The organism is Streptomyces sp. NPDC046977, from assembly GCF_040644455.1.
In the GTDB taxonomy this organism is placed as follows: Bacteria; Actinomycetota; Actinomycetes; order Streptomycetales; family Streptomycetaceae; genus Actinacidiphila.
Map to the genome: position 1 here is coordinate 56,808 of NZ_JBEYWO010000009.1, position 56,135 is coordinate 112,942.

At 74.0% G+C, this 56,135-nt stretch carries 50 protein-coding genes (2 of these 50 cut by a window edge); 23 read left to right on the forward strand and 27 right to left on the reverse strand.

Translation table 11 applies throughout. The annotated features are described in order from the left end of the window. Positions 1–575, forward strand: partial view of a slipin family protein gene (locus tag ABZ883_RS15890; RefSeq protein WP_360906490.1) — the 3' portion only. Its footprint begins 331 nt before the window's first position; 575 of the gene's 906 nt are visible here — the last part of the coding sequence; the start codon falls outside the window, past its left edge; the stop codon is at positions 573–575. A gap of 10 nt (positions 576–585) precedes the next feature. Here the strand turns inward: ABZ883_RS15890 and ABZ883_RS15895 are convergent, their stop codons facing one another. Next, positions 586–1,422 (reverse strand): GNAT family N-acetyltransferase, encoded by an 837-nt coding sequence (locus ABZ883_RS15895; RefSeq protein WP_360906216.1) that lies wholly within the window; start codon positions 1,420–1,422, stop codon positions 586–588. A gap of 150 nt (positions 1,423–1,572) precedes the next feature. Here ABZ883_RS15895 and ABZ883_RS15900 point away from each other — a divergent pair, with 150 nt between their 5' ends. After that, complete coding sequence (locus ABZ883_RS15900; RefSeq protein ID WP_360906217.1) at positions 1,573–2,685, forward strand: S1 family peptidase; 1,113 nt, start codon at positions 1,573–1,575, stop codon at positions 2,683–2,685. 48 nt (positions 2,686–2,733) lie between these two features. On the opposite strand, the gene ABZ883_RS15905 is transcribed toward ABZ883_RS15900, so the two are convergent. Both ABZ883_RS15905 and ABZ883_RS15910 read right to left on the reverse strand, forming a co-directional pair. Beyond that, complete coding sequence (locus ABZ883_RS15905; protein WP_360906218.1) at positions 2,734–3,039, reverse strand: hypothetical protein; 306 nt, start codon at positions 3,037–3,039, stop codon at positions 2,734–2,736. Positions 3,040–3,213: 174 nt separating this feature from the next. Beyond that, on the reverse strand, positions 3,214–3,990 hold the full coding sequence (locus tag ABZ883_RS15910; RefSeq protein WP_360906219.1) for a TIGR04222 domain-containing membrane protein: 777 nt from the start codon (positions 3,988–3,990) through the stop codon (positions 3,214–3,216). Between the two features lie 93 nt (positions 3,991–4,083). Here ABZ883_RS15910 and ABZ883_RS15915 point away from each other — a divergent pair, with 93 nt between their 5' ends. Beyond that, complete coding sequence (locus tag ABZ883_RS15915; RefSeq protein ID WP_360906220.1) at positions 4,084–5,328, forward strand: amidase; 1,245 nt, start codon at positions 4,084–4,086, stop codon at positions 5,326–5,328. On the opposite strand, the gene ABZ883_RS15920 is transcribed toward ABZ883_RS15915, so the two are convergent. Next, positions 5,315–6,196, reverse strand: a complete 882-nt coding sequence (locus ABZ883_RS15920; RefSeq protein WP_360906221.1) for a nuclease — start codon at positions 6,194–6,196, stop codon at positions 5,315–5,317. The genes ABZ883_RS15915 and ABZ883_RS15920 overlap by 14 nt on opposite strands. Before the next feature lie 181 nt (positions 6,197–6,377). Here ABZ883_RS15920 and ABZ883_RS15925 point away from each other — a divergent pair, with 181 nt between their 5' ends. The 3 genes from ABZ883_RS15925 to ABZ883_RS15935 all read left to right on the forward strand — a co-directional run bounded on the left by ABZ883_RS15925 (position 6,378) and on the right by ABZ883_RS15935 (position 11,929). Beyond that, positions 6,378–9,857, forward strand: a complete 3,480-nt coding sequence (locus tag ABZ883_RS15925) for a DNA polymerase III subunit alpha (protein ID WP_360906222.1) — start codon at positions 6,378–6,380, stop codon at positions 9,855–9,857. Continuing rightward, the gene (locus tag ABZ883_RS15930; RefSeq protein ID WP_360906223.1) at positions 9,854–10,870 is read left to right on the forward strand and encodes a hypothetical protein; all 1,017 of its coding nucleotides are present in this window, start codon (positions 9,854–9,856) and stop codon (positions 10,868–10,870) included. Before ABZ883_RS15925 ends, ABZ883_RS15930 begins: the two co-directional genes overlap by 4 nt. 189 nt (positions 10,871–11,059) lie before the next feature. Next, on the forward strand, positions 11,060–11,929 hold the full coding sequence (locus ABZ883_RS15935) for an alpha/beta fold hydrolase (protein WP_360906224.1): 870 nt from the start codon (positions 11,060–11,062) through the stop codon (positions 11,927–11,929). A gap of 78 nt (positions 11,930–12,007) precedes the next feature. Here ABZ883_RS15935 and ABZ883_RS15940 read toward each other — a convergent pair whose 3' ends face one another. After that, a complete protein-coding gene (locus ABZ883_RS15940) occupies positions 12,008–12,748 on the reverse strand; it encodes a DUF2637 domain-containing protein (protein WP_360906225.1) in 741 nt (246 codons plus the stop codon). Between the two features lie 69 nt (positions 12,749–12,817). Further along, complete coding sequence (locus ABZ883_RS15945) at positions 12,818–13,138, reverse strand: hypothetical protein (RefSeq protein ID WP_360906226.1); 321 nt, start codon at positions 13,136–13,138, stop codon at positions 12,818–12,820. A gap of 151 nt (positions 13,139–13,289) precedes the next feature. Between ABZ883_RS15945 and ABZ883_RS15950 the strand changes: the two genes are divergently transcribed. The 4 genes from ABZ883_RS15950 (at position 13,290) to ABZ883_RS15965 (ending at position 17,504) form a co-directional block, all read left to right on the forward strand. Further along, positions 13,290–14,843: a carboxyl transferase domain-containing protein gene (locus ABZ883_RS15950; protein WP_360906227.1), complete on the forward strand. Its 1,554-nt coding sequence runs from the start codon at positions 13,290–13,292 to the stop codon at positions 14,841–14,843. Between the two features lie 268 nt (positions 14,844–15,111). Beyond that, positions 15,112–15,363, forward strand: coding sequence for a hypothetical protein (locus ABZ883_RS15955; RefSeq protein WP_360906228.1), 252 nt, complete (start codon positions 15,112–15,114; stop codon positions 15,361–15,363). A 607-nt stretch (positions 15,364–15,970) separates the two neighbouring features. Next, complete coding sequence (locus ABZ883_RS15960; protein ID WP_360906229.1) at positions 15,971–17,107, forward strand: methyltransferase domain-containing protein; 1,137 nt, start codon at positions 15,971–15,973, stop codon at positions 17,105–17,107. Positions 17,108–17,129: 22 nt separating this feature from the next. After that, the gene (locus tag ABZ883_RS15965; RefSeq protein WP_360906230.1) at positions 17,130–17,504 is read left to right on the forward strand and encodes a GntR family transcriptional regulator; all 375 of its coding nucleotides are present in this window, start codon (positions 17,130–17,132) and stop codon (positions 17,502–17,504) included. A 13-nt stretch (positions 17,505–17,517) separates the two neighbouring features. Here ABZ883_RS15965 and ABZ883_RS15970 read toward each other — a convergent pair whose 3' ends face one another. Next, positions 17,518–18,060 (reverse strand): TrmH family RNA methyltransferase, encoded by a 543-nt coding sequence (locus ABZ883_RS15970; RefSeq protein ID WP_360906231.1) that lies wholly within the window; start codon positions 18,058–18,060, stop codon positions 17,518–17,520. After that, positions 18,060–19,181 (reverse strand): DUF5925 domain-containing protein, encoded by a 1,122-nt coding sequence (locus tag ABZ883_RS15975; protein ID WP_360906232.1) that lies wholly within the window; start codon positions 19,179–19,181, stop codon positions 18,060–18,062. The genes ABZ883_RS15970 and ABZ883_RS15975 overlap by 1 nt, the downstream gene beginning before the upstream one ends. Positions 19,182–19,294: 113 nt before the next feature. Here ABZ883_RS15975 and ABZ883_RS15980 point away from each other — a divergent pair, with 113 nt between their 5' ends. After that, on the forward strand, positions 19,295–20,722 hold the full coding sequence (locus ABZ883_RS15980) for a xylan 1,4-beta-xylosidase (protein ID WP_360906233.1): 1,428 nt from the start codon (positions 19,295–19,297) through the stop codon (positions 20,720–20,722). Positions 20,723–20,737: 15 nt separating this feature from the next. Here ABZ883_RS15980 and ABZ883_RS15985 read toward each other — a convergent pair whose 3' ends face one another. The 7 genes from ABZ883_RS15985 to ABZ883_RS16015 all read right to left on the reverse strand — a co-directional run bounded on the left by ABZ883_RS15985 (position 20,738) and on the right by ABZ883_RS16015 (position 29,397). Then, a complete protein-coding gene (locus ABZ883_RS15985; protein WP_360906234.1) occupies positions 20,738–20,962 on the reverse strand; it encodes a hypothetical protein in 225 nt (74 codons plus the stop codon). A gap of 81 nt (positions 20,963–21,043) precedes the next feature. Then, entirely contained in the window at positions 21,044–24,607 is a 3,564-nt protein-coding gene (locus tag ABZ883_RS15990; RefSeq protein WP_360906492.1) for a lipopolysaccharide biosynthesis protein, read from the reverse strand. A gap of 151 nt (positions 24,608–24,758) precedes the next feature. Continuing rightward, complete coding sequence (locus ABZ883_RS15995) at positions 24,759–25,583, reverse strand: polysaccharide deacetylase family protein (RefSeq protein ID WP_360906235.1); 825 nt, start codon at positions 25,581–25,583, stop codon at positions 24,759–24,761. 52 nt (positions 25,584–25,635) lie between these two features. Continuing rightward, positions 25,636–26,589: a glycosyltransferase family 2 protein gene (locus ABZ883_RS16000; protein ID WP_360906236.1), complete on the reverse strand. Its 954-nt coding sequence runs from the start codon at positions 26,587–26,589 to the stop codon at positions 25,636–25,638. Continuing rightward, a complete protein-coding gene (locus ABZ883_RS16005; protein ID WP_360906237.1) occupies positions 26,586–27,383 on the reverse strand; it encodes a glycosyltransferase family 2 protein in 798 nt (265 codons plus the stop codon). Before ABZ883_RS16005 ends, ABZ883_RS16000 begins: the two co-directional genes overlap by 4 nt. A gap of 510 nt (positions 27,384–27,893) precedes the next feature. Continuing rightward, complete coding sequence (locus ABZ883_RS16010; protein ID WP_360906238.1) at positions 27,894–28,991, reverse strand: GNAT family N-acetyltransferase; 1,098 nt, start codon at positions 28,989–28,991, stop codon at positions 27,894–27,896. A gap of 1 nt (position 28,992) precedes the next feature. Further along, positions 28,993–29,397, reverse strand: a complete 405-nt coding sequence (locus ABZ883_RS16015) for a hypothetical protein (RefSeq protein WP_360906239.1) — start codon at positions 29,395–29,397, stop codon at positions 28,993–28,995. A gap of 299 nt (positions 29,398–29,696) precedes the next feature. Between ABZ883_RS16015 and ABZ883_RS16020 the strand changes: the two genes are divergently transcribed. Beyond that, positions 29,697–30,488 carry an SGNH/GDSL hydrolase family protein gene (locus tag ABZ883_RS16020; protein WP_360906240.1) on the forward strand — a complete coding sequence of 264 codons (792 nt, stop codon included), beginning with the start codon at positions 29,697–29,699 and terminating at the stop codon, positions 30,486–30,488. Between the two features lie 55 nt (positions 30,489–30,543). On the opposite strand, the gene ABZ883_RS16025 is transcribed toward ABZ883_RS16020, so the two are convergent. The 4 genes from ABZ883_RS16025 to ABZ883_RS16040 all read right to left on the reverse strand — a co-directional run bounded on the left by ABZ883_RS16025 (position 30,544) and on the right by ABZ883_RS16040 (position 36,940). Further along, positions 30,544–32,217, reverse strand: a complete 1,674-nt coding sequence (locus ABZ883_RS16025; RefSeq protein ID WP_360906241.1) for a serine/threonine-protein kinase — start codon at positions 32,215–32,217, stop codon at positions 30,544–30,546. Positions 32,218–32,308: 91 nt separating this feature from the next. Then, entirely contained in the window at positions 32,309–33,952 is a 1,644-nt protein-coding gene (locus ABZ883_RS16030; protein WP_360906242.1) for a nickel transporter, read from the reverse strand. Beyond that, entirely contained in the window at positions 33,949–35,316 is a 1,368-nt protein-coding gene (locus ABZ883_RS16035) for a tetratricopeptide repeat protein (RefSeq protein WP_360906243.1), read from the reverse strand. The genes ABZ883_RS16030 and ABZ883_RS16035 overlap by 4 nt, the downstream gene beginning before the upstream one ends. Positions 35,317–35,395: 79 nt before the next feature. Then, a complete protein-coding gene (locus tag ABZ883_RS16040) occupies positions 35,396–36,940 on the reverse strand; it encodes a DUF4331 domain-containing protein (RefSeq protein ID WP_360906494.1) in 1,545 nt (514 codons plus the stop codon). Positions 36,941–37,185: 245 nt separating this feature from the next. Here ABZ883_RS16040 and ABZ883_RS16045 point away from each other — a divergent pair, with 245 nt between their 5' ends. After that, positions 37,186–37,947 carry an anti-sigma factor gene (locus ABZ883_RS16045; RefSeq protein ID WP_360906244.1) on the forward strand — a complete coding sequence of 254 codons (762 nt, stop codon included), beginning with the start codon at positions 37,186–37,188 and terminating at the stop codon, positions 37,945–37,947. Positions 37,948–38,063: 116 nt separating this feature from the next. Then, positions 38,064–38,327, forward strand: coding sequence for a hypothetical protein (locus ABZ883_RS16050; RefSeq protein WP_360906245.1), 264 nt, complete (start codon positions 38,064–38,066; stop codon positions 38,325–38,327). Positions 38,328–38,497: 170 nt separating this feature from the next. Here ABZ883_RS16050 and ABZ883_RS16055 read toward each other — a convergent pair whose 3' ends face one another. Genes ABZ883_RS16055 through hmgA form a run of 3 tightly spaced genes read right to left on the reverse strand, consistent with a single transcriptional unit; the run spans position 38,498 to position 41,815 of the window. After that, complete coding sequence (locus tag ABZ883_RS16055) at positions 38,498–39,733, reverse strand: type ISP restriction/modification enzyme (RefSeq protein WP_360906246.1); 1,236 nt, start codon at positions 39,731–39,733, stop codon at positions 38,498–38,500. A 22-nt stretch (positions 39,734–39,755) separates the two neighbouring features. Continuing rightward, positions 39,756–40,514, reverse strand: coding sequence for a GntR family transcriptional regulator (locus ABZ883_RS16060; protein ID WP_360906247.1), 759 nt, complete (start codon positions 40,512–40,514; stop codon positions 39,756–39,758). Further along, positions 40,511–41,815 carry a homogentisate 1,2-dioxygenase gene (gene hmgA / locus ABZ883_RS16065; RefSeq protein ID WP_360906248.1) on the reverse strand — a complete coding sequence of 435 codons (1,305 nt, stop codon included), beginning with the start codon at positions 41,813–41,815 and terminating at the stop codon, positions 40,511–40,513. The genes ABZ883_RS16060 and hmgA overlap by 4 nt, the downstream gene beginning before the upstream one ends. Positions 41,816–41,893: 78 nt before the next feature. On the opposite strand from hmgA, the gene ABZ883_RS16070 reads away from it, so the two are divergent. From ABZ883_RS16070 to ABZ883_RS16080, 3 genes are all read left to right on the forward strand, one after another. After that, positions 41,894–42,565 (forward strand): TetR/AcrR family transcriptional regulator, encoded by a 672-nt coding sequence (locus tag ABZ883_RS16070; protein WP_360906496.1) that lies wholly within the window; start codon positions 41,894–41,896, stop codon positions 42,563–42,565. Between the two features lie 269 nt (positions 42,566–42,834). After that, positions 42,835–44,229, forward strand: a complete 1,395-nt coding sequence (locus ABZ883_RS16075; RefSeq protein WP_360906249.1) for an aldehyde dehydrogenase family protein — start codon at positions 42,835–42,837, stop codon at positions 44,227–44,229. A 52-nt stretch (positions 44,230–44,281) separates the two neighbouring features. Then, complete coding sequence (locus ABZ883_RS16080; RefSeq protein WP_360906250.1) at positions 44,282–45,364, forward strand: Zn-dependent alcohol dehydrogenase; 1,083 nt, start codon at positions 44,282–44,284, stop codon at positions 45,362–45,364. 7 nt (positions 45,365–45,371) lie between these two features. On the opposite strand, the gene ABZ883_RS16085 is transcribed toward ABZ883_RS16080, so the two are convergent. Both ABZ883_RS16085 and ABZ883_RS16090 read right to left on the reverse strand, forming a co-directional pair. Continuing rightward, positions 45,372–47,246, reverse strand: coding sequence for an SMI1/KNR4 family protein (locus ABZ883_RS16085; protein ID WP_360906251.1), 1,875 nt, complete (start codon positions 47,244–47,246; stop codon positions 45,372–45,374). A gap of 43 nt (positions 47,247–47,289) precedes the next feature. Then, positions 47,290–47,925, reverse strand: a complete 636-nt coding sequence (locus ABZ883_RS16090; protein WP_360906252.1) for a TetR/AcrR family transcriptional regulator — start codon at positions 47,923–47,925, stop codon at positions 47,290–47,292. Between the two features lie 75 nt (positions 47,926–48,000). Here ABZ883_RS16090 and ABZ883_RS16095 point away from each other — a divergent pair, with 75 nt between their 5' ends. Then, entirely contained in the window at positions 48,001–49,152 is a 1,152-nt protein-coding gene (locus ABZ883_RS16095) for an acyl-CoA dehydrogenase family protein (RefSeq protein ID WP_360906253.1), read from the forward strand. Positions 49,153–49,237: 85 nt separating this feature from the next. Beyond that, a complete protein-coding gene (locus ABZ883_RS16100; protein ID WP_360906254.1) occupies positions 49,238–49,879 on the forward strand; it encodes a TetR/AcrR family transcriptional regulator in 642 nt (213 codons plus the stop codon). Between the two features lie 16 nt (positions 49,880–49,895). On the opposite strand, the gene ABZ883_RS16105 is transcribed toward ABZ883_RS16100, so the two are convergent. Next, positions 49,896–50,357, reverse strand: a complete 462-nt coding sequence (locus tag ABZ883_RS16105) for a MaoC family dehydratase (protein WP_360906255.1) — start codon at positions 50,355–50,357, stop codon at positions 49,896–49,898. A gap of 146 nt (positions 50,358–50,503) precedes the next feature. Here ABZ883_RS16105 and ABZ883_RS16110 point away from each other — a divergent pair, with 146 nt between their 5' ends. Then, entirely contained in the window at positions 50,504–51,826 is a 1,323-nt protein-coding gene (locus ABZ883_RS16110) for a glycosyltransferase family 87 protein (protein ID WP_360906256.1), read from the forward strand. A gap of 9 nt (positions 51,827–51,835) precedes the next feature. After that, a complete protein-coding gene (gene soxR / locus ABZ883_RS16115; RefSeq protein ID WP_360906257.1) occupies positions 51,836–52,378 on the forward strand; it encodes a redox-sensitive transcriptional activator SoxR in 543 nt (180 codons plus the stop codon). On the opposite strand, the gene ABZ883_RS16120 is transcribed toward soxR, so the two are convergent. Next, positions 52,311–53,756 (reverse strand): amidase, encoded by a 1,446-nt coding sequence (locus tag ABZ883_RS16120; protein ID WP_360906258.1) that lies wholly within the window; start codon positions 53,754–53,756, stop codon positions 52,311–52,313. The two genes, soxR and ABZ883_RS16120, sit on opposite strands and share 68 nt — an antisense overlap. A gap of 372 nt (positions 53,757–54,128) precedes the next feature. On the opposite strand from ABZ883_RS16120, the gene ABZ883_RS16125 reads away from it, so the two are divergent. Beyond that, positions 54,129–54,650, forward strand: coding sequence for an SMI1/KNR4 family protein (locus ABZ883_RS16125; RefSeq protein WP_360906259.1), 522 nt, complete (start codon positions 54,129–54,131; stop codon positions 54,648–54,650). A 315-nt stretch (positions 54,651–54,965) separates the two neighbouring features. On the opposite strand, the gene ABZ883_RS16130 is transcribed toward ABZ883_RS16125, so the two are convergent. After that, positions 54,966–55,556, reverse strand: coding sequence for a hypothetical protein (locus ABZ883_RS16130; RefSeq protein WP_360906260.1), 591 nt, complete (start codon positions 55,554–55,556; stop codon positions 54,966–54,968). Positions 55,557–55,743: 187 nt separating this feature from the next. Between ABZ883_RS16130 and ABZ883_RS16135 the strand changes: the two genes are divergently transcribed. Then, positions 55,744–56,135, forward strand: the beginning of a protein-coding gene (locus ABZ883_RS16135; protein WP_360906261.1) for a penicillin acylase family protein. 2,362 nt of this gene lie beyond the right edge of the window; the window shows 392 of its 2,754 coding nt (coding positions 1–392); the start codon lies at positions 55,744–55,746; its stop codon lies off the right edge, out of view.

The following is a 56,135-nucleotide window of genomic DNA, read 5'->3' on the forward strand; positions in this document are numbered from 1 at the left end:
AGATGGCGCAAACCTCGCTGCGCTCGATCATCGGCAAGAGCGATCTGGACGACCTGCTGTCCAACCGGGAGAAGCTCAACCAGGGCCTGGAGCTGATGATCGACAGCCCCGCCATCGGCTGGGGTGTGCAGATCGACCGCGTCGAGATCAAGGACGTGTCGCTGCCGGAGACGATGAAGCGCTCGATGGCCCGCCAGGCGGAGTCCGAGCGGGAGCGCCGGGCCCGGATCATCAACGCGGACGCGGAGTTCCAGGCGTCCAAGAAGCTGGCGCAGGCCGCGCACGTGATGGGCGAGGAACCGGCCGCGCTGCAGTTGCGGCTGCTGCAGACGGTCGTCGCGGTGGCCGCCGAGAAGAACTCCACGCTCGTCCTGCCGTTCCCGGTGGAACTGCTGCGCTTCCTGGAACGCGCCCAGCCGGGCCCGGGCACTGCTGCCCCCGCCGGCCCGGCCGCGGCGCCGGAGGAATCCGTGGCGCCGCCCGCCGCCGAACCGGTCCGGGACGGTGCCCCCGGCGAGCTGCCGGAGCCGCTGCTGGACAGCATCCGGGCGCCGCGGCCCTCCGACACCGTCTGACGCCGGGGCCTCAGGCCGGGCCGTCCGCCGTTCCCGCGTCCGGTTGCCACAGGTACGGCACGGTCGTCGTGACCTCCACCAGCCCCAGCCGCCGCAGGACCGGAGCGCTGTCCGCCGAGGCGTCGACCTGCACGAAGCGGTGGCCCGCGGCGACCGCCAGCCGGGCCCGGTGCGCCACCGTCGCCCGGTAGACACCGCGCCCGCGCCACTGCGGCAGCGTCGAGCCGCCCCACAGCGACACGAAGTCCGTGCCCTGGTGGAAGCGGGCCCAGCCCGCGCAGACCACGGTGTCCCCGCTCTCGGCGACGACCACCACGCACGGGTCCCCCGGCCCGGCCACCTCGCTCTCCAGCATGTCCGGCAGCCAGTCGTGGCCGACGCCCCAGATCTCCTCCTCCATGGCGCGGATGCGTTCGAAGTCCGTGCGTGAGGTGACCTCGCGCAGCGTCACGCCCTCCGGCAGCCGCGGCTCGCCGGCCAGTGGCGCGGCCTCGCCCACCAGCACCGTTTCCGGCTCGTCGGGTACGAAGCCGGCCGCCGTCAGGCGCTCCGGCAGCCCCGGCGGCAGGTCGTGCGCGAAGTACTTCCACTCCACCGCCGTGCCGAGTCCGGCGAAGTGGTCCCGCTCCCCGGCGATCAGGGCGTCCAGCTCCGGCCCGTCCAGCCCGCCGAGGTCGCGGTAGTCGAGGAAGCCCGCCTCGCCGTGGCGGTAGATCTTGCGCAGCAGGGGGCCGACCCGCTCCACCGACGCGTGCCGGGAGAAGCCGTCGGGGATGCGGGCGCGCAGTTGTGCGTCGTACGCGGCGCGGTACTCCAGCGCCGTCGCGGAAGGTCCGGGAGTGCTCATCGGGCGGAGTCCACCACATCCCCCGGGCGGGGTCGACCGAATTTCCCGTGCTGAACGCGGCGCGCTCCCGTTCCGTATGACAGGCCGCACGGCGCTGCCGTCCGCGCTGTCGACGACCGGACCCCGTATCCCCCCACAGGAGGTCGTGAGTTGAAGCACAAGCATGTGTCGAAACGGAACTTCGCACTGGTCGCGGCAGGTGTCGCGGCGATCGCCGCGGCCGCCGTCCTGCTGCCGGACGCCAACGCGTCGCAGTCCCCGCAGCCCTCGCGGCAGGACGCACCGCCCCAGGCCCTCGGCGCCGGTTCGGCGGCGGGGACGGCCTCCCGGCTCACCGCGGAGTTCGGCTCGTCGATCGCGGGCGCGTACTGGGACCCGTCTGCCCGGCGGCTCGTGGTCAATGTCGCCGGGAACGACCCCGAGGCCGTCCGCGGGGTCCGGCAGGCCGGCGCCGTACCCCGCCGGGTCCGCAACACCGCCGCCGAACTGACGGGCGCGGCCGGGGTGCTGAGGCAGAACGCCACCATCCCGGGCACCGCCTGGGCCGTCGACCCCAGGACCAACCAGATCCTGGTCACCGCGGACGGCACGGTCACGGGCGGGAAGTGGGACAGGCTCCGGGCCACCGTGCGGTCGCTCGGCAGCGGCATGGCCCGGATCGAGAGGTCCGCGGGCCGGATCACGCCCTTCGTGGCCGGCGGTGACGCGATCTTCGCGGACGGAGCGCGCTGTTCGCTCGGCTTCAACGTCGTCAAGGACGGCGCCCCGGCCTTCCTGACCGCCGGCCACTGCGGTGTCGCCTTCCCCGCCTGGTCCGACACGCAGGGCGGCGCCCCCGTCGCGACGGTCGCGGCCGCGACCTTCCCCGACGACGGCGACTTCGCCCTCGTGACCTACGACGACCCGGGCACCGACGCCCCCGGTCAGGTCGACCTGGGCGACGGCCGGGCCCTGCCGATCACCGGGGCGGCGGACGCCGCGGTGGGCCTGGAGGTGTTCCGCATGGGGAGCACCACCGGTCTGCACAACGGCACCGTCCTCGGCCTCGACGCCACCGTCAACTACCCGGAGGGCACCGTCACCGGGCTCATCCAGACCGACGTCTGCGCGGAGCCGGGGGACAGCGGCGGCTCGCTGTTCACCCGCGACGGGAGCGCGATCGGGCTGACCTCCGGCGGCAGCGGCGACTGCCGGTCGGGAGGGGAGACGTTCTTCCAGCCGGTGACGACGGCCCTGGCCGCCGTGGGCGCGGAACTCGGCTGACGTGCGGCGCTGACACGCACGGGGGGCGCGCGGGTTCCGGCGGCAGGCTCAGCGGTCGAGCGGGAAGGCCATCACGACGGCGCCCGCGGTCCGCGGTGCCGGTACGCGGGGGGCCCGCGCGTCCTCGTGCAGTCCGACCAGCAGCGCGGCGAGCCGGTGCCGGAAGTCGTCCCAGATCTCGGCGGCCTCCGCGTCGCCGGCGGCCTCGACGGGCCCGGTGTCGCCGGCCCGGTGCGGCTGCCGTGCGCACGGCGGCTCCACGAGGCCCGCGGCCGCCAGGCGGCGCAGATGGTTCAGCATGCGCAGCCGGCCGGGGTGCGCCGCGGGTCTGAGGGTGGTGCCGGTCGCCGTCATGGCGGTCAGTAAACCGTGCCGTCCCCTTGCCTTCGCAACCCCTTCCGGGTCTTCGGTCACCCGGGGCGTGACGGGTGTTGACGCGCGGGACGAACGGATACGCGCGGGACGTCCGGACGTGACCCATCTCGCACCGTCGCCGGGTTTGGCCCCCCGCCGGCGGCCGGCGGCCCCTCACCCTCCGCAGCTGAAACCGCCCCCACCGGACGTCCCGGTGCGGGAGACGTAGAGGCTGTCCGTACGGTCGCGGCCGAGCAGACCGCTGTCCCGGGCGAAGTGCGGGGCGGCGGCCAGCAGGGCCGGCGCACCGTGGAGGGCGGCGGCGAGCAGGGCGGACTCGGGCGACAGGGACCGCGACCGGGTCAGGGGGAAGCGCTCGCGGGTCCGCCGCAGCGCGCGGCGGCCGGCGCGCGTGCGCCGCGGCACCGCCCACACGGCGCAGGCGCAGGCCACCAGCGCGGCGGGGACGGCCACCCGCAGCACCGGTCCCCAGCCGTCCGCCCCCACCAGGGCGACCACCGCCGCCACCGCGGCGGCGCACGCCAGCACCCGCGCGGTACGCAGCCCGCGGCTGCGGCGGACCAGCCCGGCAGCGGCCAGCCGCTCGCGCAGGGCGTCGGTCTCGCGCCGCACGGAGCGGGACGCGGTGACGCCGTTCACGCCCGAGGGCCGGTACAGCGCCTTGTAGACCGCCAGTTGCAGCGGGTGCGACAGCCCGGCCATCGCGCCGGAGATCCGCGTGGTGCCGTGCGGGCCCGCGTCCACGGTGCCGCGCAGATGGAGCGCGAGCAGGGCCACGGTCGCGGCGCCGCGAGGGCCGTCGCGCAGATACGCCGCCTCGTACGGATCCGTCACCTCATCGAGTGAAGCGCGCGGCGCGCGCAGCAGTACGGCCGCCGCGGCGAGCAGTCCCACCGCGATCCCGGAACACGTCCATGCGAGCCAGGACATTCCCACCACCCCCTGGAGGTGGTGTGCCCGCCGGCGCACGCCGGAACGCCCGGTTTGAGCAAGGCCAGAGGTTGGGGCGTAGCCTGAACCGCCGTGACGGACCAGGTGGATCTCGCGGCAGTGGTGCGTGACTGCACCGACGGTATCGACCGGCTGGACGCCCGGGTGCGGGCGTTCGTGCCCGAGCCCGACCGGCGGGGCCGGCTCGCGGCGGAGGCGGCCGCGGCGCCGCCGGGTGTGCTGACCGGGGTCGTTGTGGGCGTCAAGGACATCGTGCGCTGCGACGGGACGCAGACCCGTGCCGGGTCGCGGGTGCCGGCGGAGGTGCTGGCGGGGCCGCAGGCGTCGCTGGTGGACCGGTTGCGCGCGGCGGGGGCGCTGGTCGCGGGGAAGACGGTGACGGCCGAGTTCGCGGTGACCGCGCCGGGACCCACCCGTAATCCGCACAACACCGCGCACACGCCGGGCGGTTCGAGCAGCGGGTCGGCGGCGGCCGTCGCCGCGGGCATGGTGCCGCTGGCGGTCGGCACGCAGACCGTGGGCTCGGTGATCCGGCCCGCGGCCTTCTGCGGGGTGGTGGGCTTCAAGCCGACCTTCGGGCGGATCCCGGTGGACGGGGTGATCGCCAACGCCCCGAGTTTCGACACGGTCGGTGTGCTCGCCGCCGACGTCGCGGGCGCGGCGCTCGGCGCGTCCGTGCTGTGCGACGACTGGCGGGCGCCGGTGCCGGGTCGTGGCGGGGCCGGCCGTCCGGTGCTCGGTGTGCCCGCCGGGCCGTACCTGGACCGGGCCGGGGCGGAGGCGCGGGCGGCCTTCGCCGCGCAGACCGCGCGCCTGGCGGCGGCGGGCTGGACCGTGCGCGAGGTGCCGGTGATGGACGCGCCGGGCGAGTTCGAGGCGGTCGTACGGCAGTTGTTCACCATGAACCGCTACGAGGTGGCCCGCACGCACGCCGGCTGGTTCCCCCGCCACGGGCACCTCTACCGCGAGCAGACCGTCGCCGCCATCCGCGAGGGCCAGGCGATCGGCCGCGGCGACTACGAGCGGGCCGTGCGCGAACGCCGTGATGTGCGGGGGCGGTTGCTGGACGCGATGGAGGGGATCGACGCGTGGCTGGCACCGCCCGCCACCGGCCCGGCCCCGTTCGGCCTGGACAGCACCGGCGACGCGGTGATGTGCCTGCCGTGGAGCAACGCGGGCCTGCCCGCCGTGAGTCTGCCCGCCGGGTACGCCGCGAACGGCCTGCCTCTGGGGCTGCAGGTCGTCGGGCATCCGGGGGAGGACGAGGAACTGCTGCGCTGGGCGGCGGAGCTGGCCTTGGCCGTCATGCCTCGGTGAAGACCAGCTCCTCGATCGGCCGGGTCATCCGCACCGTGCCGTCGTCCGTGACCTCGACGACGTGGTGCAGCCCGCGCACCTGCGCGCGCGGCGTGGCCGAGGACGTGATCCGGTACGTGTCGGCCGCTCCCGCGAGGAAGGCGCGGAACGCCGGTACGGAGAACTCGCCGGACGCCAGGTGGTCGTACAGGCGCCGGAAGAGCTTGGGGACGACCACGGCCTCGTCGGTGAGCGAGGAGAGCCCGGTGACCTTCACCCCCGCGGTGCTCGCGTCCTGCGGCCACAGCCCCGTCCCCGCCGTCCTGGCCTGCCGGGTCACGGCGGCCAGTTCCTCGCGCAGGTCCTCGAAGAGATTGCTGTAGAAGGTCGGGTACGCCAGGCCCCGCTCGATCAGGTGGTGGTTGACCGTCCGGCGCAGCAGCGGTACGCCGACCGAGACCTCCTGGCTGCTGCGGGTGCCCTCCGGCAGCGGGCCGCGGCCGGCCAGGGCGACGCAGCGGCCGTGCACGTCGACGCCACCGGTGAGGATCCACCCCGGCACGCTCTCGGGGTCGGCGGAGACGACCCGTTCGCTGTCGGGCGCGCGCCGCACATCGGTGAAGCCGAGCCACGCCAGGAGTTCGTCCCGGGCCGCGTGGGCGAAGGGCAGCGGCTGGTGGGCCGGTGCCGAGGTCGGCCCGTAGTGGGTCTCCAGGGCGTCGACGGCGTCCAGGCGCAGCTTGCCCCGGCAGGAGTTGGTGAGGTCGAGCCGGGCCGCTCCCGGGACGCGGTTCCAGTCCGGGTGCCGGGTGGGGACAAAGCCCACGGTGTCGCCGTCCGGCTCGCTGCCGGTTATCTGGAAGGACCCTTTGACCAGCAGCATCGGCATGGCGGCTTCCCCTCGGGTGTGCGCCGGCGGTGACGTCGTGTGCAGGAAACCACACGGACGGTGGTGGAGGACAGGGATCCGGCACGTCTCCGGCATGTCTTCGTACGTGTGTTCGAGAAGTGGTCTATGGTGGGTACCGGAGGGTCCGGAAGGGGGGAGACGTGAGCGGTCGGAGGTGCGTATGCCGGGATTCACGCATCTGCACACCGTCTCCGGCTTCTCGCTGCGGTACGGGGCCTCGCACCCCGAACGGCTGGCCGAGCGCGCCGCCGAGCGGGGCATGGACGCGCTGGCGCTGACCGACCGGGACACCGTGGCCGGCGTCGTGCGGTTCGCCAAGGCCTGCGCGCGGGCCGGGGTGCGGCCGCTGTTCGGCGCCTCGCTCGCGGTGCCCGCGGCGTACGACGGGCCGGCCGCCCACCCGCCCGGCGGCCGGCGGCGCACGCCGGTGCGCGGCGGCTCCTTCGTCCCGGAGGCGGCCGACCGGGCGGTCTTCCTCGCCCGGGACCGGCGCGGCTGGGCCGCGCTGTGCCGGCTGATCAGCGCCGCCCATGCCGGGGAGGTGGGGCTGGGCTGGGCGGACCTGGGCCAGGAGGGGGTGTTCGTCCTGCTGGGCGCGGACTCCGAGGTCGGCCGGGCGCTCGCCGCCGGCCGCCCCGACCGGGCCGCGAAGCTGCTGCGCCCCTGGCGCGCGGCGTACGGGGACGCGCTGCGCCTGGAGGCCGCCCACCACGGCCGCACCGGCACCGGGCCGGGGTCGCTGCGGCTGGCCGCGCGCATCGTCGGTTTCGCCGCCGAGCAGGGGGTGACCCCCGTGCTGACCAACGCCGTCCGCTACGCCGACCCCGGGCAGGGGGAGGTGGCCGACGTGCTGGACTCGGCGCGCCGGCTCGTGCCCGTCGACGTCCGCACGCCGGAGGGCCTGGACGGCGGCGGCCGCTGGCTGAAGGACGCGGGGGACATGGCGCGCACCGCCGAACGGATCGTGGAGGCGGCCGGGTTCGGCCGCCGGGACGCGCACCGGCTGCTGCGCGCCACCGAGGAGACCGCCGCGGCCTGCGCCGTCGACCCCGCGGACGACCTGGGGATCGGGCAGGTCCACTTCCCCGAGCCGGAGACGGTGGGGGCCGGCGCCCGCACCGCCGACCGCGTCCTGCGCTCGCGCTGCGCCGCCGGGATGGTCCGCACCGGGCACGACCGCGCACCGGCGTACTGGGCGCGGCTGGAGGACGAACTGCGGATCATCGAGCGGCTCGGCTTCGCCTCGTACTTCCTCACCGTCGGCCAAGTGGTCGACGACGTGCGGGAGATGGGCATCCGGGTCGCCGCGCGCGGTTCCGGCGCGGGCTCGCTCGTCAACCACCTGCTGGGTATCGCCGCCGCCGACCCCGTCGAGCACGGCCTGCTCATGGAGCGCTTCCTGTCCGGGCGGCGGGCCTCCCTGCCCGACATCGACATCGACGTGGAGTCCGCCCGCCGGCTGGAGGTCTACCGGCGCATCCTGGACCGCTTCGGCGGCGAGCGGGTCGCCACCGTCGCCATGCCGGAGACCTACCGGGTCCGGCACGCCGTCCGCGACGTGGGGGCCGCCCTGGGGCTGGAGCCGGAGCTGACCGACCGGCTGGCCAAGGCCTTCCCGCACATCCGGGCGCGCGACGCGCGGGCCGCGCTCGCCGAACTGCCCGAGCTGCGGCAGGTGGCGGGGGAGGACCACGGCCGGCTGTGGGAGCTGGTCGAGGCGCTGGACGCGCTGCCGCGCGGGGTCGCCATGCACCCGTGCGGGGTGCTGCTGTCGGACGCCGGGCTGCTGGACCGCACGCCGGTGATGCCGACCAGCGGCGAGGGCTTCCCGATGTCGCAGTTCGACAAGGACGACGTCGAGGACCTCGGGCTGCTCAAGCTCGACGTGCTCGGGGTGCGGATGCAGTCCGCGATGGCGCACGCCCTGGACGAGGTGGAGCGGACCGGCGGCGGCCGGATCGACCTGGAGGACCCGGCGCAGGTCCCGCCGGGCGATCCGGCCACCTACGAACTGATCCGCTCCGCCGAGACGCTGGGCTGCTTCCAGATCGAGTCGCCCGGCCAGCGCGACCTGGTGGGGCGGTTGCAGCCCAGCACCTTCCACGACCTGGTCGTGGACATCTCGCTGTTCCGCCCGGGCCCGGTCTCCGCCGACATGGTGCGGCCCTTCATCGACGCCCGGCACGGCCGCACGCCCGTCCACTACGCGCATCCCGATCTGGAGGACGTGCTGAGCGAGACCTACGGAGTCGTCGTCTTCCACGAGCAGTTGATCGAGATCATGCGCGTGATGACCGGTTGCGACCGGGGGTTCGCCGACGAGGCCCGGCGGGCGCTGTCGGACGAGGCGCGGCAGGGCCGGGTGCGGGCCTGGTTCGCGGACCGGGCGCGGGAGCGCGGCTACCCCCGCGAGGTCGTCCGGCACACCTGGGAGATCGTCTCGGCCTTCGGTGCGTACGGCTTCTGCAAGGCGCACGCCGTCGCCTTCGCCGTGCCCACCTACCAGTCGGCCTGGCTCAAGGCGCACCATCCGGCGGCCTTCTACGCCGGGGTGCTCACCCACGACCCGGGCATGTACCCCAAGCGGCTGCTGCTCGCGGACGCCCGGCGGCGCGGGGTGCCGGTGCTGCCGCTGGACGTCAACCGGTCGGGCGCCGCCTATCGAATCGAACTGGTGTCCGACGATGAAGGGGAGGGGGCCGGGATGCCCGGGGTGTGGGGACTGCGGCTCGCGCTGTCGGAGGTGCACGGCATCAGCGAGGCGGAGGTCGCCCGGATCACCGCCGGGCAGCCCTACACCTCGCTCCAGGACCTGTGGGAGCGGGCCCGCCCCGGCCGGGCCGCGGCCGAACGGCTGGTGCAGGTCGGCGCGTTGGACGCGTTCGGCGGCAACCGCCGCGACCTGCTGCTCCAGGTGGCCGAGCTGCACCGGCAGGGCCGCGCCTCCGCGTACGACGGCCAGCTCGCCCTCACCGGGGGAGAGGCGGAGGCCCCGCCGGCCGGCCTGCCCGACATGGACGCCGGCGAACGGCTCCGCGCCGAGCTCGGTGTGCTCGGCATGGACGCCTCCCGGCACCTGATGGAGGACCACCTCGCCTTCCTGGAGGAACTGGGCGCGATCCCGGCGCACCGGCTGCGCGAGGTGCGGCACGGCGAGACCGTCCTGGTCGCCGGCGCCAAGGCGGCCACCCAGACCCCGCCCATCCGCTCCGGGCGCCGGGTCATCTTCACCACCCTCGACGACGGCACCGGCCTGGTCGACCTCGCCTTCTTCGACGACAGTCACGAGGCCTGCGCGCACACCGTCTTCCACTCCTGGCTGCTGCTGGTCCGCGGGGTGGTCCAGCGCCGCGGCCCGCAGAGCCTGTCCGTCGTCGGCTCCGCGGCCTGGAACCTCGCCGAACTCGTCGAACTGCGCGGAAAGGACGGCCTGGAGGCGGTCGCGGCCCGGCTGGCCGAGACCCCGGGCGGGACCGCGGACGAGCCCGCGGGCCTGCCCGTCGCGCCGCCCGACGGCCGCCGGGTGCGGATGTCCACCGGCTACGAGATGCACCCCTGGGCCGACCTGCGCCCCGCCGGCGAGGGCGTCCCCACCGGCCGCAAGCTCTGGCACTCCAGCCCGGGGAGCGCGGGACGATGACGAACGGCGACACCGGGCGGCGGCGGGACGGCACGGCGAGCATCCTGCACGTGCGCTGCGCCCCGGCACTGCCCGAGGAGCGCTACCGGGCGGTGCTGGACCTGCTGCGCGCGTTCTCCCCCGTCGTCCAGGCGGTCCCGCCCCGGGCGGCTCTGGTGCAGGTGCGGGGCGCGCAGCGGTACTTCGGCGCGGACGCCGAGCGGATCGCGGAGCTGGTACGGCTGCGGGCGATGGCCTGGCTGGCCGCGGACCTGCGGATCGGGGTCGCGGAGACGTGGGCGGTGGCGGCGACGGCCTCGGACCGCGTGGCGGGCCCGGGCGGCGTCCTGGCCGTGCCCGAGGGCGCGGCGGACGCCTTCCTGGCGCCGCTGCCGGTGGAGGCGCTGCACGGCGTCGGCCCCCAGCAGGCCGAGGCACTGCGCACGTACGGGCTGCACACCATCGGGGCGGTCGCCGCGGTGCCGCCGGGTGTCGTGGAGCGGATTCTGGGCCGGCGCGCGGGCCGGCTGGCCGCGGAACGGGCCCGCGGCACGGACCCCCGTCCCGTCGCCCCCAAGGACCTGCCGCCGTCGGCCGGTGTGACGCACCGGTTCCCCCGGCACGAACTCGACGGCCCCGCCGCCCGGGCCGCGCTCCTGGACCTGGTGGTGCGGCTGGGGGCGGTGCTGCGCGGCCGCCGGCAGGTCGCCGGGTCCCTGTGCCTGACGCTGCGGTTCGCCGGCGACGGGCAGTGGGAGAGGACCCGGCGGCTCGCGGAGCCGTCCGCGCACGAGGAGGATCTGCGGTTCCTGGCCTACCGGTTGATGGACGCGGCCGGACTGCAGCGGGCGCGCCTGGCCGGTATCGGGCTGCGCGCGGAGGACCTCACCGGCGCCGACCGCGTGGCCCAGCAGCTCTCGCTGGACCCGATGCGCGCGTCGCACCTGACGGCGGAGGCGGCCGTGGACCGGGTGAACGCCCGGTTCGGCTTCGGCGCGGTGCGTCCGGCCGCCACGTTCCGCAAGGCGTCGTAGTCCGCGGTGCCGTCCCTCTTATCACACGGCAGTGAAGTCAGCGTGACACATTCTTTACCGACCAGTAGCTGGCCGGTTTTTGTTACCCGTGCGTAAATTGACGGAAGCTCAGCAATCTTGTGATCCGGATCACAGGTCGTCAGGGAACGGTCCCCCCTGCTTTTCCCCCACCTGCGAGGAGATCGCTCGATGCTGCACTTCAGACGGACAACGCTGCGGCTGCTGTCCGCACTCACCCTCGCCGCGGCACTCACCGTGACGCCCGCCCTGGCCGGTACCGCCGCCGCCTCCGCCCCCAGCAGCGGCTGGAACAACTGGTCCTGCAAGCCCTCCGCCGCCCACCCGCGCCCGGTCGTCCTGGTCCACGGCACCTTCGGCAACTCCATCGACAACTGGCTCGGCCTCGCCCCGTACCTCGTCGCGCGCGGCTACTGCGTCTACTCCCTCGACTACGGCCAGCTGCCCGGCGTCCCGGTCTTCTACGGACTCGGCTCCATCGCCGCGTCCTCCCAGCAGCTCGCCGACTACGTCGACCGGGTCCGCGCGTCCACCGGCGCGGGCAAGGTCGACATCGTCGGGCACTCCCAGGGCGGCATGATGCCGCGCTACTACATGAAGTTCCTGGGCGGCGCCCCCAAGGTCAACGCCCTCGTCGGGATCGGCGCCGACAACCACGGCACCGACCTCAACGGACTGCTCAACCTGCTGCCCTACTTCCCCGGGGCGGCCGACGCCATCGACGGCCTCCTGCCCCAGGGCCTCACGGACCAGATGGCCGGATCGGCCTTCCTGACCAAGCTGAACGCCGGCGGCGACACCCTTCCCGGCATCCACTACACGGTGATCGCGACCCGGTACGACGAGGTCGTCACGCCGTACACCTCGCAGTTCCTGTCGGGACCCGACGTCCACAACGTGGTGCTCCAGGACCTGTGCTCGCTCGACCTGTCCGAGCACGTCCTCATCGGGCTGACCGACCGCATCGTCTTCCACGAGACGGCCAACGCCCTCGACCCGGCGCACGCCACGCGGACCGACTGCACGGACGTCTTCAGCTGACCCGGACGGCTCCGCCACTGCTTCCGGTCCCGTCCGGGACCGGAAGCAGCCCCATGGCGGCCGCCGGCCGGTGGCGCCTCAGGAATGCCGCCGGCTGCGCGGGGTGCGCCGCGGCGGCCGGGTGAGCGTGATCTGCCGGACGAGCTGGTGGAAGCAGGACAGGGCCGCGATGGCGGGCAGCGCCGCGACGGTCCAGTTGGTAATCGTCCTGGGGGCGCAGGCGATGCAGAACAGGATGGCGAACGCCGAGAAGAGCAGCACGACCGCCCACGAGTGCGGGGCGCGGCGCTGGTGGAGGGCGGCACGCAGGATCGACAGCGAGGCCACCATCCACGGGCCGTACACCAGCAGCGGCCACCAGTCGGCCAGGCCCGCGGACCCGTCGGCGGACGCGATGTTCCGCAGCGGGTCGTGCGCGATCATCCCGCCGAGCACGCTCACCATCGCCACAATGGTCGCCGCCAGCGCGGCGACGACGAAACTCAGCGTCTGGGTCCGGGTCAGCCGGCGGCGCAGCGCGGCCCGGCGGATCTTGCGGTGGCGGCGGCGCGTGAGGGGGAGCTCGTGCGTCGCGGTGTCCGGGGCGTGCTGGAAGACGTCCTCCTCGTCGTCCTCCCCGGACTGGTCGAGCAGCTGCGCCAGCTCCTCCTCGGACGCCCACGCCCCGTTGAGGACATCGAAGTCCGGGGCGGAGAAGACCCCGTGCCCCGACGTGTCGTCGTGGCCGGACTGGCGGGGGCTGTAAATGGTGGAACCGTGGAGCTGATCCTCGTACGGCAGACCATTCTCAGGGCGGAAACGGTCCTGCAAAGGCGGCATGAAGGCATTCCTGTCGGGCCGGGCGGGGGCAAAGGGGCAAGAGGGCAAGAAGAGGGAGCGGGCGGCCCCTCAGTACGGCGCCGCCGGGTCGATGCCGGAGCAGCGACGGGTGAAATCCCCCTCGATCCCGGCCATCTCCCGCGTGAACTGCTCCAGCTCCGAGGAGCAGTGGACGAGGGGGACCCGCTCGTCACCGCGCTCGATGTAGGCGTCCGAGGCACCGGAACCGCCGAGGAAGTGGTCGGCCCGCGGAATGAAGACCCACTCCCCGAGGGGGAAACCGGGCGAGGTGCGCGGGGGGTGCGTGCGGCGGACGGACGCCGGGACGGTCCGGGGGGTCGCGCTCCCGGACGACGCCTCAGGCGCGCTCTGGGGATTGACTGTAGCCACATCCCCACAACGACGGCCGACCCGGTGATGGACGTGGGCCACACGAGTGACCCCGGCGCGCCCGGCGGCGCTCGCGCCCGCCCCGAGTACCGCTCCACAACGGCGCGTTGACCTGCGGGCCAACGCCTCGGCGGGATGGCAGGGTGTCCCCATGACCGAACCGCCCTGCCGCCCCGCCTCCCTCCGGCTCGTCGACGAGGTCCTGGACCCCGGAACCTGGCGCCGCTGGGATGAACCCGTTCCCCCTGTTCCTCCGTATCTGGACGGCGAGGAGTACCGGGCCGACCTCGTCAGGGGCCGCGCCCGGACCGGGCTCGACGAGTCGGTGGTCACCGGCGAGGGCCGCGTACGGGGCCGGCGGGTGGCCGTCGTGGTGGGCGAGTTCGGCTTCCTCGGCGGGTCGATCGGCGTGGCCGCCGGGGAGCGGCTGGTACGGGCGGTCGAACGGGCCACCCGCGAACGGCTGCCGCTGCTGGCCTCCCCGGCGTCCGGCGGGACGCGCATGCAGGAGGGCACCATCGCGTTCCTCCAGATGGTGAAGGTCGCCGCGGCCGTCACCGACCACAAGTCGGCGGGACTGCCCTACCTGGTCCACCTGCGCCACCCCACCACGGGCGGCGTCCTCGCCTCCTGGGGCTCGCTCGGCCACGCCACGTCCGCGGAACCCGGTGCGCTCATCGGCTTCCTCGGCCCCCGCGTCCACGAGGCCCTGTACGGCGAGCCGTTCCCGCCCGGCGTGCAGGTCGCGGAGAACCTGCTGGCCCACGGCATCGTGGACGCCGTCCTGCCGACCGAGCGGCTCGCCGGGGCGGCGGCGCGGGCGCTGGCGGTGCTCTGCGGCGACCCGGCCGGTGCTGCCGTCCCGGCAGATGACGCCGTACCGGCCGGTGACGCCGCCGCCGACGTGCCGGCCGCGGAGTCGATCCGCCGCTCACGGCGGCCCGAACGGCCCGGACCGCGCGCCCTGTTGGCCGTGGCGGGCCGCGACGTCACGCCGCTCAGCGGCACCGGCGCGGGGGAGCGGGACCCCGGACTGCTGCTCGCGCTCGCCCGGATCGGCGGCACCCCGTGCGTCGTCCTCGGCCACGACCGGCGGGGCGCCGGCGACGGACGGCCCCCCGCCCTCGGCCCCGCCGGACTGCGCATGGCCCGCCGCGGCATGCGCATCGCGGCCGAACTGGACCTGCCGCTGCTCACCGTCGTCGACACCGCGGGCGCCGCACTGTCCCGGGAGGCCGAGGAGGGCGGCCTCGCCGGCGAGATCGCCCGCTCCCTCGCGGACCTGGTGACCCTGCCCGCGCCCACCCTCTGCCTCCTCCTCGGCCAGGGCGCGGGCGGCGGCGCCCTCGCCCTGCTGCCCGCCGACCGGGTGCTGGCTGCCCGCCACGCCTGGCTGTCCCCCCTGCCGCCCGAGGGCGCCTCCGCCATCCTCTACCGGACCACCGAACGGGCCTTCGAGGTCGCCGCCCGCCAAGGCGTGCGCTCCGCCGACCTGCTCGCGCGCGGCATCGTCGACCGCGTCGTCGAGGAGGCCTCCGGCGGAGCGGACGCGGCGGACACAGGGGACGCCTCGGATGCCCCGGAGACCTTCCTCACCCGCCTCGGCGCGATCCTCGGCGCCGAACTCGCCGGCCTTCGTGCCGTACCCCGCCCCGAACGCCTCGCCGCCCGCCGCGCCCGCTACCGCACCCTCGGCCTCCACTGACCCCGCGGGGCCGCGGGGGTGCGCCGCACGGTCCCGTGATGGGGGCGAAGGCGGCCCCTTCGCAGGTGTGTGCGGCGCGTGAGTCGGCGGCGCTTGGGGATCTCGCCCGAGTCGCGGCGCGTGTACACGCAATCGAGTGTCCCCGTGAACGCCGCCCCCAAGGCAGAATGTGCGCATGGCGATGTGAAGAGCACCGGCCGGACGGAAGTCCTGGCGCAAGTGGGGATACGGCTGGTCCGTCGCCGACGGTGACCGCTGGATCTGCCGTGTGTGCCACGAGCCCGTCCGTTCCTACGAGTACCGCTTCCATCCGCCCGAGTCCTCCGGCTTCGAGCGCTGCATCGGGTTTGCCTGGTGCTCGGGGTGCCGGATCTACACGGGCAACATGGTCCACGTTCCTCGCAAGCGGGTTCTGGTCGACGCCCTTGCGTCGCTGCCTGCCGACGACCGCGACCAGTTGCGCCGCAAGGAGGCCGCGTTGATCGACTATCTCGACAGTCAGGGGCCCGGCAGGCACTGACCCGAGCCCCATGTCGAGCCGTCGTGCTCGGCGCCATCACCGGCCTGCCCCGGCGTGTGGCCGCCGGGCGATTCCAGGGCCTTAGGTGAACCGCTGTTGGAGGAAGGGCTTGTAGGGGTCGAGGATGCTGGTGCGTCCACTTCAGCGGCCGACCCGCAGCTCATCCGGGTCCTATGCGCCGACCAGTCGGCGCACTGTGTTGCGGGCCAGGCCCGATCGTCGGCCGATGGCGCGCGCGGGCTGAACCCGTCCGCCATGACTCGATGCGGCGACGGCGCCGGGCTCACGCCGCGGACCTGCGCCCTTATTGCTGGTGGGCACTGTGACGGCGCACGCCCGTCCGGCCCGGTAGGCGTCGCCGGTGAGTGCGAGAACGCGCCGGCCAGGCGCACGACACGGGGGCGTCGCAGGCAGGATCGGCGGAAGGCCCGAAGCGGCTGCCTCCGCACGGCTCACCGCGACAGCGCGGACGTGGTGTCCGCGCAAGTCGCCGCCCCGGGACGGTGCCAGTGAGGGATGGAGGGTCGGCCGGAGGCCCGAAGTGGCTGCCTCCGTACGGTCCGGCGCCGCCCCGGGCGGTGTCAGTGGGGGGTGGCAGGATCGGAGGGTGGACGAAAAGAGCGGGGAGTACTGGGACGCCGAGGCCGACCGGTTCGACGAGGAGCCGGATCACGGGCTGCGGGACCCTGAGGTCCGGGCGGCGTGGGCGGGGCGGCTGCGCGGGTGGCTGCCGGACGCGCCGGCGGACGTGCTGGACCTCGGGTGCGGGACGGGCAGTCTCGCGGCGCTGGCGGCGGAGCAGGGCCACCGGGTGACCGGGGTGGACCGGTCGCCGCGCATGGTGGCCCTGGCCAGGGCGAAGCTGGCGGGGACGGACGCGCGGGTGGTCGTCGGCGACGCGGTGCGGCCGCCCGTGGCGGCGGGGCGGTTCGACGTCGTGCTGGTACGGCACATGCTGTGGGCGATGCCCGACCCGGCGGCGGCGCTGCGCCGCTGGGCGGGACTGCTGCGGCGCGGCGGCCGCCTCGTGCTGGTCGAGGGATGCTGGGGCGAGGCGGAGCCGGTGGGGATCACAGCCACGGAACTCGCCGCCCTGGTACGCCCGTTCGCCGCGCACACGGAGATCGAGCAGCTCGCCCACGACACCGCCCTGTGGGGCCGCCCGGTCCGGGACGAGCGGTACGCCGCCGTGGTGCGGCCGGCCCCGCCCCGGCGGCACAGCGAGATCGTCGACGTCCACCTGATCCTGGTGCGCGACGGCCACGTGCTGCTCGGCCGCCGCGTCAACACCGGGTACGCCGACGGCCTGTTGCACGCTCCGTCCGGCCATGTCGAGGACGGCGAGGACGTGCGGGAGGCCATGATCCGGGAGGCGTACGAGGAGGTGGGTGTCGTGCTGCGCCCCGAGGAGACCGGCGTCGCCCTGGTCATGCAGCACCGTGCCCCCGGCGGCGAGGCCCGCGTCGGCTGGTTCTTCGTCGCGGACGGGGCCGGCCGGGAGCCGGTCAACCGCGAGCCGGACAAGTGCTCGGAGCTCGGCTGGTTCCCGCTGGACGCGCTGCCGGACGACATGGTCGCGTACTGCAGGGCCGGTCTGGACGCGTACCGGGCGGGCGAGCGCTTCGTGCTGCACCTGCACGAGCCCGGCGACACCATCGCCCACGACCCGCACGCCCCCGGCCGTGCCGTCGCCCTGCCGTCGGGCGGCTGCAGCACAATGGCCGCGGCAAACGCCGTGCCGTGACCCACCGGGAGAGCGAACAACAGTGAGTTTGAAGATCGTCATCCGCCCCACCGCGGCCGCCGCGCCGTTCGAGCAACTGCGGGCCCAGATCGCCGACCAGGCCCGTTCCGGTGCCCTCCCGGTCGGCTACCGGCTGCCGACGGTGCGCGGACTCGCCGACGAACTCGGCCTGGCCGCCAACACCGTGGCCAAGGCGTACCGCGCCCTGGAGTCGGACGGCGTGATCGAGACCCGCGGCCGCAACGGCACGTTCGTGGCGGCCGCGGGCGACGCCGCCGACCGCGAGGCGGCCACCGCGGCGACGGCCTACGCCGAGCGGGCCCACCGCCTCGGCCTGGACCGGGCCGCCGCCGAGGCCGCCGTGCGCGACGCGCTGCGCGCCGCGTACGACGCGTAGCGCGTCGTCCCGCTCACAGCAGCCCGGCCAGTTTGTACAGCGCGAGCGAGCCCGCGACCGCGACGTTGAGGCTGGCGCCGGTCCCCACCATCGGGATCTCCACGGCGACGTCGAGCAGGTCGAGCGCCTCCGGCGGGATGCCGTGCTGCTCGTGGCCGAGGACGGCGACCGTGGTCCGCCGTGCGGCCGGCAGGTCCGCCAGCCGCACGGCCTCGTCGGCGAGTTCGACGCCCACGATGTGCGCCCCGCGGTCGCGCTGCCGCTGGAGCCAGCCCAGCGGGTCGCCGGTCCAGTGCACACAAGCGGGGCGCCGCAGCGTGTTGCCGCGGGCCAGCGCCTCCGGTACCCAGGGGAAGCGCGGGACGACCAGGCACGCCCCCACCGCGTCGCAAGTGCGCAGCAGCGTGCCCAGGTTGGCGCCGTGCAGCGGCCACAGGGGCGCCGCGTACAGGTGGTCCCAGCAGCCGTGCGCCCGGGGGCGGCGGCCGCGCCGCAGTTCGGCGCCGGTGCGGGTGCGGATGTTCCGCTTCGTCCCGTCCGGGCGACCCGCGGGCATCAGAGGTAGAGGCCCCCCGAGGAGGAGGCCGGGGTCTGGGCGGGGAGCACGGGGCCGCCGGCGGAGGACGCGCCGCGGCGCAGCGCGTACAGCTCGGCCAGCGTGGCGCCGTCGCGGCCGACGCCCTCGGAGGTGCCGAGCCAGTGGGTGGCCTCGGCGCGGGTCAGCGGGCCGACCTCGATCCGGGCCAGGCAGCGCCCGGGGCGGACGACCGCCGGGTGCAGCCGCTCCAGGTCCTCGTTGGTGGTGATGCCGACCAGGACGTTGCGGCCCTGCCCGAGCAGCCCGTCGGTGAGGTTGAGCAGCCGGGACAGCGCTTGGCCCGTCTGGTGCTTGGCCTGGCCGCGGATGAGCTCGTCGCAGTCCTCCAGGAGCAGCAGCCGCCAGCGGCCGGGCCCTTCGGCGTCGTCCTCGCCGATGGCGATCTCCATCAGGTAGCCGACGTCGTTGAAGAGCACCTCGGGGTCGAGCACGCAGTCCACCTGGCACCAGTCCCGCCACGCGCGGGCCAGGGTGCGCAGCGCGGAGGTCTTGCCGGTGCCAGGCGGCCCGTGCAGGAGCAGCAGACGGCCGCTGATGTCGTCCGCGGTGAGCTTCATCAGCCCGTCCACGGCCTCGGCGACCGGCGCGGTGTAGTTGCCCCGCACGTCGTCCCAGGGCGCGGCGCTGATCTGCCGGGTGATGCGGTGCGGCCCGCGGCGCGGTGCCACGTACCAGAAGCCCATGGTGACGTCGTCGGGCTGCGCTTCCGGCTGGTCCTCGGCGTCCTCTACGGCCTCGGCCAGCACGCGCTGCGCGAGCTCCTCGCTCACGGCGGTCACCGTCACGTCCGCGCGGTGGTGCCAGCGGGAGACCAGGATCGTCCAGCCGTCGCCCTCGGCGAGGGTGGCGCCGCGGTCCTTGTCGCGTGCCGCGCGCAGCACTTCGGCCCCGGCCGGCAGCAGGGTCAGTCCCGACTTCACGCGCTCCACGGAGGAGCCGCGCGAGTACGGCTGCTCGCCGGTGACGAAGCGGCTGAGGAACAGGGCGTCGATGGCGTCGGACGGCGAGTCGTCGTCGTTCATGCCGAGACGGATGGACAGGGCGCGATGCGGGGGCGTTGCGTCGGGCATGGGGCTCATGATCCGGCACGGGCTCCGCACGCGCACAGGGTTTTCGCGGAGCGGCGCAATCCCGTCGAACCCCCGGTGAAACCCGCCCGATCCGGGCAACGCGGCGGTTACCCTGGCTGGTGATGGGACGCCATGGGGACGTGCGTGCGAAGGTACCGGGGGCGGGGCGGCGGGGCATCACCGCGCTTCTGGGGATCGGTGCGGTCGCGCTGGCGCTGCTGCTGACGACGTGCGACCTGCGGGGCGGTACGGGCGACGGCGGGCGCGCCGGTGCCGGGCCGGGTGCCGGGGTGCACAGCCCGTTCCGCATGCCCACGGGGAAACCCTCCACCGAGCTGGGTTTCGGCCTGACCCACACCGAGTACAGCGCCGACCACGGCGAGGGCCCGGCCAAGCGGTCGGTGGCCGGACTGCTCTCCGAGCGGTCGCTTCCCCAGGACCAGGCGATCATGGGCTGGGGCGCCGACAACCCCGAACCGGCGCCGGGCACGTACGACTTCGGCGAGCTCGACGACCGCGTCGACCTCATCCGGGCCAGCGGCGGCACCCCCGTGATCACGCTGTGCTGCGCCCCGGACTGGATGAAGGGCGGGGCGCCGGGCGCCGGAACGGATTGGTCCCGGCTGGAAGTCGCCCCCGACCCCGCCCACTTCGACGACTTCGCGGCCCTCGCCGCCACCGTCGCCCGCCGCTATCCGGACGTGCGGCACTTCATTGTCTGGAACGAGTTCAAGGGCTTCTGGAACGACGGCGAGCAGCGCTGGGACTACGAGGGCTACACGGACCTGTACAACCGCGTGTACCGGGCGGTGAAGAAGGTGAATCCGGACAATCTCGTCGGCGGCCCCTACCTCGTCATGGACAGTTTCGCCCCCGGCGACGACGGCAACGGCGACGCCTCCGGCACCCTCAAGGGCCCCTGGGGCGCGGCCGACCGGCGCGTCCTGGACGCCGTGGACTACTGGCTGCGCCACAAGGCCGGCGCGGACTTCCTGGTCGCCGACGGCTCCAGCACCAACCGCGACGACTCCCTGGTGCCCGACGAGTTCGCCGCCACCGAGAAGTTCGCCGCCGTCGGCCGCTGGCTCAAGCAGCGCAGTGGCGGGCTGCCGCTGTGGTGGGCCGAGTGGTACGTGGAACCGGACGGGAAACCGACCGGCTGGGACGAACGGCACCGCACCGCCGTCCAGGCGGCCGCCATGATGGAGCTCGCCCGCGGCGGCGCCGACGCGGCGTTCTACTGGAACCCGCAGGAGCGCGGCAAGGCGTGCCCCGGCTGTCTGTGGACCAGCACCGAACTGTCCTCCGGCGGCGGCCGGCAGCTGCCCATGCTGGACCTGCTCCGGCGCTTCGGCGCCGCCTTCCCGCCGGGTACGCGCTTCCGTACGGTGTCCGTCGCCGAGGACGACCGGCCGAATGTGCGCGTGCTCGCCGACGACAAGGCGGTGCTCGTCGTCAATGTGCTCGACCGCCCGATCCGGGCGACGGTGGACGGCCGCTCCTTCGACCTGCCCGCCTACGGCGCCCACTGGCTGGGCCGCGGCCGGTAGCGGCCGCCGCGGGCGTCAGACGACGTTGCGGACCAGCCACTCGTCCGGGTTGTAGGCGTCGCGGTCCGGGTCGTGGACCGTGGCCCGCACCGCGGGGACCGCGTCCTGCGGTCGGACGCGCTCCGGCAGCCGGCCGAAGCGGGCGCGCCGGGCCTGCGCCGCCGTGTCCGCCGCTTTTGCCGGGGCCTGCGGTGCCGTGACCTGTGCCTGCGAAGTGGTGCCGTTCTCCTTGTGCGCCATTGCTCGCACCTCCTTGGCCCCGGGAACGCCGCGTGGCGGCGCGGTGTTCCCGGGGCTGTCCCGGGGAGGCCGGGCGGCCGGTCAGCTCAAGGTGAGGAAACGGATCACCGTCGCCGCCAGGAACACCAGCAGCAGCGGCGCGGCCGCCACCAGCGACCAGCGCATGCCGCGCCGCCGCCTGGCCTCCGGCAGGGTGACCCGGGCCAGCTCGCGCGCCCCGAGCAGCACCAGCAGCGAGACGCCGGCGAGCACGCCCGCCGCCGTCCATGTGTTCCATGTCACCACCGGGAAGACCCGGCCGGGCCGGGGTTCGGGCGCCTCCCAGCCGGCGGGCTGCTCGCTCAGCTCGTAGACCGTCGCGTCCTCGTTGCGCACCACCGGCCGCAGCTCGGTGCGCGCGTCGAGGGAGCGCAGCAGTTTGTCGGGCCAGGTCCGGGAGAACCCGGCGTCGAGCTGGAGATAGGCGTTCTGGCCGCGCGAGACCATCAGGTACGCGTTCGGCCCCGCGTCCTGGAGCGCCTCGACCAGCGGATCGACCAGCACCGGGTCGCGCGGCGCGAGGACCGGCACGTAACTCACCCGCTCCATGTCCCGGGCGTTCCACGGCAGGCTCGGCGTCACGTCGTTCACCGGGTCGGTGCTGAGCCACACCAGGCGCGCGGTCGGCTTGTCGTGCGCGTACACGTACTCCATGGCCGCGACCTCGCCGGTGCGGACCCGCTCGAACGGCTCGTTGCCCCAGCGGGCCACCAGGAAGCCCGCGATGAGCACCCAGCCGGCCAGCAGTGCCGCGGCCGGCCCGCGCCATCCGCGGTCCGAGGAGGACCGAGGGAACAACGCGAGCGCGCCCAGCACGGCGGCCCCCGGCAGGGCGAACAGGAACACCCGCAGGGCCATCTCGCCGCCGTAGGACTGCATGCCGAAGCCGAGGAACGGCACGACCAGCAGCACCAGCAGCGCCAGGTCGCTGAACCCGGCCCAGCGGCGCCGCAGCCACCCGGCCGCCGCGAGCATCATGACGCCGCCGGCCAGGGCGACCCGCACGTACAGCACCAGCTTGTGCACCGTGCTGCCGCCCTCGATGCGCCCGGAGACGCTGGAGGAGACATTGCCGCCCAGCGAGCCCATGCCGCCGAAGAGTTCGTCGAAGTGGCCCGACCAGTACGGCTCCGCCAGGTAGCAGATCCACCCGATCAGCAGCACCCCGCACAGCAGCGGCAGCCCGAGCGGTGTCGACCGCCGGACGAGCACGAGCACGGTCAGCACCCCCAGCATCACGAAGGGGGTGAGCTGGTGGCTCACCACCGACGCCGCGAACAGCGCGACCAGCAGGGCCAGCAGCACCGCGCGGTCGGTCCGGCCCGTCGGGGGCACCTCGGCCTCGCCCGGCAGCAGCTTGCCGCGCGGCGCCCCGGGGGACCGGAACCAGACCAGGAGCACGGCCGCGAAGAGCAGGTAGATCAGGTAGTTGAGCGACTGGGGGGAGAAGTAGTCCTGCCCCACCCAGCCGCACAGCGCGAACATCCACACCGCGCACCACTTCGCCCGCCATCCGGCGCGCACCGCGCGCAGCAGCAGCATCAGCGGGGCCAGGTACAGCAGTTCCACGGCCAGCGGCCACCAGCGCAGCACCTCGGTGAGGTCGGTGAGTCCGATGGCGCGGGTGACGAAGGTGACCGCGGCGAAGAATCCGGGCCAGGAGAAGCGGGCGTCCATGTCGGGCGCGGCGTCCCCGGTACGGCCGATGTAGTCGATGAAGCCCGCGTGCTGCCAGGCGGTGGCGAACCGCGGCTGCTCCTCCAGGACCGCGGGCACGGCGTGCAGGGACACCACCGTCGCCAGCAGGACCGCCAGCAGCAGCCACCGGCGCGGCGCGCCCAGCCACAGGCCGGCCGCGAAGGCCACCACCAGCAGCGCCGCCCCGGCCAGGGTCGCCGGCGGGAGGACGGAGATCAGGCCCAGGCCGTTCATCGCGTCGAGCGAGGCGTCGTCCATGCCGGTCAGCGGCAGCCAGTACAGGGCCAGCGCGCCCAGCAGCATTCCCCAGACGCCGAGTTCGAGCAGCCGCGCCCGGCGGCCGCCGGGCGCGTCGGGCGTTGCCGGTGCCTCCGGCGGTGTCTGCGCGGGTGGTCCGGACGCGGGCGGCGGGGACGCCGGCGCCGCGGCGGCCAGGGACTTCTCCGCGCGCGGCGCGGGCAGCTCCGGGACCGCGGTGCCCTTCGGCGGCGTCACCCAGGGACGCCGCTCGGGGTGGTCGAAGTCGAGGTGGACGCCCAGTTGGAGGGTGTCGCTGTCCAGCGCGGCGGCACGGGCCCAGCGCGTGCCGTAGACGATCTCCAGGTCCTCGCCCGCCGCGGCCGTCTGCTCGGGCGCCGGCTCGGAGGCGGCCGCCGCCTCGTGCGCCTCCTCCGCCTCATGGGCATCGCCTTCGGGCGGCGCGGCCGCGGGGGCGGTGACCAGCCGCCGCAGCCCGAAGACGGCGACCACCGCGATCACCACCAGGCTGCCCAGCTCGGCCCACCCGGCCCCGGTGATGCCCAGCGGCCCCAGCAGCGCGAGGGTGGATCCCAGCACCAGCAGGCACAGCAGGCCCTGGAGGAAGGCCAGCAGCCCGGTGCGGCTCTGCGCCCGCAGGACGCCGAAGTAGACCTCGATCAGCACCCGGGTCAGCGAGCACAGCGCCAGCAGCCGCAGCAGCGGCGCGCCCTCCTGCGCGTAGCCGTCGCCGAAGACTCCGAGGATCTGCGGTGCGAAGACGCCCATGAAGAGCGTGATCGGCACCATGATCCTGGCCATCCGGCGCAGCGCCGCCCGGCAGTTCTCGGCGATCCGGCCCGGGTCGTGGGCGCCCTCCACGGTCAGCGAGGACCCCATGTTGATCGCCAGCAGGTCGATCGTGCCGCCGATCGTCATGGTGATGTAGAAGTACGCGTTGTCCGTGGCGGAGATCTGCGAGGCGACGATGACCGGGACGAGGTACACCACGGCGAGCGCGAAGAACGAGCCGGTGGCGTCACCGGCGACGAAGCGGCCCATCTGACGGCCCGTCGGCGGGTCGCCGGCCCCCGCCGTGGCCTTGACGTGCCGGGGCACCAGCCGGCGGAAGACCAGCCAGCCCAGCGGCACCACCGACAGGCCGATGGCGGCGACCCAGGACACGAACACGCCGGCCGTCGGCACGGCGGCGGCCAGGCCCACCAGCAGGGCCAGTTTCGCCGCGGAGAAGACGGTGTTGCCGACGGGCACCCACACCGCTTTCCGCAGCCCGGTCAGCACCCCGTCCTGGAGGGTCAGCAGCGACCAGCCGATCACCGCCGCGATGAAACCGAGGCCGTTGACCGTGCCGTGCAGAAAACTGTACGAGGGGCCCCAGAGGCCCAGGGTGAGCAGGAAGACCGCCGCCGCGAAGGCCACGATCGCCGAACTCCCGGCGTACGTACCGAAGATCAGGCGCCCGGTGCGCCGCCCGGAGACCGGGATGAAGCGTGCCAGGGCCCCGGTGAGGGTCACCGCGGTCAGGCCCGCGAGGAACTTCATGGCGGCGATGGCCGCCGAGCCCTGGCCGACCGCGTCCTCGGTGTAGTAGCGGGCCGCGACCAGCCAGTAGCCCAGGCCCAGGACCGCGGACACACCGGTGTTGAGCATCAGCGCGTAGGCGTTGCGGAACAGCTGGTTCCCGCCGCGCTTCGCCGCGGCGGACGCGGTTGCGGGATCGCCGGCGGCCGCGCCGGCGGACGCCTGCCCGGGCGCCGGTTCGTCCCCGGGCGCGGTGGACGTGGCCGGCGTGGTGGTCGTCTCAGACACCGCTCTCGCGCACCTTCCGCACACCTCTGCGGGCTCTGCGCACCAGGGAGTACCCCTGGGTCAGGACCCGGTCCACCGCGAAATTGCGGGCGACGGCGCGCCCTTCGACCAGCCGCTCGAACTCCTCGGTCCCCGTGCTGCGGCGGACCGTCACCCGGGCCAGCGCGTAGGGGCTCTGGCGGCGCGGGTCGGCGAGGGCGTTGCCCACGGCGAGCGCCGCGCCGAAACCGGCCGTGCGCACGGCCTGCCGCACCCGGCGGGTGGAGTAGCCGTACGGGTAGGCGAAGGAGGACGGGGCCGCGCCCAGTTCGTCGTGCAGGATCTCCTTGCAGCGCAGCAGCTCGAACCAGAGGCGCTTGTCGCCGAGTTGGTCCAGCTGCGGATGGCTGTGGCTGTGCCCGCCGATCTCGGTGCCGGCGTCGCGCAGTTCGCGCACCTGGTCCCAGTCGAGCATGGTGTCCAGCGCGGCGCCCGGCAGTTCGTACGCGCCGCGCAGCCAGCCGGTCGAGACGAAGAGCGTCGAGGCGAAGCCGAGGCCCTTGAGCACGGGGAGGGCGTGCCGGTGCACGCCCTCGTAGCCGTCGTCGAAGGTGATCAGCACCGGGCGGTGCGGCAGTGCCCGCCCCTCGCGCCAGGCGGACGCCAGCGCGGACGTGCCGAGCGGGGTGAACCCGCGGTCCTCCAGCAGCGCCATCTGCTCGGCGAAGGCCGCGGGGGTCACGGACAGCCCCCTGGTCGCCCGGGCGGGCGTGTCGGTGACGGCGTGGTACATCAGGATCGGCACGGGGCCGTCCCGCCGTCCGTCGTACTCGGTCATACGAGGGCACCTCCCGGTGTGCGGTGGACGGACGGCAGGGGGACGGCCGGTCTCACGGCGTGGCCTCCCCCCGGGTGCGCAGTCGGGCGACGGCATACCCGGCCGCCGTGGTCGCCACACCGGTCACGATGGCGCCGGCCCGCCCGGCGCCGCCGGGCCGGCCGAACAGGGCGTCGCGCAGTCCGCGCGCGGCGCCGGCGGGCAGAACGCGGGTGGCGTACCGGCGTTCGGTCTCCAGTCCCGCCTCGGTGCCGACGCTGCGGGTGACCAGCGCCTTGGACAGCCCCTCCGCGTAGCAGCGGGTCCGGAAGTAGGCGAAGCGCTCCCGGGCGGCGGGGACGCGGTGCCAGATCACGGCGCGGTCGTCGATGAGCAGCAGCGCGCCGGGCTTGGCCTGCGCGAGGCGGATGCAGAACTCCGTCTCCTCGCAGCCCAGCGGGCGTTTGTCGCCGTCGCGGCCGATACCGGTCGCGAAGCCGCCCGCGATGTCGAAGGCGGTGCGGCGGAACGCGGCGTTGCCGCCGAGGACGTTGCGCACCGGGGCCCGGCCGGGCGGCTGGCCCCGGTAGGACGCCCCCACCACCCAGTCGAACTCCTCCGGGAACCAGGCCGGCCGGTGCCCGGAGGCCCAGACCGGCCGGGTGCGCCCGCCGACGCCCAGGACGAGCGGGTCCTCCAAGGCGTCGGCGAACCAGTGCAGCCAGTCGCGTTCGGCGACCGCGTCGTCGTCGAGGAAGGCGACGGCCTCGCCGGTGGACGCCTCGATCCCGGTGTTGCGGCCGGCCGACAGTCCGCGCGGCCCGGCGTTGGCGAGCACCCGCACCGGGGTTCCGGCGTAGTGCTCCACCAGCCGGGCCCGGAGCGCGGGGTTGTGGTCGACGACCAGCAGCACCTCGTGGGCGGGCAGGCTCTGCGCCCGCACCGAGGCCACGGCGGCGAGGATGTCGCCCCAGCGGTCCTCGGTGTAGACGCAGATCACCACGGACACCGGGGTCCGTCCGGTCACCGGACGTCCTTGCGGCGTGCGGCGCGGCGCTCGTTCTTCTCCTGCACGATGACCTTCAGCACCCGTAAGCCGTCGCGCACCGCGCGCAGGTTGCTCACGCCGTGGATGCGGACGTACTCGTGGCTGGGGATCTCCTGCACCTTCAGGCCGGCCGTGACGACTCTGATGTTCATCAGGGTCTCGACCTCGAAGCCGGTGCAGTCCAGCGTGATCTTGTCCAGGCAGTGCCGCCAGAACGCGTTGTAGCCGTAGCACAGATCGGTGTAGCGGGCCCCGAACTTGGCGTTGACCACGGCGCACAGGACGCGGTTGCCGAGCTTGCGGATGGGGGTCATGTCGTCCGTGCCGCCGCCGTTGGCGAAGCGCGAGCCCTTGGCGAAGTCGGCGCCCCCGACCAGGGCGGAGACATAGGAGACGATCTCCGACCCGTCCGCCGAGCCGTCGGCGTCCACCATCACGATGATCTCGCCGGTGCAGGCGGCGAAACCGCTGATCAGGGCGTCGCCCTTGCCCTTGCCGGTCTGCGTCACGATGCGGACGTCCGGCCACAGTTCACGGGCGACCTCGATGGTGCCGTCGGTGGAGTTCCCGTCGACGAGGACCACTTCGTGGATCCACGACGGCAGGGTCGCGAAGACATGCGGCAGGTTCTCCGCCTCGTTCATCGCCGGGATGACCACGCTGACGAGCGGAGCGATCGCCAAGTGCGTGGAGACCGGCGTGAAATGGTCCGGCGCGAGGACCGCGGTCGGCTGCGCGTGCCCGGTGACTGCCGGGCGCAGAGACGAGCTCATGAGTCTGTTTTCCCTCTCGTCCGGTGGGTCGCCCGCCCCGGGCGCCCTCTGGTGTGCCGGTTCGAAAGGGGGGTTGTCTCACCCCGCCCGGGAATCCGCGCATGCGGGGCATGGCGGTGTCCCCTGTGCTGGCGGGCCGGGTGAGTGGACATGCGTGACTGGCCGCGCGGCTCGCGACTCGGCACACACGTTCCGGTGACCGAGCACGGCACCCCCCTACCGCGCCCCGCGCTCTTCCTGTGGCGACTGTCCGGCCCTCCCCTTGAGCCGCTTTGCAGAACAGGTCGATGCGGGTGGATGTATGACGATATTGACGGTTGGAACTCTATGGCAAGTCTCGTGAGAGTGAATACCGTTTCACGGATTTGGCGAATACTCGTCCTGAAGGGTCCTGAAGATCCGGGAGAGTCATGGTGGGTCCCGTGGAACGCTAGTAGATCCCGATCAGTGCGGATCAATACCGATCAACCGTGTTGAAAGCTATTGATCATTCCTGTGACGCAATGTCCGTTATTGTGCTCCGGCGCGCAACCGCCCCATACGCTTGAGGAATCGGTCCGCCGGCTCGCGAAGAACGGGGTGCGCCGTGACCGCGTTGCGCAGGGCGCGCACCGGCGCACGCCGGGCGCGATGACCCAGCGCCACCGGGTGCGGCCGGGTCACCCAGCCCTCCGAGACGGTCAGGTCGCGGGTCTTCAGGGATTCCTTGTACTCCTTGTGACCGCGCCCGAGGTCGAGATGGGCCACCCCGTCGGCCGCCGCCCCCTCCGCCATCCGCAGATGCAGCACCAGCCCCGGCGAGTACTTCGAGAACTGCGGGTCGTACGCCGGGAACCAGCAGGCCAGCACCGCCGGCGTGCGCATCCCGAAGTGCGCGGCGATCGGCCGGTCACCCGCGTACAGCACCGACAGCAGGCCGCTGAAGGACTCCTCGCGCGTGTGGAAGAGATGCTCCACCAGGTCGACGATCCAGGGCCGCGCGAAGCGGTCGCTGCGCCCGGTTCTTCGGTACTGCGCCGACTTCCACCCCATCAGCGTGCGCAGCGCGCCGACGTCGCGCTCGTCGTGCACGTAGCGCACCTCGCCGACGTCCCGGCCGAGCTTGCGCTCCTTGGCGAGCGTCGTGCGCACGAACTTCGGCGAGTGGCTGCGAAGATGGCCGAGATACGCCTCGTAGCCCTGTTCGACGTCCATGACGGGCGACGCGTACGTACCGGTGGCCCCCTCCTCGAAGGGCTTCTGGCCCTCCACGAGGTGGTCGAACTCCCAGACGGCCAGCCCGCAGGCGCGCAGCAGCTCCCGGGCGTCCCACTGGAACCCGGGCCGGTGCACGAGCCCCTGGCAGTCCGAGAGCCCCAGCCCGATCGCCCGGCCCACGCCGGCCGCCGAGCGCTGGAACGGGAAGAAGGCGACCGGGTCGCCGTCCTCGCGGACCACCGCGACACGCACGCCCCGGTGGTGGTGGGCCACGGCGGAGGTGAAACCGGGTGACAGGAAGGGATTGCCGAGCTGCGGGCTGCCCATGGCGACCGCCTGGCTCTGCACGCGGGTCCAGGCCGCCCGGTCGGCGGCGGTGAGCTCGCCGGGGCGGTACACGGTGATGTCCACTTTACGGAGTCCGCCTTCTCTCGGCCCGGCCACGGGAGTGCCGCACGAGCGGCAGCAGGAACAGCACGGCACTGACCGCCGCGACCGCGGCGACCCCGCCGCGCACCGACCACATGTGCAGCGCGAGCATCCCCTGCGCCACGAGCAGGTCGATCACGACGGTGCCGCCCACGGCGACGACCGCCCGGCTGAGCGGGTCGAGGCCGCGCAGCCCGGCGGCGAGTGCCGCGGCGGGCGCGGCGAGCAGGAAGAAGAAGGTGAACGGCGCCCGGACGGGCGAGGCGATGTCCGCGAGCGCGAGCACCGCGCCGACCCCGCCGACTCCCACGGCGGCGCCCGCGAGCAGCGGTAGTGATTCCTTGCCGATCGGGTGACCGGACGCGTTGTCTGTGTGCGTTGGTTGCATTGGCGACTTTGCCCCCCAAAACGCCGGATGCAGACGTTCAATGTCGCTCAATTCGGGCGCGGGCGTCAAGGAAGGAGGGAACAGAAGCGGCCGCCCTGCCCGGACCGGGTGGCGGGCCGGGCAGACGTGGACGATTTCCCCCGAACTGCCCGGCGGCGGGCGGCCGTTTGTTCGGTACGCCGGGGCGGCCCCCGGGGGCGCGCGGGCCCGGCGTGCCCACCGCCTCGGCACCGGCACGTCCCTGGCGGGGTGTCAGGCGGTGCGCGCGACGCGGCGGGGATCCTGCTAAGGGAGATTGCATGAGACTGTCCCGATTCGCGTCAGCCGCGTCCGCGTTCGTCCTCGCCGCCGCACTCGCCCTGACCGGTGCCGGCCCGGCACACGCCGCGGGCCCCGTGTACGTGGCCCTCGGCGACTCCTACGCCTCGGGTGTCGGCGCGGGGAGGTACCAGACCTCCAGCGGCGGCTGCTACCGCAGCAGCAGGGCGTACCCCCGGCTGTGGGCCGACAGGCATACTCCGTCCGGGTTCTCTTTCACCGCCTGTTCCGGCGCCACCACCACCGATGTGATCAACCGTCAGCTCGGGCCGCTGAACGCCGCCACGACGCTGGTCAGCGTCACCGTCGGCGGCAACGACGCGGGCTTTGTCGGCGTCATGACCACCTGCCTGCTCAGCGTGTCCAGCGCCTGCCTGGACCGGATCGACCAGGCCCGCGACTACATCGAGAACCGGCTCCCGGCCCGACTGGACGCCGTCTACGACGCCATCGCCGACCGGGCGCCGGCGGCCCGCGTGGTCGTCGTCGGCTACCCGCACTTCTACCGGCTGGGGACGTCCTGCATCGGCCTCACCCAGGCCAAGCGCAGGGCGATCAACGACGCCGCCGACCTCCTCGACACCGTCACCGCCAAGCGCGCCGCCGACCACGGCTTCGCCTTCGGCGACGTCCGCGGCACCTTCGGCGGCCACGAGCTCTGCGCCGGATCGGCGTGGCTGCACAGCCTGACGATCCCGGTCTACGAGTCGTACCACCCCACCGCCGCGGGCCAGTCCGGCGGCTACCTCCCGGTGTTCACCGCGGCCGCCTGACCCGCGGCACCCGTGCCGTGCGGGGGCCGGTGCACGGCCCCCGCACGCGGGGTGGTCAGGGCGAGGCGGCCGTGCCCGTGGGGGACGGCGACGACGAGTCCGCCGACGGGGAGGCCGCGCGGCACGTGACGGTGAACGGGACGCGTTCCGACACCAGCGCCACCGGGGCGCCGATCTCCAGCGTCATCGAGTCCTCCCAGGTGGCGTCCGGCAGGTACGACAGCTCGACGTGCTCGACCGTACGGCTGCCGTCCCCGCCGGCCGGGAAGTCGAGCGTCCGCCACACCGGGTCCCCGCCGGTCCCGCTCACCGTCCGCCAGCGGTAGGAGACCCTCGCGGGGGTCCGGTCCACCGTCACGGCCGCGGAGAAGGCCGGCGCCTCCGCCTCCGGCGGCGGGCAGGTGCCCGTCCAGCTGTCCCGCACCGCGTGGACGGAGACATGGACGTTCACCGGGACCGGCGGGTGCGACGTGCCGGAGGACGTCCCCGAGCCCGCGCCGTGACCGCCGGAGGGCGACGCGGAGCCCGTGCCGCCGGCCGGCGAGGAGGCGGCCGGCGAGGAGGCCCCGCCGTCCGTCGTCACCGCCGGGGAGGTCACGACGGCGTCGTTGGCACCGCCCGTCGTGGCCGTCGACCCGGAGCCGGCCGCGCCGCCCCCGTCGTCGTTCAGCAATGCGTACGCCGCGCCGCCCGCGCCCACCACCAGGGCGAGCACCCCCGCCGCCAGCGCCACGACCGCCCGCCGGGGCCGCCCCGTCGCCCCGTCGGCCGGCGGCCCGTCACCCGGGGGCACACCGAGGGGCGTCGTGTGCACCGGCGTGCGCTCCTGCTCCCGGTCGCGCACCGGCTGCGGCGCGGTGACGGTCAGGGCGGCCTCGGTCGGCGCGTAGGCCGCGGCGACCGTGCCCGGTCCCGGCGAGCGCCCGGACGCCACGGCGTCCAGCTGCCGTTGCGCTTCCGCGGCGGGCAGGCGGACCGCGGGGTCCTTCTCCAGCAGCCCCGCGATCAGCGGCCCGAGCGGGCCCGCCCGCCGGGGCGGCGGCAGCGGCTCGTCCACGACCGCGCGCATCGTGCTCAGCGCCGTGTCGCGCCGGAAGGGCGAACCGCCCTCCACCGCGACGTACAGCAGCACGCCCAGCGACCACAGGTCGGACGCCGCGCCGGGGCGGCGCCCCAGCGCGCGCTCCGGCGCCAGGAACTCGGGCGAGCCGACCAGTTCGCCGGTGCGGGTGAGCGCCGAGGTGCCCTCGATCATCGCGATGCCGAAGTCGGTGAGCACCACCCGGCCGTCGTTGCCGATCAGCACATTGCCGGGCTTGACGTCCCGGTGCAGCACACCGGCGGCGTGCGCGACCCGCAGCGCGGCCAGCACCTTGGACCCGATCTCCGCCGCCCGGCGCGGCGCCATGGGCCCCTCGGCGTCGAGCACGTCGGCCAGCGTCAGCCCGCGGATCAGCTCCATGACGATCCACGGGTTGCCGTCCGCCATCGCCACGTCGTAGACCTTGACCACGTTCGGGTGCTCCACCCGCGCGGCGGCGCGGCCCTCCTGCTCCAGCCTCGCGTAGAGGCGTGCGGTGTCGCGCTCGTCGAACCCGGGTGGCGCCTTGACCTCCTTGATCGCCACCTCGCGGCCCAGCAGCTCGTCACGGGCGAGCCAGACCACGCCCATGCCCCCGCGGCCCAGTTCGCCGATCAACCGGTAGCGCTCCGCCACGACCCGTGTCATCGGCGGTTCCCCCCTTCGTCGCGCCCGCTGCCCAGCATGACCGAACTTCCCACCGGGCGAACCCTTTAGGCGGGAACCTCCCCCGCCGTCGTCAACCGAGCGTCGCCGCCGCGCCCCTGAGCACCAGGCCGCAGCCGAGCACCAGCACCACCGACGCGGTCGCCAGCGGCACCAGACGCCGCGCCGCCGTCAACACCCGTCCCCGGAACAGCCCTTGGCGCAGCGATGCCCGGCCGGCCAGCCGGCCCAGGCGCACGACGGCGAAGCCCGCCGCCGTGAGCGTGGCGGCCAGGCCCGCGCCGTACGCCAGCACCAGCAGGAAGCCGAACCACGCCTGCCCGAGTGCCGCGGCGCCGACGAGCACGACGACGGCGGACGGGCTGGGGACCAGGCCGCCGGCGAAGCCGAGCAGGATCGTGCCGCGGAGGGTGGGACGGGGCTCGTGGACATGCGGGTGGGGGTGCGGGTGTGCTGCCGGGGCCGGGGCCGGGGCCGGGGCCGGGGCCTCGGCGGTCAGGACGGCGGTGGCGGTGGCGGTGGCCGTGGATGTGGCGGGTGTGGGGGAGCGGTGGTGCGGGGCGTGCGTGTGGTCGTGGTCGTGGTCGTGGTCGTGCGAGTGGCCGTGGCCGTGGCCGTGATCGTGTCCGTGTCCGTGGCTGTGCGCGTGGTCCCGGCCCCGCAGCCGCCACGCCCTGCGGAGCAGCGCCGCCCCCGCGAAGGCGACCAGGACGCCGCTGGCGATGCCCAGCCAGGCGATGACCGAGGGCGCGGCCGCCGACCCCGTCGTCACCAGCAGGCCCAGGCCGAACACCCCGAGCGTGTGCGTGACCGTCACCGACGCGCCGAGGGCGACCATGTCCCGCCGTGAGCGGCGGCCGCCCGCCGCCGCCGCGGCGGCCATCAGCGTCTTCCCGTGACCGGGGGCGAGCGCGTGCATCGCGCCCAGCGCCAGCGCCGTGAGCAGGGCCAGCGCGGCGAAGCCCGGGGTGAGCGCGTGCCGGGACACCAGCCCGGTGAGGGCCTGCGTCCAGCGGTCCGCGCCGCGCGGCAGCACACCGCTCCCGGGCGCCGCGGTGCCCGGGTCCGCCGCGGCGCCGAGCGCCGGTCCGCCGGGCGTCACGCGCAGCCGCGCCGACCGCTCGTCGGCGGGGGAGGACAGCAGGTCCCCCGGGTAGGCCGTCAGGCGTCGCGACACCGACGTGCCGGGGACGTCGGTGGCGGCGAGGGTCGTACGGTCGCCGCGCGCCGTGATCTCCCGCCAGCCGGGCCCGGTGCCGATGTCGGCCGGACGGTACGTCAGCGTGACCGACCCGGCGCGGGGCAGGGGCGCCGTCAGCCGGCACTCCACGCGCAGCGTCGTCAGCCCCGCCTGCCCCGGCCGTACGGCGGCGCTCGCCGCGTCCACCCGGACCGGGACGTCCCGCCCGTCCGCCGCGGCCCGCGCGCCGTCCGCCGCGGCGCCGCAGCGCTCGCGTGCCCAGGCCGCCAACTCGGGCCGCGCCAGGCTTCCGTCGCCGTTCCGGTCGACGGCCGGCACCGCTTGGGCGGCGGGGATCTCCGCGAGGTCCTCGACGTGGTCGACACGCAGCGTGCCGGGCACGACGACCAGTCCGTCGTAGCGGTTGACGGTGAAGTTGCCGAGCGGGTGCGCCTGCGCCTGCCCGGCGGGCAGTATCGCCAGCGCGGCGGCGGCTGCCGCCACAGCGGCCGCCGCGGCTGTCCTGCGCCGGATCATGACGGGTCTCCTTCGGTGCGAGCGAGGGCCGCGCGGGCGGCGGGGGCGCCGGTCGGGGAGAAACCGGGGTTCAGGCGCAGGGCGGCGGCCAGCGACGCGCGGGCCGCCGGCTGCTTGCCGAGGGCGGCCTCGATGACGCCGCGGTGGTACAGGAAGGCCGCGTTGCGGTAGCCGGGCGCGGAGGAGCGCTCCGCGTACGGCAGGGCCTCCCGGTCCCGGCCGTTGACGTGCAGGGCCCAGGCGAGGGCGTCGGCGGTGTGCACGGTCTGCCGGCGCGCCCACTCCGCGCGGGCGGCGCGCAGCGCCTCGCGCGCGTCGCCGTGGTCGGCGGCGACCAGGGCCGCGTCCAGGTCCGTCGCGACGCCGTTCGCCTTGGCGAGCGCGATCCACGTGCCGACCACCGCGAACTGCTCCCGCGCTCTGCCCGGCTGCCCGGCGGCCTCGTACAGCTCGCCCAGCTCGGCGAGTTGGGCGGGGAGCGGGTAGCGGCGCACGACCTCGGCCAGGTCGCGGACGGCCCTGGCGCGGTCGCCGCGCGCGGCGTACGCCCGGCCGCGGCCCTCGACCGCCGGCAGGTAGCCGGGGGACGCGCGCAGGGCGGTGGCGTACTGGCCCAGTGCCTCCGCGTAGTGCCCCTGGCTCCACGCGAGCTGGCCCAGCGCCGTGGCGACGTAGGCGGTGTCGCCGGGTGTGCTCGCGGAGTCCAGGGCCCGGGTCAGCACGCGGCGGGCGCCCGCGGCGTCCCCCCGCAGTTCGCGGACGTACGCGAGGCGGGTGAAGACGGGGATGCCGGGCCGCAGCGTGTCGGCGTGCTCGGCGGCGGCCAGGGCGGCGTCGTACCGGCCGAGTTCGACCAGGGCGTCCACGCGGACCGCCAGGGCGCGTTCGTTCCACGGGTTGGTGCGCAGGGCGCGGTCGGCGGCGCTCAGGGCGGTGCGGAAGTCGTGGCGGGCGGCGGCGAGGGCGGCCTGCCCGGCGAGCGCGGCGTCGTTGCCGTCGGGGGTGATCCGCAGCGAGCGGGCGAGTGCCGCCTCGGCCTGCGGGTAGCGGGTGGGGTCGCCGGAGGTGCGGGCCTGCTCGACGTAGGCCGCTCCGAGCACCGCCCACCCGGAGGAGTCCTCCGGCTGGGCGCGCAGGTGCTTCTGGAGCCCCGCGATGCCGCCCGCGAGGTCTCCTGCCGCGAGCCGGTCCAGCGGGGCGTCACCGGTCCGCGCGGCTGCCGCCGCCGGACCGGTTCGGTCGCCGGCCCGGCCGGGGGAGCCGCCGAGCACCAGCGCACCCGCGGTGAGCGCCAGCGCCAGGCCCAGCGCCAGCGCGGTGAAGAGGACGGCGGTGCGCAGCCGGCCCAGGGGCGGTGCGTCCATGGCTGCCTGCCTTTCGGGTGGGTGGGAGCCCCGGCCGGGGCGAGGGGAGTCACGCCCCGGCCGGGAGCGGGACCGGCGGTCAGGCCCGGTGGGCCCGCGCGCGGACCGGGCGGCGGCGCATCCGCCACCACACCAGCGCGGCGCCGACGAGCAGCACACCCGCGCCACCGGAGGCGGCGGAGGCGATCAGGACGGTGTTGTCGCCGCCGCCGGGACCCTGCATCAGGCCGCCGGCGTTGAGCTGGGTCACCCCGTCGGTCCGGGACGAGTCGGTCGTCGCCGCCTTCGCCAGGGGGCCGTCCGAACCGGAGCTCGGCAGGGCGACATAGGGGAAGCTCGCCCCGAAGGCCTGGTCGTTGGCGTTGACCGCGTCACCGAGGTCGTTCTTGGCGCCGACGAGTTCGCCCTCGACCACCTGGAGCGCGATGTCCACGACGTCGTCGGTCAGCCGGCGCCCGTTCGGGAAGCCGGCGGTGTCGCCGTCGAGGACGCCGAGCCGCTTGGGCTGCGCGGCGGGCGGTACCGCCGTGTTGAGCCGCAGCATCTCCGACGGGCGGACGTGCGGCGGCTGGTTGAGCTTGGGCACGCCGGTCAGGAAGACCTGGACGAGGTCGTTGCGCGGGGTGGCCGGGGCCTTGATCTTGTAGATGCCCTCGATGAGCTTCGGCAGCTCGGGCTCGGTCACGTTCTTGAGGAACTGCGCGTCGTTCCAGGGCGACGAGGCGTTGAACCTGTCCTTGTCCTTGAGCGGGTTGACCACCTCGTTCACCAGGGGCATGCCGAGCCGGGAGACCTGCGCCCAGTCCCCGTTCGCGGTGCGCCGCTGGGTGGTGGACCAGATGCCGACGACCGGCTGCTTCGCGGACTGGCGTATCGCGGCGGTCGGGACCTGGAGGGCGACCGTGTTGACGTTGTAGCCCTTGAGGGTGTCGTCGCCGACCTCGGAGAGATTGCCTCCGTAGAGCAGGTCGAAGACCCGCAGGTCCAGGAAGAAGGGGTCATCGGACTGGCCGGCGAAGGCCGTCGTGCCGCGGCCCAGCTCCTTGACGGCCTGCTGCCGCAGGGCGTTGTAGTCCGGCATCGACGCCTTGCCGACGTTGGACGGCGCCACCGGCACGTCGTTCGCGACCTTGTAGCGGCCGGTCACGTGCTGGTTGTGCAGCCGGAAGAGGTCGATGTCGTACGTCTGGAAGAAGTTCAGGTCCGGGTCGCCCAGGCTGGTGACCGGGCCGGTGTTGTAGAGGAACGTCTTCTTGTTGCGGACGTGGTCCTGGAACGTCCACCGGTAGAGGTAGTCGCCCTGGGCGTCGCCGTCGTTGTCGATGTGGATGTCGTACTGGGCGTCGTCGGCGAACTTGTAGAAGTTCGGGCCGCCGGCCGGGTCCTCGAACGGGATCCAGTTCGCCACCAGCGTGGTGGTGTCCGGGCGGTCGGGGCTGACGAACGCGTAGACGTCCGTGGTGTCGTACTGCGGCTGGCCCGAGATCAGCGGCGCCTCCCGGTGGCTGGAGGCCTCCGCGGCGTCCGGTGCCAGCACGGTGGCGCCCGCCGCGGCGAGCCCCCCCGCGGCCAGGGTGCCCGCCGTGATCAGGGCGATCGCACGGGATCGCCCGATCCGGGCCATGAGCCTGTTCCTGAGTTCTGCGGTCATCGCGTCGGTCCTTCGCGAGTGCGGCCCCTCCCCCTTGGAAGAGGTCCTGCGAGAGGTGTTCGGGACCGGGGGGCGGGGCGGATTGGCGGAGCCCGATGAATTTGCGTCACAGATTTGTCACGTGATAATGGGGACAACCGGAGTCCCCGGCCCCGGAGTTGGGGCCGGTGCCCGCGCCGGGTGCGGGCCCGGCGCCCGACGGGAAGCAGGGGAGCGAGATGAGACGCCCCGTGCACGAACTGGCCGAGCCCTACGCCCTGGACACCCTGCGGCCCCGCGAAGTGCGCCGGTTCGAGGCCCATCTGCTGCGGTGCGACGCCTGCGCGCAGCGGGTGGGCGGACGGGGCGGCCAGGGCGGGGAGGGCACGGTGTGGCAGGGCGGCACCGGACAGGTGGCGCTGGGGGAGGTGTTGGAGCACACCGGCGGTCCGCGGTGGGAAAGGGGCGCACGCCCCGGAGCGCACCACCGATGGCGCTGGGGCAGGCCCCCGGCGGTCCGCCTGGCGGCATTCGCCGCGGCCGCCGCGCTCGCCCTCGCCGCGGTGCTGGGCGTCCTGCTCCACCGCGCCGGGGAGCGGTTGGAGCGGGAACGGGCGCGCACGCAGGCGGTCACCGAGGTACTGACCGCGAGCGACGCACGGCCCGCCTACACCAGCGACGACCACGGCCGCGGCATGACCGCGGTCTGCTCGCGGGTGCTGCGGCGGGCGGTGGTGACGGTGCAGGGCCTGCCCCGTCCGCCCGAGGGCCGGGTGTACCAGGTGTGGCTGGTCAGCGAGCGCCCGGAGGCGTACCGGTCGATCGGGGTGCTCGAGGACGGTCCCGGCGGGGGCGACACGCCCGGGCCGCTGGTCGCCTCCGGGCTGGACGGGAGGTCGTACGCGTTCACCGTGACGATTGAGCCGAGTGGCGGATCGCCGCAGCCCACCGCGGACCCGGTGGCCCAACTGCCCCTGCTGGCCCTCGGAATCGACACATGACCGTCAACCCCCTTGACGTACAGGTGAATCCGGTAACGGGGATGCGTAGGTGACGCCACGGGACGATAGGGTTACCCTGCCCGGTGCCGGGTGCCCTCGAATGGGTGGGGAGTGTCATGGATCAGATAGCAATGCGAGGCAGGGCGCGAGTGCCTGCCATCACCTGCGGGAGCAGCACGTCCAGTGCGCGGCTCGACCGCCATCTTTCGGTGCTGGCCGGTCCGGCCGCGCCGCAGCGGGAGGCGGAGGAGGCCACGCTGCTGATGCGTGAGCTGACCTCGCGCGACCACGTGCGGACGAACGCGAACCGTGGAGCCCGTGTGTCGCTGTTCGCGCCGCTGCGGCGGCTGCGGCGCTCGCTCTTCGGGGGCCGCGGCTGACCCGAGGGCGTCCCTGACGCTCGCGCACGCGAACAGGCTCGGGCGAACACACCGTCCCGGCACCACGCCGCTCATGCGACGTGTCGGTGTGTTCCTCCGGGCCTGTTGTCATGTCGACTTGTGGCCAGATGGTCACATAGTCATGTCGAGGTGGTGAGCGGCCAGGCGGATCAGAGCAGGACGAACTGCCCGTCCGGGCCCTCCTCGTGGTGATCGAGCACGGACGCCGGACGCCGCGCCGCCTCCGGCACCGGCAGGACACGCGCCGCCCGCAACTCCCCGGCCCCGACGACGGGGCCCGCGGCCACCCGTGCCGCCAGGGCCCGGCGGTGCGGACGCTCCTCCGCCAGCAGCGCCAGCACACTGATCAGCTCCAGCAGTTCGGTCGTGCGGGCCCGCGGCCAGGACGCCGGGCGCACGGCGTCCAGCGTGCCCGCCGCCCCCGGCTCCGTACGGAGGGCGAACCAGGTCTCCAGCACCCGGGTGCCGCCCGCGTGGAACTCCCAGGCCGCCTCCGGCACCGGGGCGATCCGCCCCTCCCCGAGCACCAGCGCCTCCTCCTCCGCGTCCCAGGAGGGCGGCTCCCGCGGCACGTCCGGCAGGGCGGCCCGCACATACGGCCGCCGGCCGCCCGGCAGCCGGGGATGGCCCGCGGGCCGGTCCGCCGCCGGATCGGCGTACCGCGCCCCGCGCGTGTGCAGCCAGAGCAGCCGGCGGCCGAGCGCGACGCCCTGCGCCCACAGCTCCGGGTCGGCCGTCAGCGGCACCTCGACCGGGCCGCCGGCCGTGCCCGCCGCGGCGACCCAGGCGAGCATGTCCTGCGCCGGGACCGGCACGCCCAGCCGGGCCGCGAGATGGTCGAGCAGCCCGGGCGCGACGTTGGGGTCGGCCCCGCCGGGGCGGCGGAAGAGCGGACGGACGCGGCCGGGCCGGCCGGCGGGCGAGTGCCCGTCGGGCAGCAGCGCGGAGAAGGTCAGCGGTGGCCCCGGGACCTGCGGCAGCCGGGCGAGCTCGACCGCGTACAGCTGGTGGGTGTCGTCCGCGACGCGCCACAGCTCCGGGCGGGCGGCGTCGATCAGCCGCTGGTCCGGCAGCAGCCACTGCTGGTCGTACGGGCCGTGCAGCACCCGCACCGGCTCGGCGCTGGGCCCGTCCTCGCGCTCCAGCCGCGCGGTGGACACGGGGTGGCCCGGCAGCTGGGCGACGCCGGTGTGCGTCGTACGCGCCCGTGACGGATGGAACAGGCGCTCGCGCTCGTCGCCTTCGGCGCGCAGCAGCCGGTCCCAGCGGGCGGTGAGAGTGGCGGCCTCGGGAGCCAGCACCCAGGAGCGCCCCAGGCGCAGGGGCGCGGTGGACCACGGCATCAGGTCTGCCAGCGTCGGCGCTTCATCGCTCACCGTGAGCATGCTACTTAAGGCCCCTCACCCCTCAGGGTGCCTCCATGGTGACGGTGAAGGAGAAGCGGTCCCCGCGGTAGTGGATGCGCACGACATCGACGACGCGCCCCGACTCGTCGTAGCTCACCCCCGTGCAGTGCAGGATCGGGCTGAGCAGCGGCACCCGCAGCAGGCGTGCGGTGTCCGGATCGGCGAGACGGGCCTCCACGGTGTCGGTGATCCGGCTGATCCGCACCCCCAGGGCGTCGCGCAGCACCTTCGTCATCGGCCAGCGGGCCAGGTCCGCCAGGTCGATCCGCTCCGCGAGCTCGGGCAGCACGAAGTTCTCCGCCCAGTTGACCGGCTCACCGGTCTCGTCGCACCGCAGCCTGCGGTACGCCACCGTCCCCGCCACTCCGGGGAAGTACTCGGCGTACTCCGCGGGCACCGGTTCGGGCCCGTGCCCGAGCACGCTCGTGCGCTCCCCGGACTGCTGGGCCACGATCGCGTCGACCGAGCCCAGCAGCCGGACCGGGGCACCGCGCCGCGCCGCCGGCTCGATGAACGTGCCGCGCCGGCGGTGCCGGCTGATCAGCCCCTCCTCCTCCAGCTCCTTGAGCGCCTGCCGCATGGTCAGCACGCTCACCCCGTAGTGCCCGGCCAGGACGTCCTCGGTCGGCAGCCGCAGCGGGGCGTCCGGCCTGCGGCCGAGTATCGAGGCGCGCAGCGACTGCGACACCTGGTACCACAAGGGCAGCTTGCGGTTCAGGACCAGCGAGTCGGGGGCGAAGAGGCCGGGGCTCGTCGTCATGGCCTGAAGTGTCGCTCAAGCCCCCGCCACACTTCGTCGTACCCCCGCTGCAGGTGCTCCGCCGCCAGTGCCTGCGCCGTGGGCACGACCGGCCAGCGCGTCTCGAACATGAACGCCAGCCCGTCGTCGATCTTCTGCGGCACCAGCTCCGCACCGCTGGCCTTGTCGAAGGTGGTCCGGTCCGGGCCGTGCGCCGACATCATGTTGTGCAGCGAGGCGCCGCCGGGCACGAAGCCCTCGGCCTTGGCGTCGTACGCCCCTTCCACGAGCCCCATGAACTCGCTCATCACATTGCGGTGGAAGTACGGCGGCCGGAAGGTGTCCTCGCCGACCAGCCAGCGCGGCGCGAAGACCACGAAGTCGGCGTTGGCCAGGCCGGGGGTGTCGGAGGGCGAGGTCAGCACCGTGTAGATCGACGGGTCGGGGTGGTCCCAGCTGACCGAGCCGATCACATTGAAGCGGCGCAGGTCGTACACGTACGGCACCAGGTTGCCGTGCCAGCCCACGACGTCCAGCGGCGAGTGGTCGTACTCGGCGGCCCAGAGGTTGCCGCCGAACTTGTTGACCACCTCCACGGGCTCCTCGCGGTCCTCGTACGCGGCGACGGGCGCCATGAAGTCCCGGGCGTGCGCCAGCCCGTTCGCCCCGATGGGGCCGAGGTCGGGGAGGCGGAAGTGCTGCCCGTAGTTCTCGCAGACGTAGCCGCGCGCGTCGGCGTCCAGCAGCTCGACACGGAAGCGCACCCCGCGCGGGACGAGCGCGACGTGCCCCGGCTCGGCGGCCAGCAGGCCGAGTTCGGTGCGGAGCAGCAGGCCGCCGCGCTCCGGCACGATCAGCAGCTCGCCGTCGGAGGACGAGAAGACCCGGGCGTCCATCGAGCGGTTGGCGGCGTACCAGTGGATGCCGATGCCCTCGCGGCGCAGCACGTCGCCGTTGCCGCCGACGGTGACCAGGCCGTCCACGAAGTCCGCCGGGCCCTGCGGTATCGGCAGCGGACTCCAGCGCAGCCGGTTGGGATCGGCCTCGGTCTCCTGGAAGGGCGCGCTGCGCAGCGCGCCGTTCGCGATCCGCCGGAAGGGCGGGTGCGCGGCCGAGGGGCGGATGCGGTACAGCCACGAGCGGCGGTTGTGATGCCGCGGTTCGGTGAACGCGGTGCCGCTCAGCTGCTCCGCGTACAACCCGAGCGGGGCGCGCTGCGGGGAGTTGCGGCCCACCGGGACGGCGCCCGGCACGGCCTCGCTGACGTGCTCGTTGCCGAAGCCCGGAAGGTACTCCAGGTCCTTGATCTCAGTGCTGGTCACGATTCCTATGGTCAAGCAGAGGAATCCGGCCCGCAAGGGGTCGTCGGGCACCTGTGGAAAACCTGTCCGACCGGCATGATGAGTCCCGTGCAGAGCAGCGGCAGCGGTCTCCGGCGGGTCCCCGTCCAGCAGCGCAGTGCCGAACGCCTCGCCCGGATCCTCGACGTGGCGGCGGCGGTCCTCGACGAGGGCGGTTACGAGGAGCTGAGCACCCGTGCCGTGGCCGCCCGTGCCGGGGTCCCGATCGGCTCGGTCTACCGCTTCTTCTCCAACAAGCGCGCGATGGCCGACGCGCTGGCCCGCCGCAACCTGGAGAAGTACCTCGCCGGTGTCACCGCCCTGCTCGACGCCGCCGGGCCCGGCGCGCCAGGCACGGACACCGGCGCCGGCGACCGGCGTCGCGTGGCCGACCTGGTCGACTTGGTCGACGTCGTTGTCGACCACTACGTCGCCATGCGCCGCACGGTGCCCGGCTTCGCCCTCGTCAGCTTCGCCGGACCCGCCCCGGGAGCCGCCGCGAACGACGAGGCCAACCACCAACTCGCCGACGGCCTGCGGTCGCTGCTCGCGGGCCGGCTCGGCGTGACGGCCGGCGAGGAACGGCTGCGCACCGCCTTCGTCGTCGGTGTCGAGGCGGCCGACGCGCTGCTGAAGCTGGCCTTCCGTACCGATCCCGAGGGCGACGCCGTCCTCGTCGCCGAGACCAAGGAACTGCTGCGGGCCTACCTCGCCCGCGTCCTGGACGCCTGAGGGAGCCCGTCCGCCGCGGGTTCCGCCGGGCGGCGCGGGATCGCTACCCCACATGCCTACCGGTCGGTATGGTGTGCCGACGAGGGCGTCCCCGTTCACCCGGAAGGATGGGACGGCGGACGGCGGCCTGCTTCACCCGCCCGTGCGCGACGGCCTCCCCGCCCGGGTCGCCACCGCGTGGTCCACTGCACGGAGTGCCGCCCTGGCACCAAAAAACTATCGGCGCTAGTTTGGGCGGGCCAAGGCAACGCCGCCCGGGAGGACAACGGATGAAGCCGCACGACGGGATGTACATCGACGGCGACTGGCGGCCCGCCGCCGGTACGGAGACGATCGCCGTCGTCAACCCCGCCGACGAGCAGGTGTTCGCCACCGTGCCCGCCGGCACCGCCGCCGACGTGGACGCCGCGGTGCGCGCCGCGCGCGCCGCCTTCCCCGGCTGGGCCGCCACGGCGCCCGCCGACCGGGCCGCCCGCATCGGCGCGCTGCGCGACGTGCTCGCCGCCCGCCGCGAGGAGATCGCCGAGACCGTGGCCGCCGAACTCGGCTCGCCCCTGGCCTTCGCCCAGGCCGTCCACGCCGACCTCCCCGTCAAGGTCGCCGGCTCGTACGCCGAACTCGCCGCGAGTCACGCCTTCGAGGAGCGGATCGGCAACTCCACCGTGTTCCACGAGCCGGTCGGCGTCGTCGGCGCGATCACGCCTTGGAACTACCCGCTGCACCAGATCGTCGCCAAGGCCGCCCCCGCCCTCGCCGCCGGCTGCACCGTCGTGCTCAAGCCCGCCGAGGACACACCGCTGGTCGCCCAGCTCTTCGCCGAGGCCGTCCACGAAGCGGGCCTGCCCGCCGGGGTGTTCAACCTTGTCACCGGTCTCGGCCCGGTCGCCGGGCAGGCGCTCGCCGCGCACGAGGACGTCGACCTGGTCTCCTTCACCGGCTCCACCGCCGTCGGCAAGCAGATCGCCGCCACCGCCGGTGCCGCGGTCAAGCGGGTCGCCCTGGAACTCGGCGGCAAGTCCGCCAACGTCATCCTCCCGAGCGCCGACCTCGCCAAGGCCGTCAACGTCGGCGTCGCCAACGTCATGTCCAACACCGGCCAGACGTGCAGCGCCTGGACCCGCATGCTCGTCCACCGCGACCAGTACGACGAGGCCGTCGCCCTCGCCGCGGCCGCCGCCGCGAAGTACGTCCCCGGTGAGCGCATCGGCCCCGTCGTCAACGCCAAGCAGCAGGCCCGCGTCCGCGGCTACATCGAGCAGGGCCTCGCCGAGGGCGCCCGCCTCGTCGCCGGCGGCCCCGACGCGCCCCGCGCGCTGGGCTACTGGGTCAGCCCCACGATCTTCGCCGACGTGCGCCCCGGCATGACCATCGCGCAGGAGGAGATCTTCGGCCCGGTCCTGTCGATCCTGGCGTACGAGGACGAGGACGACGCCCTGCGCATCGCCAACGGCACCGTCTACGGCCTCGCGGGCGCGGTGTGGGCGGGCGACGACGCCGAGGCCGTCGCCTTCGCCCGGCGCATGGAGACCGGCCAGGTCGACATCAACGGCGGCCGCTTCAACCCGTCCGCCCCCTTCGGCGGCTACAAGCAGTCGGGCGTCGGCCGCGAACTCGGCCCGCACGGCCTGGCCGAGTACCTTCAGACCAAGTCCCTCCAGTTCTGACCCCTCCCGACCGCCCGTCGCCCCCGAACCCCTGAGCGCAGGAGAAAACACCGTGGTCCGCGCCGCCGTCCTGTCCGCCGTCAACGCGCCCCTGGCCATCGCCGACATCGAGCTGCCCGACCCCGGCCCCGGCCAGGTCCGGGTGCGCCTCGCGGCGGCCGGCGTGTGCCACTCCGACCTGTCGCTGTCCAACGGGACGCTCCGCCAGCCCGTGCCCGCGGTCCTCGGCCACGAGGGCGCGGGCACGGTCGTCTCCGTCGGCGAGGACGTCACCGGCCTCGCCCCCGGCGACCCCGTGGTCCTCAACTGGGCGCCCTCCTGCGGTACCTGCCACTACTGCGGCCTGGGCGAGCCCTGGCTCTGCGCCAACGCGGGCGCGGCGGCGGCCGCGCCGTACGCCAAGCTCGCCACCGGGGGCGACGAGCTCTACCCGGGCCTCGGCACGGCCGCCTTCGCCGAGGAGACCGTGGTCCCGGCCGCCGCCGTCCTCCCGCTGCCCGACGGCGTCCCGCTCACCGAGGCCGCCCTCCTGGGCTGCGCCGTGCTCACCGGCTACGGCGCCGTCCACCATTCCGCCGCCGTCCGTCCCGGCGAGTCCGTCCTCGTCCTCGGTGTCGGCGGGGTCGGCCTCGCCGTGCTCCAGGCCGCCCGCATCGCCGGCGCGGGAACGATCCTCGCCGTCGACGTCTCCCCGGCCAAGGAGGAACTGGCCCGGGCCGCCGGCGCGACCGGGTTCCTGGTCGCGGGCGACGACCTCGCCAAGCGGGTCCGCGCCCTGACCGGCGGCCACGGTGCGGACGTCGCCATCGAGTGCGTGGGCCGCTCGGAGACCATCCGCGCCGCCTGGTCCTCCACGCGACGCGGCGGCCGGACGACGGTCGTCGGCATCGGCGGCAAGCAGGACATGGTCTCCTTCTCCGCCCTGGAGATCTTCCACTTCGGCCGCACGCTGGCGGGCTGCGTCTACGGCAACAGCGACCCGGCCCGCGACCTGCCGGTCCTCGCGGACCACATCCGTGCGGGCCGCCTCGACCTGTCCGCCATGGTCACCGAGCGCATCGCCCTGGAGGGCATCCCCGACGCGTTCGACGCGATGCTCGCGGGCCGCGGCGGGCGGGCCCTGGTGGTCTTCTGAGGACCGCTCACCCCTGACCGACGGTCACCGTCCAATATCTCTCGCCCGGCCCTGGAGGCCGCGTCCACGAGCGGGTCGTGAAGGTGGGCAGGTAGCCCGGCGTCAAAGCGAAACGCGGCAACGTCACCCCGAACGCGGCGGCTATGGCCTCCAGGGCGCGCAGTTCTCCCTCCCTGGGGAGGCCCTCGGGCGAGAAGAGACGATCCGGATCGAGGTCCGGCGGCACACTGCCGCTCCGCCGGACCTCGGTGCCGTGAACGGTGAACGCGTACGACTCCTCGCCGTTGTCGGCGACCGACAGATGGAAGAGGTCGAACGACCTCGGCCCGTACGCCCCGCCGGGGGCGCCCCAGACCACGACGGCGCGTCCGGCCCTGGACGCGGCGGCTGCCGGCGAGACGAACCGTCGTTCGCTGAAGAGATTGGGCCGTCCGTCGAAGGCGAAGCACCACCCTTCACCGGCGCGGCCGACGGCCATGAACGCCTTGTCGTCGTAGGCCGAGTTGCCGTAGTTCCGCGGCTGAGTGCGCGTCTCCCGGGGCGTCATCGGCTCATGGAAGCCGTTTTCCCCGTCCGCGCCGAGAAGGGCGGGCAGTGCATCTGGCTCGGTGCCCTCCACGAGGACGAAGCGGTAACCCCGTCGGTACCTGGATGCCATCCATGCGAGGCCGGCTGGATCGGTGTCGGCTGCCGGTTCGGGTACCACTCCTGCCTCGCCGGCGCGCGGGGTGGCCAGCAGTTCCTGTCCGCGTTCCGACGTGATCAGCGGCCCGAGGAGCGGGTCCGCGAGCAGACCCAGCGGAGCGAGCAGATCCGGGCCCGACGGCTCCCAGTACGGCAGCGCCGCGCGCAGGGTGCGCCAGGCCGCATCGGTCCCGCCCCACCGCGCCTGCTCCCGCGCCCGGTCGACGGCCTCCCCGAAGGCACCCGGAGCCGTGTACCAGTAGGTCCCCTCCCGTATGCGCCGCAGCAACTCCTCGCCCAAGGCGCGGACCTCGTCGGACGCACCCCGTACGACGAGGTCCCACGAGGCCTCGTCACCTCCGCCCCGGACGTGCTCGTCGGCGAGCACCGGCAACAATTCCGGCGCGTACCCGGGATCGAGGGCATGTCCCGCGAAGTCGGGCCTGTCCCTGGTGCGCTGCAGCCGCCGTATCTGGTCGCGCAGTGCCTTCGCCCGCGGCCGCCCGAATCCCTCGGCTTTTGAGAGAGCGATCTCGGCCCGTTCGTACCGACCGGCCAGCGCGTCACGCCGGGCGCTGTCCACGGTGGCGTCCAGTGCCCGTGTCGTCGCGTTGGCGAACTCCCGTCCGCCGCGCACGGCGGACAGCTGATGGAACTCCCGGTACATGTCCTCCATGAACTCCTGGAAGGACGCGTATCGCCGCGGCGGCGCAGCTGCCCAGCTCCGATAGTGGTACAGGGCCCACTCGCCGTCGGTACCGACGTCGAGTGGATGCAGCAGCACGTACGCCAGGTCGGACACCTCGTCGAGTTGGAGGCCGTCCGTCCAGAGGCCGATCTCCATCACCGCTTCCGGCGAGGGGTCGTGGCCGATGGCCTCCCGCCAGACCTTGGCGAGGCCGTCCGCGTCCTGATGCCAGCGTGCCGTCTCCGTCCCCGCCAGCAGCCAGACGAACCCGCCCGCGTGCCGCCACCCGTCGCTCACCTCCAGGAACGCCCGGTAGGACGGCGGCAGTCGGCGTCCCAGCCGGCGTTCCGCCTCCGCTGTGCGCTCCGCGTCCGCGGGGGCGAAGCCCAGCCATCGGTCGCGAAGGGCCCGCGCGTCGTCCTCGGTGAGGGAGTCCGGGTCCTGGGCGTCGGCCCATTCCTCGCTCCACCGCTCGAGGAACGAGCGCCAGTCGAAGGTCGTGTCCGTCATGGGCAGATCGTCGCACCCGCCACCGACAGCGGGCCCGCGCCGGTCAGCGCGACAGTGCGGCGAACTGCACGGACAGCCCGTCCACCAGGGCCCGCAGTCCCGTCTCGAACGCGCCCTCGTCCACGTGCTGCTGACGCTCCGCCAGCAGGTGGGCCTGGCCGAGGTGCGGGTAGTCCGCCGGGTCGTACGCCGTCGGGTCGTCGACGAAGCCCCGCGCGAAGGAGCCCAGTGCCGACCCCGCGACGAAGTACCGCATGAGCGCGCCGACCCGGGTCGCGTGGGCGGGCGGCCACCCCGCGGCGGTCATGCCGCCGAAGACGGCGTCGGCCATGCGGAGCCCGGCCGGGCGGCGTCCGGGGCCCTGGGCGAGGAACGGCACGATGTGGGGGTGGGCCGCGAGGGCGGCACGGTAGGACCGGGCCCACGTCACGAGCGCGTCGGGCCAGTCGCGGCCGTCCTCGAACATCGCGAGGTCGACCTCGGCGACGACGGCGTCGGCGACCGCGTCCAGGATCTCGTCCTTGGTCGGGAAGTGGTTGTACAGGCTCGGCCCGCTCACCCCCAGTTCCGCGGCGAGCCGCCGGGTGGAGACGGCCGCCAGCCCCTCGGCGTCCACCAGCGCGAGCGCCGCGGCGACGATGCGCTCGCGGCTGAGCAGGGGCTTGCGGGGGCGGGCCATGCGGCACATAGTAGAGGCTGCGAGCAAGAAACTAGCACTGCTAATTTATGAGTGGATCCCACCCCGAGGTGCGTCGTGAATCTTGAGCTGTCCGAGGAGCAGGCCGCGGTCCGCCGCCTGGCCGCAGAATTCACCGAGCGCGAGATCGCGCCGCACGCGACGGCCTGGGACCGCGCCGATAGCGTGGACCGCGGCATCGTGAAGAAGCTGGGCGCGGTGGGCTTCCTCGGGCTGACCGTTCCGGAGGAGTACGGCGGCTCGGGCGGCGACCACCTCGCGTACTGCCTGGTCACCGAGGAACTGGGCCGCGGCGACTCGTCCGTGCGCGGCATCGTCTCGGTCTCCCTCGGCCTGGTGGCCAAGTCCGTCGCCCACTGGGGCAGCGAGGAGCAGAAGCGCGCCTGGCTGCCCCGGCTGACCTCCGGCGAGGCCGTCGGCTGCTTCGGCCTCACCGAGCCCGGTACGGGTTCTGACGCCGCCCACCTCACCACCCGGGCCCGCCGGGACGGCGGCGACTGGGTGGTCAACGGCTCGAAGATGTTCATCACGAACGGCACCTGGGCCGACGTCGTGCTGCTCTTCGCCCGCACCAATGACACCCCGGGCCACAAGGGTGTCAGCGCTTTCCTCGTGCCCACCGACACCCCTGGCCTCACCCGCCGCGAGATCCACGGCAAGCTCGGTCTGCGCGGCCAGGCGACCGCCGAGCTGGTGCTGGAGGACGTGCGCGTCCGGGACGCCGCGATGCTCGCGCCCGAGGGCAAGGGCTTCTCGGTGGCGATGTCGGCGCTGGCCAAGGGCCGGATGTCGGTGGCCGCCGGCTGCGTGGGCATCGCCCAGGCGGCCCTGGACGCCGCCGTGGGCTACGCCAAGGAGCGCGAGCAGTTCGGGCGGCCCATCGCCGCGCACCAATTGGTGCAGGAGCTGATCGCCGACATCGCCCTGGACGTGGACGCCGCCCGCCTGCTGACCTGGCGCGTCGCCGATCTGATCGACCGCGGTCAGCCCTTCGCGGCGGAGTCGTCCAAGGCCAAGCTGTTCGCCAGTGAGGCGGCGGTGCGCTGCGCCAACAACGCGCTCCAGGTGTTCGGCGGCTACGGCTACATCGACGAGTACCCGGTCGGGAAGCTGCTGCGCGACGCCCGCGTCATGACGCTCTACGAGGGCACCAGCCAGATCCAGAAGCTGCTCATCGGCCGCGACCTGACCGGTGTCTCGGCGTTCTGAGGGACCCGGCCGCCGCTCCCGCTCCCCGTTCGACCGACCGCTTGGTATCTAAGCGCTTGCTCAGCGGGCATGTAGGGTGTCCGCCATGGACGTGGAGGCGGAGCAGTCGGAGCGGACCGAGGCCTGGACCGGTATCACCCCTGATGCCGCCCGGCGGCTGGTGATCGCCGCGGTCGAGGCGTTCGCCGAGCGCGGTTACCACGCGACGACCACCCGGGACATCGCGGGCCGCGCCGGCATGAGCCCGGCGGCGCTCTACATCCACTACAAGACCAAGGAAGAGCTGCTCTACCAGATCAGCGTGGTCGGTCACCGGCTCTCCCTCGGGCTGCTCCAGGGGGCCGCGGACGGCGAGGGCTCCCCGGCGGCGCGTCTGGCGGAGGCCGTGCGGGCGTTCGTCCGCTGGCACGCGGAGCACCACACCACCGGCCGTGTCGTGCAGTACGAGTTGGGCGCGCTCGGCCCCGAGCACTACACCGAGGTCGTGGAACTGCGCCGGCAGAGCGAGGAGGCGGTCCGCTCGATCCTGCGCGACGGCGTGCGCGCGGGGGAGTTCGACGTCCCCGACGTGCCCGGCACGACGGTCGCGCTGCTGTCCCTGTGCATCGACGTGGCGCGCTGGTTCAATCCCGGCGGGCGGCGCACACCGGACGAGATCGGCGCGCTCTACGCCGATCTCGCCCTGCGCATGGCCGGGTACGGTCCGGCCGGTCCCGGCAGGGGATGAGGCCGCGGGCCGGCGGTCAGAGGTAGAAGCGCACGACCGTCTCGGCGACGCAGACCGGCTTGTCGCCGCCCTCGCGCTCGACGGTGATGCGGGCGACGAGCTGCGCCCCGCCCGGCACTTCGGTGACCTCGGCGACCTGGCCCGTGGCGCGCAGCCGCGAACCCACCGGCACGGGTGAGGGGAAGCGCACCTTGTTGACACCGTAGTTGACGCCCATCGTCACGCCCTCGACGCGCATCAGTTCGGGCGTGAAGGACGGGATCAGCGAGAGCGTCAGATAGCCGTGCGCGATGGTGGTGCCGAAGGGGCCCTGGGCCGCCTTCTCCGGATCCACGTGGATCCACTGGTGGTCGCCGGTGGCGTCGGCGAAGAGGTCGATCCGCTTCTGGTCGACCTCCAGCCATTCGGTGGTGCCGAGTTCCTCGCCGACGGCGGCCTTCAGCTCGTCCACCGAGCTGAAGATCCTGGGCTGTCCCATGTCATGCCTCCCGTACTGTCCAAGCGCTTGCTCAGCATGCTGCGACGGGCGGATCCCTGTCAACGCCCCGTCCTCCGGCGCGTATCGCGAAGCACATGTCTGGTTTGTGGCTATCTTGCTTAGCCATATGCCCCGAATGTGGCGTTATGGCGATGGAGGAGGCGGCAGTGGCCGAGGCCCGGACGGAGACCAGCCCGCACGACTGGGACACCACGGAGGTCCGGTACGGCAGCGGGCCGACCCTCCCCGGCGACCGCCGCGTCCTGCTGCGCCCGTCCACCTGGCCGCAGGCGTGGGTCGCGCTCGGCGCGTACTGGCTCTCCAGCCGGGTGGTCATGCTCGCCCTGCTGCGCGCCGGCCACGGGGACATCGCCCGCGAGGTCTACCACCTCTACCAGCACTGGAGTCACGGCTTCGAACGCGGAACGTACCCCGTCCGCGACGTGACATGGCAGTACCCGCCCGGCGCCGCCCTGGTGATGCTGACCCCCGCCCTGCTGCCGGGCGTCAGTTACCTCCAGGGCTTCGTACTGCTCTCGCTCCTCGGTGACGCGCTCGTCCTCGCCGCCCTGGTGCGCGCCGGGTGGAACCGGCCGGGCCGCAGCATCACCGGGGCCTGGATGTGGGTGCTGGGACTGCCCCTGCTGATGCACCTGCCCTACTCGCGGTACGACCTCCTGGTCACCGCCGTCGCGGTGTGCGCCCTGCTCGCGGTGCCCGCGCGGCCCCGGCTGGGCGGCGCGCTCGTCGGGCTCGCCGCCATGATCAAGCTCTGGCCCGCCCTGACCGTGCTGGGCACCCCGCGCGGCCGTACGACCCGCCAGGCCTGGACCGCGCTCGGCATGTCCGCGGCCGCGCTCCTCGCCGTGCTCACCGTGTTCTTCCGCGGCGCCACCGGCTTCGTCGACGCGCAGCACCACCGCGGGGTCGAGGTCGAGTCGCTCGGCGGCACCGTTCTCCATGTCGCGGGACTGCTCGGCTGGTCCGGCCGCGTACGGGCGCACTACGGCTCCATGGAGTTCATCGGCCCGTACGTGAACTGGGTGGCCACCACCTCCCTCGTCCTCACCGGCGGCGCCCTGGTGTGGCTGCTGGTGTGGCGCCTGCGGGCCGTCCGCTGGACCCCGGCCACCCCCTACGACGCCGCGATGACCGCCGTGCTGCTCTTCACCGTCACCAGCCGCGTCATCAGCCCGCAGTACCTGATCTGGCTGATCGGGCTCGGCGCCGTTTGTCTGACGATGCGTCAGACGACCCAGCGCCCGGTGACCGTCCTGCTACTGGTCGCCACCGCCGTCACCACCGTCGACTACCCCCTGTTCTTCGAGGAGGTCGTCAGCAACTCCTGGCAGGGCACCAGCGTCGTCGCGATCCGCAACGCCCTGCTCGTCGCCGCCACCGCGGTCTCCTGCACCCGGCTGTGGCGGGCGAGCGTCCCGCGCCGCAAGAAACTCACCACGCTCTCGTAGAGTCGGGGAATGACCGCCATCCCCACGGACACCCGCGAACTGACCGTCGGCCAGCTCAGCGCACGCAGCGGCGCGGCGGTCTCGGCACTCCACTTCTACGAGTCCAAGGGCCTCATCCGCAGCCGCCGCACCGCCGGCAACCAGCGCCGCTACACCCGCGACACCCTCCGCCGGGTCGCCTTCATCCGCGCCTCCCAGCGGGTCGGCATGCCCCTCGCGGCCATCCGCGAGGCCCTGGACGGCCTGCCCGCCGGACGCACCCCGGACCGTGCCGACTGGGCGCGGCTGTCCGCGGGCTGGCGGTCCGAACTCGACGCCCGCATCGAGCAGCTCGTCCGCCTGCGCGACAGCCTCGACGACTGCATCGGCTGCGGCTGCCTCTCCCTGGACCGCTGTGCCCTGTCCAACCCGGGCGACGTGCTCGGCGAACAGGGGCCGGGCGCGCGGCGGCTGCTCGCCGGGCAACCGCCGCGCACCGCGCCCGCTACCAGAGTTCCGGCCTGCGCCCCGCCCACGGACGGGCCGCCTCCAGCTGCGCCGACAGCGAGATGAGCGTCGCCTCGTCGCCGTAGCGGCCGCCGAACATCACCCCGATCGGCAGGCCCTCCCCGGTCCAGTGCAGCGGCACGCTCACCGCCGGCTGCCCCGTCGCGTTGAAGACGGGGGTGAACGGGGTGAAGGCCGCCAGCCCCGCGAACTCCGCGGCCGGATCGGCGTCGTGACGCAGCCCCGCCGGGCCCACGGGCGCGGGCGGCTGCGCCAGCGTCGGGGTCAGCACCAGGTCGTACGAGGACAGCAGCGCGTCCGCGATCAACTGGCCCAGGGCGCGGAACGCGTACAGCGCCGCCGCGAAGTCCGGCCCCGGGACCGCGGCGCCCTCGGCACGCAAGTGCCGGGTGAGCGGCATCAGCAGCTCCTCCCGCTCCGGCGCGACCGGGTAGACGGCGGCCATCACGCCCCACACGCGGGTGAAGGCGTCCCGGAGCCCGTCGTCGACGGGCAGCTCCACCTCGTCGACCTGGTGGCCCAGTTCACGCAGCAGCTCGGCCGTGCCGTCGTACGCCGCACGGCAGTCGGGGTGCAGTTCGGCCCCCGGCACGGGCGGCCGGGGCAGCCCCACCACGCGCAGCGTGCCCGGCTCCCGGGCGGCGTACGAGGCGAACGTCTCGCCCGGCGGCAGCGAGGGCGCGCCGTACGGGTCGCCCGGCATCCCGCCCGCGAGCACGTCCAGCAGCGCTGCGGCGTCCGCGACGGTACGGGCGAGCGGGCCGCTCGTGCTCAGTCCGCTCACGTCGTGCTGCACCGGCCCGGAGCTCACCCGGCCGCGGCTCGGCTTGATGCCGAACAGACCGCACACCGACGCGGGGATGCGGATGGAGCCGCCGCCGTCGCTGCCCTGCGCGATCGGCGCCAGCCCCGCGGAGACCGCGGCCGCCGCGCCGCCGCTGGAGCCACCGGCGGACCGCGCCAGGTCCCACGGGGTGCGGGCGGGCGGGGCCAGCTCGTTCTCGGTGTAGCAGGGCAGCCCGAACTCCGGGGTGTTCGTCTTGCCCAGCAGGACCGTTCCGGCGGCGCGCAGCCGCGCCGCCACGTGGTCGTCGACGTCCGGAACGTGGTCGGCGTACGCCCGCGAGCCGAGCGTGCAGCGCACGCCCGCCACGAAGTTCAGGTCCTTCACGGGCACGGGCACGCCGTGCAGCGGCGACAGCTCCCGCACGCGGTCCTCGCGGCGGGCCGCCAGCGCCTCCGACTCGGCGTCGGCGGCCTGCTTGCGGGCGATCTCGGGGGTGACGGTGAGGTACGCGCCGACGGTGTCGTTGAGGCGGTCGACACGGGCCAGATAGTGATCGGCGAGTTCCACCGGGGACACCTCCCCGGCCCGGATCGCGGCGGCTTGCTCCAGTGCGGTCAGATCGTGCAGTTCGGCCATGCCGGTACCGTCCTGTCCACGTTGGTCGGGGCGTGGGCATCGTCGCACCGCGCGCCCCCCACGTGCCAGCCTTACCCCGCCCTCCCTCCCGTGTGCCCGGCAAGGTCACGCGCCCCGGCGCAAGTTGTTGGGGGCCGGGTTCGGGGCCTCCGGGGCTGCCATTCTGGACAGCACATTTAGGTGCCTCAGGCACCCTCGCCTGCGCACTCCGGGTCACGCACCCAAATATGCTCCACAGTCCAGAACACCACCCCTACGACCCCGCCCCCTCAGGTCTCGTATCGCGCCTGATCCCCGGCGGGGGGTATGGAGGCGGTCCGGGGGCACCGCACCTGCCTCGGTCGCCCCCGGACACCTCCTACGATGCCGCCCATGGCACGCTTCGAAGATGTGCAGGCCGGTTTCTGGAAACCCGGCAGCGGTTACGCTGTGCACCCGCCGCTGACCGATGAGGCAGTGCGTGGTGCCGAGCTGTTGCTCGATGTCACGCTCCCCACTTCGCTCGTTGAGCTGCTACGCGCCCAGAACGGGGGCGAATGCGCCGCCCAACGGGACGCCTTTCCGACAGACCGGCCGACCTCCTGGAGTGCCGATCACGTCCCGTTCGACCAGTTGATGGGCATCGGTGACCGCGAACACACGGTGTCACTGGTGGACAGTCCGTACCTGGTCGAGGAATGGGGTCTTCCCGCACCTCTCGTGCTCCTCTCCGGCGCCGGGCATTACTGGATTGCGCTCGACTACCGGGCATCCGGCCGGCACGCGGAACCAGCAGTGACGTGGTTCGACGCGGATCGACAGGACGAGCTGGTCCTTGCCCCGGTTTTCCGGTCCTTCGTCGAGGGCCTCACCGCGACCAGTGACTTTGGCGACCAAGCGCTAGCGACCGCGTAAGCGTTGGGCACGTGAGCTGCGCCGCACCAATGTTGGGCTGACCCCGGACCGCGTCCTCACCACCCACCGGGGATCAGGCGCGAGAGCTCACGGAGGGGGCGGGGTCGTAGGGGTGGTGTTCTGGACTGTGGAGCATATTTGGGTGCACAACCCGGAGTGATCAAGGCGGGTGCCTGAGGCACCTAAATGTGCTGTCCAGAATGGCAGCCCCGGAGGCCCCGAACCCGGCCCCCAACAACTTGCGCCGGGGCGCGTGACTTCACAGGGCACACGGGAGGGCGGGCGGGGAAAAAGGCAGAGGACCGTGACGCCCCGTCACCCCGCCGCCGCAAGCAGCTCCCCCCGTGCGGCCCCCGTCAGGACCGGCAGCGGCACCACGATGCCGCAGTGCGCGCACACCGGTCCCGCCCCGGGGTAGTGGTTGAGGCGGTCGCGCCACTGGAGCCGTTCCCGCGCGCAGACGGGGCACACCCGTCCCGCTCCCGCGTCGATCGCCGCGATGATGCGGCGCAGGACGTCCGCGAGCCGGTCGGAGGGGTGGAGGAGCGGGTCGTCGCACCAGGCGACCCCGTTGCCGCCCCAGGTGCGCCGGTGCCAGTCGTCGAGGGCGCCGGGCTGCCGGATGCCGGAGAACTTCTCCGCCTTGCGGCGGGCGGCGAACTCCCGTTCGTAGGCGAGCCAGACGGCTCGTGCCTCCTCCAGTTCCGCGAGGGCGGACAGCAACCGGGCCGGGTCGGGTTCGCGGTCCTGGGGGGCGATGCCGGCGCGGGCGCAGAGGTGGTCCCAGGTGGCCCGGTGCCCGTACGGCGCGAAGCGCTCCAGGCATCGCCGCAGGTAGGTGCGGCGCTGGGTGGGCGACCACCGCGGGTCGCGCACCTGTCTCGCGAGACTTCGGAATCCGGCCATGGCATGCCACCTCCGTCATCGGGTTCGCTTCGCTGTCGAATGGACGTAACGGACGGCGTTCCGGATCCATCCCCGGGACGGTGAATTCCAGCCGATCTCGCGATGTCAAAACGTGACGCATGTTCACCTTACTCGCGGGTCAACTTCGAAGTAATCTGCGTCACACCGGCCTTCGGGAGGAGCGGTCATGCGCGCACGTATTGACAGGTTCAGGTCAAAGCTGAGAGCGAGTGCCGCCGCCGCGGTGCTCGCGCTGGGGGCGAGTCTCCTCGCGCCACTCCCATGGGCGGCCCCCGCGGCCGCCGCCACCCCCAACGACTACTGCCAGGGGCAGTGTTCCGACATCCTGCCGCCGGGGGAGAACGGCAACGCCACTCTCGCCCAGATCCTGCTCAACCAGATCTTCGGCACCCAGCCCGACCACGCCGAGGACCAGCTCGGTCCCTACGCCAACCTGGCCACCGGGTACCAGACCCTGACGAACGCCACGATCAACAACTTCTTCAACGACGCGTCCTTCGGCGTGCCTTCGGGGCAGGTGGCGTCCACCGTCTCGCCCCGCGGCGACGTGACGATCAC

Coding starts and splice junctions, on each gene's coding strand:
- ABZ883_RS15895 (WP_360906216.1), bottom strand. CDS start 1,422: ATGAGCACTCCCGGACCTTCCGCGACGGCGCTGGAGTACCGCGCCGCG.
- ABZ883_RS15905 (WP_360906218.1), bottom strand. CDS start 3,039: ATGACGGCGACCGGCACCACCCTCAGACCCGCGGCGCACCCCGGCCGG.
- ABZ883_RS15910 (WP_360906219.1), bottom strand. CDS start 3,990: ATGTCCTGGCTCGCATGGACGTGTTCCGGGATCGCGGTGGGACTGCTC.
- ABZ883_RS15920 (WP_360906221.1), bottom strand. CDS start 6,196: ATGCCGATGCTGCTGGTCAAAGGGTCCTTCCAGATAACCGGCAGCGAG.
- ABZ883_RS15925 (WP_360906222.1), top strand. CDS start 6,378: ATGCCGGGATTCACGCATCTGCACACCGTCTCCGGCTTCTCGCTGCGG.
- ABZ883_RS15930 (WP_360906223.1), top strand. CDS start 9,854: ATGACGAACGGCGACACCGGGCGGCGGCGGGACGGCACGGCGAGCATC.
- ABZ883_RS15935 (WP_360906224.1), top strand. CDS start 11,060: ATGCTGCACTTCAGACGGACAACGCTGCGGCTGCTGTCCGCACTCACC.
- ABZ883_RS15940 (WP_360906225.1), bottom strand. CDS start 12,748: ATGCCGCCTTTGCAGGACCGTTTCCGCCCTGAGAATGGTCTGCCGTAC.
- ABZ883_RS15950 (WP_360906227.1), top strand. CDS start 13,290: ATGACCGAACCGCCCTGCCGCCCCGCCTCCCTCCGGCTCGTCGACGAG.
- ABZ883_RS15970 (WP_360906231.1), bottom strand. CDS start 18,060: ATGCCCGCGGGTCGCCCGGACGGGACGAAGCGGAACATCCGCACCCGC.
- ABZ883_RS15975 (WP_360906232.1), bottom strand. CDS start 19,181: ATGAGCCCCATGCCCGACGCAACGCCCCCGCATCGCGCCCTGTCCATC.
- ABZ883_RS15980 (WP_360906233.1), top strand. CDS start 19,295: ATGGGACGCCATGGGGACGTGCGTGCGAAGGTACCGGGGGCGGGGCGG.
- ABZ883_RS15985 (WP_360906234.1), bottom strand. CDS start 20,962: ATGGCGCACAAGGAGAACGGCACCACTTCGCAGGCACAGGTCACGGCA.
- ABZ883_RS15990 (WP_360906492.1), bottom strand. CDS start 24,607: ATGCTCAACACCGGTGTGTCCGCGGTCCTGGGCCTGGGCTACTGGCTG.
- ABZ883_RS15995 (WP_360906235.1), bottom strand. CDS start 25,583: ATGACCGAGTACGACGGACGGCGGGACGGCCCCGTGCCGATCCTGATG.
- ABZ883_RS16005 (WP_360906237.1), bottom strand. CDS start 27,383: ATGAGCTCGTCTCTGCGCCCGGCAGTCACCGGGCACGCGCAGCCGACC.
- ABZ883_RS16015 (WP_360906239.1), bottom strand. CDS start 29,397: ATGCAACCAACGCACACAGACAACGCGTCCGGTCACCCGATCGGCAAG.
- ABZ883_RS16020 (WP_360906240.1), top strand. CDS start 29,697: ATGAGACTGTCCCGATTCGCGTCAGCCGCGTCCGCGTTCGTCCTCGCC.
- ABZ883_RS16025 (WP_360906241.1), bottom strand. CDS start 32,217: ATGACACGGGTCGTGGCGGAGCGCTACCGGTTGATCGGCGAACTGGGC.
- ABZ883_RS16030 (WP_360906242.1), bottom strand. CDS start 33,952: ATGATCCGGCGCAGGACAGCCGCGGCGGCCGCTGTGGCGGCAGCCGCC.
- ABZ883_RS16035 (WP_360906243.1), bottom strand. CDS start 35,316: ATGGACGCACCGCCCCTGGGCCGGCTGCGCACCGCCGTCCTCTTCACC.
- ABZ883_RS16040 (WP_360906494.1), bottom strand. CDS start 36,940: ATGGCCCGGATCGGGCGATCCCGTGCGATCGCCCTGATCACGGCGGGC.
- ABZ883_RS16045 (WP_360906244.1), top strand. CDS start 37,186: ATGAGACGCCCCGTGCACGAACTGGCCGAGCCCTACGCCCTGGACACC.
- ABZ883_RS16050 (WP_360906245.1), top strand. CDS start 38,064: ATGGATCAGATAGCAATGCGAGGCAGGGCGCGAGTGCCTGCCATCACC.
- ABZ883_RS16055 (WP_360906246.1), bottom strand. CDS start 39,733: ATGCTCACGGTGAGCGATGAAGCGCCGACGCTGGCAGACCTGATGCCG.
- ABZ883_RS16060 (WP_360906247.1), bottom strand. CDS start 40,514: ATGACGACGAGCCCCGGCCTCTTCGCCCCCGACTCGCTGGTCCTGAAC.
- ABZ883_RS16070 (WP_360906496.1), top strand. CDS start 41,894: ATGAGTCCCGTGCAGAGCAGCGGCAGCGGTCTCCGGCGGGTCCCCGTC.
- ABZ883_RS16075 (WP_360906249.1), top strand. CDS start 42,835: ATGAAGCCGCACGACGGGATGTACATCGACGGCGACTGGCGGCCCGCC.
- ABZ883_RS16085 (WP_360906251.1), bottom strand. CDS start 47,246: ATGACGGACACGACCTTCGACTGGCGCTCGTTCCTCGAGCGGTGGAGC.
- ABZ883_RS16090 (WP_360906252.1), bottom strand. CDS start 47,925: ATGGCCCGCCCCCGCAAGCCCCTGCTCAGCCGCGAGCGCATCGTCGCC.
- ABZ883_RS16100 (WP_360906254.1), top strand. CDS start 49,238: ATGGACGTGGAGGCGGAGCAGTCGGAGCGGACCGAGGCCTGGACCGGT.
- ABZ883_RS16105 (WP_360906255.1), bottom strand. CDS start 50,357: ATGGGACAGCCCAGGATCTTCAGCTCGGTGGACGAGCTGAAGGCCGCC.
- ABZ883_RS16110 (WP_360906256.1), top strand. CDS start 50,504: ATGGCGATGGAGGAGGCGGCAGTGGCCGAGGCCCGGACGGAGACCAGC.
- soxR (WP_360906257.1), top strand. CDS start 51,836: ATGACCGCCATCCCCACGGACACCCGCGAACTGACCGTCGGCCAGCTC.
- ABZ883_RS16120 (WP_360906258.1), bottom strand. CDS start 53,756: ATGGCCGAACTGCACGATCTGACCGCACTGGAGCAAGCCGCCGCGATC.
- ABZ883_RS16125 (WP_360906259.1), top strand. CDS start 54,129: ATGGCACGCTTCGAAGATGTGCAGGCCGGTTTCTGGAAACCCGGCAGC.
- ABZ883_RS16130 (WP_360906260.1), bottom strand. CDS start 55,556: ATGGCCGGATTCCGAAGTCTCGCGAGACAGGTGCGCGACCCGCGGTGG.